The organism is Pedobacter sp. B4419 (assembly GCF_059693725.1).
In genome coordinates this window covers 1,839,275-1,896,945 of the sequence record NZ_JCASSL010000002.1, presented here as the reverse complement: position 1 = coordinate 1,896,945, position 57,671 = coordinate 1,839,275, and the positions used below count along the sequence as shown (strand labels likewise).

Genomic DNA, 57,671 nt, shown 5'->3' with positions numbered 1-57,671 from the left:
CTCATCCTTGAGCGTAAGTTTTTTCATTTTCTTGATTACCGCTAAATTCTTGCTGCTGGGCGTCAAACCATTTTCTTCAATAAACGCCAATTTCTCTTCTTGGGTTAAAGAAGCCTTTAAAGTCATTATATTATTAAATTTGTTGGCATTTTCGGCATATTCAATATCAAGGCGCTTAAACTCTTCTGTTTCGTAAGTCGGACTAAACCCAATTACACCTACAGCAAATGCTAGTCCCATCATACTTGAAATTGCATACCTAGGCCACATTTTAGTTGCATCGTTGCTTTTGTAACTGAGCAGGTAGCAAGCTATAAAACCCGCAATAAAACCACCGATATGGCTGGCATTATCTGTTTGGCGATTAAGCGACCCATTAATGAGCACCAGCACTACAATAATCAGCGTACTGATGAGCAAGGCCTTATTGGCATTTTTCTCATAGGCTTTATTCGCCAATAGGGCTATAAAAGCGCCATACAAGCCCATAATAGCTCCAGATGCGCCCATCATCACTCCTTCTTGATGAAAAATTAAGCTCACCAATCCGCCACAAATACCACTAAACAGGTACACAAATAGGAACCTGCGCCAGCCCAGCTTGTTCTCTATCATCAGCCCCATATACACTAGCGCATAAAGGTTAAAGAAGAGGTGCAACAAGTTGGCATGTATAAACTGGTAGCTAAGCAACCGCCAGTATTGACCTTGCAGTACCAATTCACGATTGTTTACGCCAAAATTCAGGATCAGTTGCTTCACCTCTTTTACAAACATTTCAGGATCGATTGCTCCGGCAGTCTTTGCAAAAAAATACCTGAAGTAAATAAAGGTGAACACCAAGATAAAGCCGAAATAGAAGATGTTTAACCAAACAAGTACAGGGGTTGCCTGATAGCCTTTTTGAGGCCAAAGCAGGTAAAGGACATTCTTGATTTTGTTTTTTACCGCTAGTGGCGCCTTCTCAAAATAATCTTTGTCTTGCGCCAGGGCAAATTCATGAAACTCGGCAATGTTCTCTTCCCAGGTATCTTTGAGGTGAAACTCTACATACTCAAACTCATGAAAAAACTTCTCCAGATTTTGGTCGTTTTTGCCATAATCGTTAAACCACATTTGGAGGCCAACACATTCGCTTTTTACAATGGCAAAATTCGAATCGATACGGACAGAAATCTCCTCGCTGTACGATTGCCATGACAGCTTGGTGTAGGCGATCAGTCCGCTTTCTGAGATATGGCTCAGCTTCCAGCCCAGATTTTCGATGGCTTGCCGAGCAATGATCAGGTAGCGATCTGCCGGAAAATCACCCAGTGGAATATATTTTTCAATTTTTGGCGAATAGCCCCAACTGATGGCCATGTTTTATGGTTTTTTAGCTTCCAAAATAATATAGGGAGACAATTGCTTCGAATCAAAAGGAAAGACTTTGGTAAATACTTTCCCCGTTAGCCAAACTGCCTTTTTAAACAGCCTTACTCCTGTCGATTTTTCCTTTTCGTTTTCCAACCATAAACTAAAACGCCCAAAATAGCGCGATTGCAATACTTCTAAGCCCGCATCTTTGCAAATCTGGGCCAGCAATGCCGGATCCATACAATCGATGTTGTGCTTATCGTAATTGGCTTTGTCAAAATTCTTCTGGAACCAGCCGTTCAATGCCTTAAAATTGGGCAGGGTAATAAACAGGCTTCCACCCGGCTTTACAAAACCAATATGCCGATTAATGATATCTGCCGTATCGTTAAAATGCTCGATCAATCCGCAGCTCAATACCAAATCATACTGCTTGTCGGGCACATAACTGAACAGGTCTGTTTCAATGATATGGATATCGTCCTTTTCTAATCCGTTTACCTTTAGCAACTGTTCGGTAATTGGCGGGTGCACAAAATAATCGAGCAACGTAGCCTCCAAGTTCAGGTATTTACGCAGAAATACTGCATAATATCCCGGAAAACCGCCCAACTCAATTGCCGTTTTTACGTGGTTTTTCGCGGTTAGTTCTGCCAGTTGGCGATGAAAAAGATAGTTTTCCGGAATAACCACCGACAAATCAGTTTTGCTCTCCCAATACTTTACCCAAAAATCCCTATCGGTTAATAAATTCGACATTCTTTTTCTATTGTTATTGATATTATTGTTTAATTGTTGAACTGGTAACTGAAAACTCAAAACTGAAGACTGGTAACTGAAAACTGGTAACTATTTCAAGTCCTTCATAATTTCGGCCACCGCTCTTTCCAGTTGTGGGTCTTTATCTTGTAAACGGTCTTCAAATGTATTTTTCACATAGATATCTGGTTTCACGCCTTCTTTCTCGATATTCTTCCCGTCCATGGTATAACAGCCCCACGATGGCAAGCGATAAGAAGAACCGTCTACCAAGCCCTTGCCCGAGGTAAAGATAATCCAACGATAGCTTTCCGTACCTATTATCTTGCCCAGTTTCAATTGCTTAAATCCGGTTGCGGTCATCTCGGCATCGCTTAACGACTGTTCGTTGATCAGCAATACGATTGGTTTTACGGCTGGCGCGAAATTACTTTGTGGCGCCATTTTTCCGCCACGGTATTTCCATTGCAGGTAAGGCCTTTGCGACAAGAAACGCAACACCTCGTCGTGTACATTGCCTCCGGTATTGTAGCGCAAGTCTAAAATGATGGCGTCTTTATTGTTTTCTTGTTCTACCATATCCAACAAGAAACGCTCCAACTCACCGCCGCTCATGTTCTTCATGTAGGAGTAAGCGATACGGTTATTGCCCCATTTATTGACATTGTCTTTGTTTTGGGCAATCCATTCGTCGTACAGGTTGGTTCTCAAGGCACCGGCGCTTTGCGGATGCACATTTACATTGATTTTTTTGCCCTTGCGCATAAAGGCCAAACTCATTTCGCGATCTAGAGAAGGTTTGCTGAAATAATAGTCGCGGTCCATTTTGTCATCAACCTTAACTCCGTTCACTTCTACCAGCACATCGCCTTTCTGGATATTCTCCCCAGCTAAAAAGGCATTGCTTTTGGCAGCTACTCTGGCTACCTCATAGGGTTTTTCATTGCTAAAAAGAACACCAGTTTCATTGGTAATGTAGTTCAGGTTTTTGCGTTCTTCGGCACCAAAGCTGTTAAAGCCCATGTGCGACGAGTTGAGCTCGCCCAACATATCGTTCAATAAAATCCTTAAATCGGTTCGGTTATTTACATAAGGCAAGTATGCGGCATAACGGGTCTTCATCTTCTCCCAATCAACGCCATGGAAATTTTCGTCATAAAAATTCTCGTCCAGCCCTACCCAGGTCTCATAAAACATCTGGTTAAATTCGGCATTCAGGTTTTTGTTGAACTTATAGCCATGATCTACCTTATCCAATTTATTGGCATCTGGGTTATACTTGTTAATCACACCCCTGCTCAGCACGTAGAACTTGCCTCCACTTTCGGTAATGTTAAAATCGCCGCCATCACTTACTTTTTCGTTCTTATTGGCTTCAAAAGGTTCAATCGTGGTGCGGTAAACAGAAGCACTGCCACCATCTTGGTTGGTCATGTAGTACACAAAGGTTTTATCGCCTTTGGCAAATACATCTATCAGGTATTGGCTTCCAAAGCCTGGAGTTACCTGCTCAATGCGGTCTAATATTTTTTGGGTATTGATGGTAATCAAGGCCGGAGCTTTTGGCGTTGGCTTGGCATCTGTTTTCTTCTTGGTGGTATCGGTTGTTTTGGTATCTTTTTTATCGGTTGTTGGCTTTACCTCTTTAGGCTCGGCGGGTTTGTCTTCTTTAAACAATTCATCAAATTTATCCGAACGGAAAGGGGTATCGTAGTTGTTGAGCGCCATGCGATACACATGCGGATCGATCAAGCCTGTTGGGTAGGAAGGCTTGGTACGCGAGCTCGTAAAGTAAATGTATTTGCCATCGGGCGACCATACCGGACCTGTTTCCGTAACTCCTGTATTGGTGAGGTTAATGGTTTTGTCTTGCTTGATATCATGCACCAAAACATCCTGCTCAAAATTGCGGAAGGCTGTAAACAACACATATTGATCGTTTGGCGAAAAGCTTGGCGATGAACTCTGGATGGCCCAAAACTCATCTTTCACAATGGTTTTGCTCTCTAATGTCTTCAAGTCGAGCAAGCGCAGTTCGTTGCGGCCACTGAGGTAAACCGCCAAAGTTCTGGTCTTGTTAAAGGTAATATCTCGGTTATTGGCTTTGTCTTTGGTCAGCTGTTTGGCTGTTCCCTTCCCATCGCCAGTTAGGGTGTACCAATTCTGATAGCCATTAAAGGTTTGGTTAAACAAAATGGTTTTGTTATCTGCCATCCACTTTACTTCTAGGGCACGCTCGCCACTGTTGCTGATCTTTCTGATGAACTTGCCATCGATATCGCTTACAAAAATCTCGCCCCTTGAAATGAAAGCAAACTTTTTGCCATCGGGCGATGCATCAAAAGCAGAGATGTTTGCCCTTACTTCATATTCTTGCTCCTTGCTCAGTACCTGGTTGCGGGTGGAGCCGATGTTTACCTTTTCGGTCTTTTTCGAGGCCACATCATACACATACAATTGATAGTCTTTTTCGAAAACCACTGTAGTTCCGTTAGCCGCCACAAAAGGACGCTTAATAGAAGTTTCGAATTTGGTGAGGCCAGTTTTTTTGCCGTTTACAAAAGTGTAGAGGTTATACTCTTCGTTCCCTTCGTCTGACGCAAAAAAGACATTGCCTTTTTGATCTACACTAGCCCAAAAATCCTTACCAATATAATCGGTATAGCGTTTGTAGGCCTTGGTTTTTGGGTTGTAAGATTGGATATCGGGATTAAATGCCCCTTTGTAATGCTTGCGGTTGGCGAAGTTCTTGCTTTCCCAGGTATCATTAAAGAAAAGCTCGCCATCTGGCGCTTCGGCAATATTATGGGTGGTATTAAAGTAATTATCGAACAGGCGAACAGCAGTACCTCCGTTGATGCCCACTTTATAGCTTGAATAAGAATTATACCTTCCAGAAGTAAAGTAAATGGCTTTAGAATCCCAGCTCCAGTTGTCTACCTCGTCGGCGGCATCGTTAAAAGTCAATTGCTTGATTTCGCCTCCGGCCATTGGCATCAGGTACACATCATAATTTCCAAACTGATTGGAAGAAAAAGCCAGCCATTTGCCATCTGGCGATACGCGCGGATTAATTTCTTCGCCCTGCATAGCCGTAATGCGTGCTGCCAGTCCACCTTTTACGGGAACTTTCCAAATATCACCGTCATAACTAAATACGATATTTTGCGCATCTGGCGTTAATGAGGGATAAGCAGCAAAATAGGTTTGGTCTTGTGCTTTAACCAAAGCAGGAAGCAACAAAAGCGAAAACGCTATTGCGCCAAGCATATTCTTCTTCATAATTTTGTTTATTGGCTTTAAGGGTTGAAAATACGCAACTATTTTACAATCCTAAACAATAAAATGTATTTTTGATTGATTTGAAAGTAGTACACCTAAATACTTACGACGGAAACGGGGGCGCCGGCAGGGCCTGCTTGAGGCTGAGCAATGCACTCAATGCAAACGGCGTAAGCTCAAAAGTGATTGTGTACTATAAATTTGGCCAAAATCCTGCCATAGACACTTTTAGCAAAAACATTTTTGCCAAGTTTAGGGCGGTATTCAACATTATGGCCGAACGTTATTTGGCCAAATTATTTACCAAGGCTGTAAAAACCCCCTTTTCTTTGCAGTGGTTTGGCAAGTCGATTAAAAACCATCCCGATCTCCAAGCTGCCGATGTAATCCATCTGCATTGGGTAAACCATGGTTTCCTTTCGCCCAAAGTGCTGGCCGAACTGGATGAACTGGAGAAACCTATTGTTTGGACTTTTCACGATAGCAATGCCTTTACCGGTGGCTGCCATGTACGTTACAGCTGCGAAAATTTCCATAGGCAATGTGGCGATTGTCCTATTTTGCGTTTAAGCGGCTCTAATGATCTTTCGCACAAAACCTGGCTACGCAAACAAAAAGCCTATACCGAACTTAATTTTCATGTAGTTGCCCCCAGCAACTGGATGGCCAGCTCGGTAAAGCACAGCAGCTTGCTTGGGGTTAGGCCAACTTCGGTTATTCCGAATACCATTGAGGTAGATGTGTTTAAGCCCTACGTAAAAGCCGAGGCCAAAAAGATCTTGAAGATCAAGCCTGGGCAATTTGTCATTATGAGTGGTTTTATGCCTTCTAAAAACGACAAGCACAAAGGCACCCAATATTTGGTCGATGCATTGAACGAACTGGCATCGAGGCCCGAAATTCCGAATGAGCAGATAGAGCTGGTTATTTTTGGCAATAAAGATGAGAAAAACGTGCCCGAATTCCCTTTCAAAACTACCTTTTTGGGCACCATTAACAAAGATGAGCATTTGGCTAAGTGTTATTCGGCAGCTGATGCATTTATTACGCCATCGCTAGAAGACAACCTGCCCAATACGGTAATGGAAAGTTTGGCCTGCGCCACGCCCGTTATTGCCTTTACAACAGGGGGCATTCCTGATATGGTCAAACACTTGGAAAACGGTTATTTGGCCCGGTATGAATCGGCAAGCGACTTAGCCGATGGCATAGAATGGCTATTTTTACATGAACAACCAGAAGAGGTACAGAAGGAGGCCAGAAGAAGCGTACTAACCAATTTCGCACCTCCGGTAATTGCCAGCCAGCACGAGGAATTATATTACAAATTAATCAGCGCCTTACCTCAATAATTAGCCATGCATCCCAAACTAAGTGTCATCACCATCGTCTACAATAATGTTAAGGACATTGAACGCACGATGCTTTCGGTGCTTAACCAGACTTATAAAAACATTGAGTACATCGTAATAGACGGCAATTCTACAGACGGTACTACCGAACTCATTGCCAAATATAAAGATCGTTTGGTCAAATTTGTTTCAGAAAACGACAAAGGCATTTACGATGCCATGAACAAGGGGCTGGCATTGGCAACCGGCGATTACGTGCTGTTTATGAATTCGGGAGATGAGATTTATGCTCCAGAAACCGTAGAAGAAGTTTTTGCTTCGGCGCCATCGGGCGACATTTATTACGGTGAAACTGAGATGTACGATTCGAATTGGCAAAGTTTGGGCCAAAGGCGGCATCGTGCACCTGAGCATTTTGATTGGCACAGCTTTAAATATGGCATGAACGTAAGCCATCAGGCCATTTACATTAAACGGAGCCTTACCGAGCCTTATGACCTGCAGTACAAATACAGTTCAGATATTGATTGGATTTTAAAGGCGGCCAAAAAATCGTCGAACATTGTAAATACACATTTGTACGTGGCTAAATATTTGGTGGGTGGTATGTCTAAGCAAAAACACTTGGAAAGCCTAAAAGAACGCTTCAAGATTTTGAGCAAATATTATGGGTTTATTCCAAATGTGTTTAATCATCTATATATTGGATTTAATTTGGCCACCTACTACGTCAAACATCGTAGAACAAATGATTAGGCATGAACAAGGAATTAGAAAAAATAATCAACTTCTATGAAGAAGAAAAACAACGATTAGAAAATCTAATTCAATTTGCCATTGAAGAAAATGAGTACAAGGTAGCCCATTATCATCAAAAGGCATTGATAGCAGTGGCCGGAAAGCTTCGACAACTGAACAACTTTGAAAATCCCAATTTTGATAAAATTGCAGAACTCAATTTCTTACGCAAGCTATACGAGGGTCCTGAAAAAGAAGAACCTTTATATTATGTCAACGAAAGAGAAAAAATAGATTTACAAATAGCTCACCTTTCTCAGCTGGCTAAATCTCCAACAATTGACAGCCAAGAATTCGACGACCTGATCTTCGACATGGTTGAAGGGCGAATAAGCAAATTCCGTTTCTTTTTGGGCAGAATTGATCAAGACCTCTACCTCGATTTTGAGAAGATCGACAATCAGATTGTCATTTCTATTCCTCGCTACAAAAAACTTAGAAAAAATTATATCCTTACCAAGTCATCGAAAAGAGCCTTAAAAGGTCTCGGCTTCGAAGAAAAGAAGACAAGAAAAATATGCTCTTACATTTTGACCTGGAAGGCTTTCGCGATGCAATTGCCATCAAAACTCTTACCAGTCGGATATTATATGATGCCATTGGCTATTACCACCTGGACCAATCTGCCTTCTTGCAAATTATAGCTTAAACGAATAAATTGCCAAAAACAAAATTTTTCTTCAGGTGTCTTTAATGCATCACCTTATTAAAAAGAAGAAAATTATGGGACGTTTAAGTAACCGCACAATTGCAGTACTCTCCACCAATGGATTTGAAGAGGTTGAATTAACAGAACCTGTTAAACGCTTAAAAGAAGAAGGAGCCACTGTACATATCGTGTCGCCAGAAGGCGATAAAATAACCGCTTGGAACCACGATCACTGGTCCATTGAGGTAGATGTAGACAAAACCCTAGAAGAAGCGAATGCCGATGATTACAATGGCCTGGTTTTGCCAGGAGGCGTAATCAATCCAGATCAGTTGCGTGTAAACGACGATGCGATAGCCTTTGTAAAAGCTTTTTTCGAAGCGGGCAAGCCTGTAGCCGCCATTTGTCATGGCCCGCAGCTTTTTATCAATGCTGGCGTAGCCGATGGCAGGAAGCTCACTTCCGTTAAAAATATTTCACAAGATTTAATCAATGCCGGCGCAAACTGGGTTGATGAAGAGGTAGTGGTAGACCAAGGCTTGGTAACCAGTCGTACGCCCAAAGATTTACCTGCTTTTAACGACAAGGTGGTCGAAGAATTTGCAGAAGGCGTACACGAAGGGCAACACGCCTAAAAACAGGAATGATGTTTAGTCCTTAGATTGTCATCAACCTCGATTCTGATCTGAGACTAAACATCATTTTAAATTATTCGCTTTTAACGCTAGGATCGTTTTTCCTGAAGCGGGCAGCAATTTTGGCCAATTCATCGTCGGTTAGTTTGGTAGTTAGCTTTAATGCTTTTACAAAGGCATCTACCTCTTCTTTAGCCGCTGGGCATCCGATAATGTTTTTTCCTTTTACTTCCATACCAACGCCTTCAGGTCTTAAATGCGAATCGACCAGCAATTTGCCATCGGTATCAAAAATAAACCATACCGGAATACCAAAGCCGTCGCTGTTGTATTTTTTCAGCATATCTTCAGCGCCAGGATTTTCTGTTTTTTTGAGTTCAGGTTTATTTTCCATCACGGTTAGGTGCTTAACCACAAAACTTTTGTCGAAATAAGCTTTAACTGCCGGGTCGTTCATGCTGTCGTCCATTTTATGGCACCAGCCACACCATGAAGCATGAAACATAATGAATACTTTTTTATTTTGCGCTTTGGCCTCTTTTAACGCATCTTTTAAAACGGTTTCGGCAGGAGGCGGTGTACTTTGGGCAAAAGCCACATTTACCAATAGCATGGCTATAAAGGCAAAAAATAATGTTTTGATTTTCATCTTTTTAATTTTGTTTTCAGTGGTGATGAAGCAATCATGATGTTTTCATGCGCTTGTTTTTTACTAATTTAATGTTTTCAAATTTAATTAACCGCTATTTCTCCTTGCTTTTTACCGCACTGACCAAACTCGGCATTAGTTTTTTGGATACGAAAAAGGCATATTAGCCAAATACCGGCTCACTTTACGGTAAGGGTAATCTCCTGCACCCTGGTCTGCAAAAGCAACAATAATAGTTTTGGTGAGCGGATCAACATACAAACGTTGCCCTCGCATGCCCTCGGCCGCATATTCGCCATTAACGCCTTCTTGTGGCAGCCACCACAGGTAATGTTGCGTAGTTTTTTGCCAGCCTTTGCTGGTTACTGGTTGTCCAAAGCCAATTTTTATGGTTGCAGCTACCCAATCTTGTGGTACCACCTGTTGGCCATTGTATTTTCCGTCATTAAGGTATAAGCGACCCACCTTGGCTAAGTCAATAGCCGTAGTTTGAAAACGGCTCGCCGTATTGGTTAATCCATTTTGGTCTTGTCCCCAGCTGGCTTTATATTGGGTGCCGATCCGTTGCCACACACATTCTTGAAAATACTGCGACAAAGTTTTCTTTGTAGCCTTTTCAACTACCCAGCCCAGTAAAATAGCATCGATACTTTTGTATTGCCAGGTTTTTCCGGGGTAGTCAATGCGTTTTACCTTGAGCAGTTCGCGCTTCATGTCATCTGTATAATAATATTTGGCTTCGTCAGAGAAAAAGGCATTGATGATGCCTCCATTCGTATCGCGAAAGGCCAAGCCCGATTTCATGGTAAACAGGTCTCTCAAAATCAAAGTACTGTAGGCCGGATTAGAACTGAGTTCTGGAATATAACTCAGCACTGGTTCATCTAGGCTTTTGATGCTTCCATCGGCCAATGCCTGTCCAATTAAGATAGAAAGCATACTCTTGGCTACCGAGAAAGTAGTAACCAGCGTACTATCGCTATAGCCTTTATCATATCTCTCATACAAAATGCTGTCGTTTCTGATAACCATAAACAAATTCACTTGGCCTGCTTTCAGGTAATCCTTTAGGCTTAGGTATTGATGCTTGGCATCAAAAACCTTGATGGTATCTAAATCATTCCTTTGCTTGTCAGCACGGATAAAATGAAAGGCCGAATCGCTTGGCTGTATATAAGTTTGCGGGAAAATTTTATAGGTTTCGGCATCGGGTGTGCGGTAGCGGAGCACCTTAATGAGCACAGGTTGCCAAATAAACAAAGCGGCAAAGCCGATAATGATAATGCCCAGCAAGGTGAGCAGGCTATATTTAAAAATTTTCACAAGCTTGCTAATGAACTGCTAAAATAGCAAACTTAGGCAACTTGTGGCGGCTGGTGTTTCCATCGGCGATGGCTCCATAACCAATAGGCCGGCTCTTCTAAAATTATTTTTTCTAAAAAGCGGACGTGAAGCTCGGTAATTTCAAACTCGATTGTAGTTGACGGCTCCATGCAAATTGGCACACATTCAGCTTCATAGTAGCCCTTTTTTAAAACCGTTGTTTTAAGATAGAAAACTGCCCGATTGGTTCTTTTCGCAAGTTTCTCGATCCCTAAATGAACCGCACTCTGCTGGCTGAGAAATGGTGTCCAATAGCACAGCTCGTTTCTTGAAGGCGACTGATCGTTTCCAAAGCAAAAAATAGTTGCTTCATCTTTATGCTCTTGCAAGGCTCTTAGAGTTTGTTGCATGGCAATAAATTTATTCCCAAATCTGCCCCGTATTTTTTTAAACCAACAGTCGAAAGTTAAATTGCTCAAAGGTTTATAAAGAGGGTAGCTTGGTGCTGAAACGGCCAGCCCGAATGCCATTGTGCCCCATTCCCAATTGCCGTAATGTGCAGAACAAACCAGTACGCTCTCTCCTCTTTTCAAACAAGCTTCTAACACATCCATATTTTTAAACCGGAAGCGTTTTTGAAGCTCTTTTTTAGAGATCGTGCTCATCTTAATAATTTCAACAATAACAGCAGTAAGGTAGCCATAGTATTTCCTTTCAATAACCAAAATCTCTTCAACGGTCTTTTCAGGAAAAACATTATGCAAGTTTGCACGCACTACCTTTTTACGATAGCCAAAAACATGGTATACGAAGAAATAGAAGATCCACGCAACAACATACAAAACAGACAAAGGCAATAGGGACAATAGGGTGATCAGCAATATTCCAAAATTGGAAAAGCCCTTTTTTAGCATAGATGTGAGTATAGGTTAGTTGATAGCTTTAAGCCATAATAGCTCGCCACCTTGCATACACAACAATGATTATTGTAAATAGTTTACCAACCGTTACAATTACTGTCCCAAATTAGGATTTAAAGGAAGGAGACAGAAGGCTGAGGGTGAAAGGCTAGAGACTAAAGCAATAAAGATAAGACAGTTTTCAGTTAACAGCCTGCAATGAACACCCAAGCTAAAAACTCTGGACTTCAGACTCCAGACTATGGACTATGGACTATAAACTAACCTACTCCTTCCTATATTTCCATCTGCGGTGGCTCCATAGCCAGTAGGCAGGTTCTTCTAAGATTATTTTCTCTAAAAAGCGGACGTGAAGTTCGGTAATTTCAAATTCGGCAGTGGTTGCAGGCTCCAAACAAAGGGGCACGCATTCTACTTCGTAATAGCCTTTTTTGAGCACCTTGGTTTTAAGATAGAATACCGGCCTGTTTGTTTTTCGGGCTATTTTTTCAATGCCCAACTGAATTGCGCTGGGCTGGCCTAGAAAGGTTGTCCAATAGTTTAATTCGTCTTTAGAAGGCGATTGGTCGTTGCCGAAACAGAAAACACTTGGCCCATTTTTACTTTCTTGCAAGGCTCTTAAAGTCCTTTTCATGGCAATTAGCCGATTACCGAACCTACTCCTCACTTTTCGTATCCAACAATCAAAAACCACATCGCTCATTGGCTTATAAATGGGATAGTTTTTCGCAGAAATAGCCAAGCCAAATGACAAGGTGCCCCACTCCCAATTGCCGTAATGGGCCGAACAGATCAGTATGCTTTGCCCTCTTTTAAAGTATTCTTCTAATATCTCTATATTTTTAAACCTAAAGCGACGCTGCAGTTCAGCCTTGGAGATAGATTTCATTTTAACGATTTCTACAACCAAAGCCGTAAGGTAAGCATAGAATTTCTTTTCAATAGCCAAAAGCTCGGCTGGGGTCTTTTCGGGGAAAACGCTGCGCAAATTTGCACGTACTACTTTTTTACGATAGCCAAAAACATGGTACACGAAGAAATAGAAGATCCACGCGATCACATATAAAACAGACAAAGGCAATAGGGACAATAGGGTGATCAAAAATATTCCAAAATAGGATAAACCCTTTGCAAACATAGATGGGGATTATAGGTTAGTTGATAGTTTCAAAACATTAGATAGCAATCATCATTGCATTCTACAACAATGCTTGCTATAAAATCGTTTGAGAAATCACGCAATTACCATGCCCAAGTGAGGGTTGAAGGCTGAAAGTAGGAAAGGTAAGAAGGAAGATGAAAGATGGACTTCAGACTGCCGACTAAGGACTATCGACTATAAACTAACCCAGCTCCTTTTTATATTTCCATCGGCGGTGGCTCCATAACCAATAGGCAGGTTCTTCGATGATCATTTGCTCTAAAAACCTGATGTGGAGTTCGGTAATTTCGTATTCGGCTGTAGTTGATGGTTCCATGCAAATTGGTACACATTCCATTTCGTAGTAGCCTCTTTTAATCACCCTTGTTTTGAGGTAAAACACCGGACGATTGGTTTTTTTGGCTATTTTCTCTATACCCAATTGTACCGAACTCTCCTGGTTGAGGAAGCTTGTCCAATAATGCGATTCGTCTTTAGAAGGTGCCTGATCATTGGCAAAGCAGAACACGCTTGCCTCGGCTTTACTGCCTTGTACGGCTCTTAAGGTTTGGCGCATGGCAATTGCCTTGTTTCCAAATCTGGTTCTTACCTTATAAAACCATTCTTCGAAAGTGGCGTTGTTTAGCGGCTTGTAAATGATATAGTTTTGTGCGCTTCCAGTTAGGCCGAGGCTTAAACCCGCCCATTCCCAGTTGCCATAATGTGCAGTGCAGATCAGCGTGCCTTCGTTTTTCTGCCAATAGGCCTCCATCAAGTCGAGGTTCTTAAACGTAAAGCGCTTTTGTACTTCTTTTGCAGAAATGCTGTCCATCTTCACTATTTCTACCATCAACGAAACAAGGTAACGATAGAACTTCTTTTCTATGGAGATGATTTCTTCCAGTTTTTTATCTGGAAATACACTTTGGAGGTTTTCGCGGGTAACTTTTCTACGATAGCCAATTACATGATAAACCAATAAATAAACTCCATCGGCCAGAAAATAAAGCACAGACATTGGCAATAGGGCCAAGAGCTTTAAAAAGAAAAGACCGATGTAAGTAAATACTTTTTCTAACATAAGCTAATTCAAGGGCAGCAAAATTAAGCATTTAACCTGCCTCGTGCATGGATTCGGCACCTCATTATGTTAGCTATCAGCAATTTTTACATTTTGTTAAGATTTATTTAGGGTGGTAAAGGGTTGAAGGAAGAAGGGAAAGTGGAAGATGTGAGATGGTAGATGTGATTAGGGTCAAGGCAGAAAATTCAGTCAGTTTTTAGTTAACAATTTGCCCTAACTATCATTTCAGAACGCTCGACTTCAGCCTATGGACTATTAAGCAAGCTCCTTCTTATATTTCCACCGGCGGTGGCTCCACAACCAATAGGCAGGTTCTTTACGAATCATGTTTTCCAAAAAGCGGGTATGCATTTCTGTAATTTCAAACTCTGCAGTTTCCTGCGGATTTAAACAAAGCGGCACAAATTCTGCTTCGTAATAGCCTTCTTTTACAGATGTTACGTTAAAATAAAATATTGGCCTATTTGTTTTTCTGGCTATTTTTTCGATCCCCAACTGGATGGAACTCTCCTGGTGAAGCAAGGTAGTCCAATAATGCGATTCGTCTTTTGATGGAGCCTGATCGCTGCCAAAACAAAAAATACTGGCTTCGCCTTTGCTGGCCTGTATGGCTCTTAGCGTTTGGCGCATGGAAATCAGTTTACTGCCAAACCTGCTTCTTGCTTTTTGAAACCAATCATCAAATATCGGATTATTTAAAGGCTTGTAGATCGGATAGTTTTGGCCAGAAGCCGCGAGGCCGATAGCAACCGAACCCCACTCCCAATTGCCATAATGCGCGGCGCATAACAGCACACCTTCGCCTTTTGCAAAATAGGATTCCATCAGTTCCGATTTTTTGATCTGGAAACGTTTTTCCAGCTCTTTCTTCGAGATCGAACTCATTTTAACAATCTCAACAACCAATGCAGCCAAATACCTGTAGAACTTTTTTTCGATCAGCTTACGTTCTTCGGCGCTTTTCTCAGGCAATGCCACTCTTAGGTTTTCTCTTACTACGTTTAGGCGATAACCGATCACACGGTAAAGCAAAAAATACATTACCCTTGCCAAAGCATATAAAAATGGCATAGGCAACAGGGATAACAGGTTCAAGAAAAAAATACCTACGTGGTTAAGAGCTCTTTGAAACATAAATCATTTAAGACAACAAAATAATGCATTTAGTTGCCCATTTACTAGTTTGCAGGCTTTATAATATGATTGCCTCACAATTTTTACATAAAAAAGCCCCAAAGAATACTCCTTGGGGCATATAATTAATTTATCGCTAACTTACGATTGGAATTTTTTAGCATTGATTTTGCGTTCGTTCTCTGTTAAGTAGATCTTGCGCAAACGCATACTTACCGGTGTAACTTCGATGTACTCGTCAGCCTGGATATATTCCATTGATTCTTCTAACGAAAATTTGATAGCCGGTGCAATACGGGCATTGTCATCACTACCAGAAGCACGCATATTGGTCAAGGCTTTTCCTTTTACCACGTTTACTACCAAATCATTATCGCGAATGTGCTCGCCCATGATCTGTCCTTCATAAACATCAACTCCAGGATCAACAAAGAAACGGCCCCTATCTTGCAGCTTATCGATTGAGTAAGCAGTAGTTTGACCTTTTTCCATCGATACCAATACGCCATTTAAACGGCCAGGGATAGTACCTTTCCAAGGCTCGTAAGCTTTGAAACGGTGTGCCATAATTGCTTCTCCTGCTGTTGCAGTTAAAACATTGTTACGCAAACCGATGATACCACGTGATGGGATTTCGAACTCCAAGTGTTGCAAATCGCCTTTTGGCTCCATGATCAACAGCTCGCCTTTGCGCTGCGTTACCAACTCGATTACCTTACCAGCAACCTCGCCCGGCACATCAACGATTAAAGTTTCGATAGGCTCGTGTTTCTTGCCATCAATTTCTTTAACGATAACCTGTGGCTGACCAACTTGGATTTCGTAGCCTTCGCGACGCATCGTTTCGATCAATACAGATAAATGCAGAATACCTCTACCATATACCAACCATGAATCTGGAGATTCTGTCTCAACCACTTTAAGGGCCAAGTTTTTCTCCATTTCTTTATTCAAACGGTCTTTGATACGTTGCGAGGTTACCAATTTGCCTTCTTTACCAAAAAACGGAGAGTTGTTAATGGTAAACAACATGTTCATGGTAGGCTCATCAATTTTGATTACTGGCAATTGTTCTGGTGCATCGAAATCGGCAATGGTATCGCCAATATCAAAACCATCAATACCTACAACGGCACAAATATCGCCTGAACTAACTTCGGTAGCCTTTACTTTACCCAAGCCTTCAAATATGTATAGTTCTTTAACCCTCGATTTCACCATTTTGCCATCGCGTTTAATCAAAGTAACCGGTTGGTTTTCTTTAATTGTGCCACGGTGTACACGGCCAATTGCAATACGGCCTACAAATGAAGAATAATCCAAAGAAGTGATCTGCATTTGCAAAGTACCTTCGTTTATCGGTGCCGGAGGGATGGTTGATACCACTGTATCCAACAAAGCAAAAATATCTGTTGTTGGAACTTTCCAGTCTGTGCTCATCCAACCTTGTTTAGACGAACCGTAAATTACCGGAAAATCCAATTGGTCTTCTGTAGCTTCCAAGTTGAAGAAAAGTTCGAAGATCTGTTCGTAAACTTCTTCTGGACGACAGTTTTCTTTATCAACCTTGTTTACCACTACAATTGGTTTCAAACCTAGCGAAAGTGCTTTTTGGGTTACGAAACGGGTTTGTGGCATGGCACCTTCAAAGGCATCACATAACAAAAGTACGCCATCGGCCATTTTAAGTACACGTTCTACCTCACCGCCAAAGTCGGCGTGACCAGGTGTATCAATGATGTTGATTTTTACATCCTTGTATTTTACAGAAACGTTTTTTGATACAATGGTAATTCCTCGCTCGCGCTCCAAATCGTTGTTGTCCAATATCAACTCTCCTGTCTGTTCGTTATCACGAAAAATAGAACAAGAGTGTAAAATCTTATCAACCAAAGTGGTTTTACCGTGGTCAACGTGTGCTATAATAGCTATGTTTCTAATCTTTTGCATAAAATGCGCCTCTAAATTTGGCGCAAAGATAAGGTTTTTTATTGAATTTTCAGGCCATTTGCTTAAAGAAGCAACGATTATCTTTTTGTTAAATTTTGAGAATCAATGTTTTGCCACTTGGTTAGGGCGAAGACGCATTTGAAAGCCTAATCCTCGACAACAGGATAAAACCCATGACAACGATAATTAAACCAAGGCCTCCAAGCTCAATCATCAACCATTTTGTAGTTTTAAAAGGCACGTATTTAAAAATAGGGAGGTAAGGCCTATGCGCTTGAGCAAACGACTTTATGCTTACAAAATTCTGTACGCCCTTATCGGTTATTGTAGAGATTTCGCCATCAAAATGTTCTACAATAATCTTTCGCCTTTGTTCAAATTCTTTTAAAAATTCTTCCTTCTTTTTTACGGCCAGTACAGCCATTGGAAGCGAATCGCCGACATGTGCATAAATCGCTATGCCATCGTCTTGCTGCTTAAAAAACTGTTGTTTAAACACAAAACCACTCAGTTCGCTTTGCACGTTCAACGTATCGAGTTTGGGATCGCTGATATTTACCTGCGGATAGGTTTTATTTTTGGCTTCAACAAACCTGTAAATCGCATTGCCAAAAAACACGAGGGCAATTACCAAAATAAATGCAGGTTTTACGATACTAAAGTTCATCGCTAAAAGCTAATTTAGGTGGAATAGAAAATAGTGAGCATAAAAACATGTCACTAGTTTTGGTCAAACAAACACAAAATTAATGACATGTTCCATTATAAATTGAAGGAAACTTCTCCTTCAAATGTTACGCTACATAACAAATTGGCATCGGATCGCTGTAGATGTAATCACCAAAAGGTCCTAGCGCAATACAATAACACCCTGAACCACTTCCATCAATGGAAGAGCCACAATCGCCATAATAGGTTTCAGACAAATACTCGAAAGAGCATGATGATGTAGAACAAGAGCCTTTATCGGCTGCGCCACCAAGCACTTTGCGTAGCTCAGCTTTACTCAATAGGTTTGCTTTTTTCATTTTCTGGTTGTTTAAAATAATACAATATTTTTTCCAGCCCTTAACTGGCACCAGTTAAATTACAAACTTAAACCTGCAAAAACCACAAAACCTATTAACAAACAAAATATTGGCACACTTTACACCAGAAAAAGACCCATGAAGAAATAACTGGAATTTTAGCACCTTAAAGAATGGCAGTAAAAACAAAAAGTAGTGCTAAAATTACGTTTCGTTCTATTTCCCAAAAGCCCATTCTAAAAAAGCCGGCATGGCTTTGGCCCAGGTAGGCACATCGTGCTTGCCACCCACCATTTCGAAGTAAAAGATATCATGCGGACGCTTGTAGCCTTTTTGCATTAGTTCTTTTACCACATCAATGGTATCATCTATCGAATCGATGATAAAGTTATGGTTACGGTCGGCCAACTCATCATCGGTTCCGGTCATTAGCCAAAACTTCAGCGCCGGATTGGTTTTGGTTTCGCGAACCATCTGGTGCAAAATACGGTCGTTATCTGTATAGCCAGCGCTGAGGTCTTTTTTGCGCCACCAAAACGAACCTGAAAATACACCAACGGCATCAAAATAATTGTCATTGTTCCAGGCAATGTCAAAAGCAGTTAAACCGCCCAGCGAAAAACCGGCAATGGCTCTTTTGCCATTAATAGTTGCTTTTACCTCGCTTTGTACATAAGGCAACAGTTCTTTAATGATAAAGTCGGTATACGACTGGGCCTTTGAACCTCTTTTTTTAAAATCAGGTTTGCCCGCTACGCCATACTCCAGTACACGCTCTGTTCCTGCCTTAATGCCCACTACAACAGTCGGCTCGATCTTCCATTTTTCGTAAAGATTGTTCAGCATTTGCTCCATCTCCATCTGGTCAAGATCTTGGCCATCATTCAACAGCAAAAGGTTTACCCTTTCATTGCCCATTAGATTGTCTGGGCTGAAAATTTCAATTTCAACCTCTCTCTTCAAATAAACCGATTGGAACTGGTGAAGCGTTTTAATAACAGTGGGTAGTAATAATGTGGTGTACATGGTCAACAAATAGCGTTCTCACTAAATCAGGCGCAAAAGTACAAATCTTAAAAAATAATTAATCCACATCGCCTATTTTTTACTTAACATACAGATTTGCAAGCTTTAATTCATTTTATTTTTTTGTGTTTGACTTTGATTTACCTATCTTAAAGCACCTAAAGACAAGACTGTGAAAGAAGAACTCAAAAAGTGGTATAGCCCTAACCTAAACCTCGACATAGAAACCCTCGTCTTCGGACATGCCGGTTACCCTATCCTGCTTTTTCCGACGAGCATGGGCAGATACTATGAAAACAAGGACTTTAAATTAATCGAATCCGTACAAGGCTTTATCGATTCGGGCAAGGTAAAAATTTATTGTCCCGATGGAATTGACAAACTGAGCTGGTACAATAAAGACATCCATCCGGCCGACAGGGTGAAGAACCACATCTGGTACGACAAGTTTTTGTTGGAAGAACTGGTGCCTTTGGCCAAGAACGAAACCGGCCACCATAAGGTAATTACAGCTGGATGCAGCTTTGGGGGCTACCATGCCGCCAATTTTGCTTTTCGGCATCCCTGGGTTGTTAGTCACTTATTTAGCCTGAGCGGGGCTTTCGACATCAAAGGCCAACTAGATGGCTTTTTTAATGACGATGCCTACTTTAACAATCCGGTAGATTTTTTGCCTAACGACATGAATCCCGAGCTGTGGCAACTAAAAATTGTACTGGGCACTTCAGACCGCGACATGTGCCGGGGCGACAATGAACGCCTATCGGGCATCCTGCATCAAAAAGGAATTAACCACTGGCTCGACATCAGGCCAAATGCCGACCACGATTGGCCGATTTGGAGAGAAATGTTTCCAAATTATTTAACACAACTTTAAATCATCACCATTGAAAATCAAACATATAACAAGATGAAAAAAATTGGAATTTTATTTGGCCAGGAACGCTCGTTTCCACAGGCCTTTGTTGACAAGATCAATGAAAAGGGTGAAAAGGATATTACGGCGGAGTTCGTCAATATCAGCAAAGTGTTTCAAGCCGAAGCACCTGAATATGCGGTAATTGTAGATCGCATTTCGCAAGATGTGCCTTTCTATCGCGCTTACCTTAAAAACGCAGCTATGGGTGGCACCGCCGTAATCAACAATCCTTTTTGGTGGAGTGCCGATGAAAAGTTCTTCAACAATGCGCTGGCCGAGAATATTGGTGTTCCAGTACCAAAAACTGCATTAATACCTTCAAGGGAACATCCAGATGATACCACTGAAAAATCGTTCAGCAATTTGGTAATGCCTTTAGACTGGGATTCGATTTTCGAATACACAGGTTTTCCAGCCTACATGAAACCATTTGATGGCGGAGGTTGGAAAGAGGTTTACAAACTGCACGATAAGCAGGACTTTTTTGATAAGCATAGCCAAACCAAACAAGCGGTAATGATGCTCCAGGAAGAGATTATCTTCGAGGAATATTTCAGGTGTTATTGCATTGGTGGCAAATATGTGCACATTATGCAATACGAACCACGCAATCCACATCATTTGCGTTACGTAATTGATGGACCAAAACCTGATGCCAAACTGCTAAAAACCATCGAGGCCTACACCTTGAAACTGAACAAGTACCTCGGTTACGATTTCAACACCGTTGAGTTTGCCGTTCGCGATGGCATTCCTTATGCGATAGATTTCTGCAATCCCGCACCAGATGCAGGAGTAGAAAGCGTTGGCCAAGAAAACTTCGATTGGGTAGTAGAAACCGCAGCGACTTATGCCATTGAAAGAGCCAAGGCACAAAAAACAGGAAAAGACAACCTAACCTGGGGCGAGTATGTAAGAACTTCGGCCACAGGCACCCCATTAACAGGCACAGCCAAACCTGCCAGCAGCGCCAAGGCTAAACCTGCAACCAAATCATCCCCTAAAAAAGAAACCACTAAAACCACAGCAACAAAAACAAAAAAGGCGCCCGCCAAAAAGTAATTGGGATTTTTATTTAACAGGAGATTATGATGATGAACGAATTTACGCTCGGAATAGAGGAAGAATACATGGTAATTGATCCCGTTACCAGAGAACTTACCTCTCACGATCAGAAAATTGTTGAATCTGCACAGAAGATTCACAAAGACCAGGTAAAGGCCGAAATGCACCAGGCCGTAGTAGAAGTGGGTACCGGCATCTGCCATAACACAGACCAAGCCCGCAAAGAAATTTCGCAGCTGCGCTACACCGTTTCACAATTGGCCGGAGAACAGGGCCTACGCATAGGCGCCGCCGGAACACACCCCTTTTCTCATTGGGAAAAACAGCTCATTACCGAGCACCCGCGTTACAGCGAAATTGTAAACGAACTGCAGGAAGCTGCCCGCTCGAACCTTATTTTTGGCTTGCACGTACACGTGGGCTTCCAATCACGCGAGCTGGCCATACACATTGCCAATCAGGTAAGGTATTTCCTGCCACACGTATTTGCGCTGTCTACCAATTCCCCTTTTTGGGAAGCCAGAAATACAGGCTACAAATCGTTTAGAACCAAGGTTTTCGATAAGTTTCCGCGAACAGGTATTCCAGACATTTTTAACAGCATCGAAGACTACGATAATTATGTAAAACTACTGATCAAGACCAATTGTATGGACAATGCCAAGAAAATTTGGTGGGACATTCGGGTGCATCCGTTCTTCGATACGGTAGAATTCAGGATTTGCGATTGCCCAATGCTGATTGACGAAACCATGGCTTTTACAGCTTTGTTTCAGGCATTGTGCGCCAAACTTTATAAATTGCGCCTGCAAAACATGGAGTTCATCAGCTACTCGAGGGCATTGATCAATGAAAACAAATGGCGCGCGGCCCGTTATGGCATCGACGGCAATTTGATTGATTTTGGTAAGGAAATGGAGGTAAACTGCCGTAACCTGATCCTCGAACTCTTGGATTTTGTTGACGATGTGGTTGACGATCTAGGCAGCAGAAACGACATTAATTACGTGCACCAAATCTTGGCCAATGGAACAGGAGCCGATAGGCAATTGGCCGTTTACGAAAAAACAGGCAGCTTTGAGTCGGTGGTAGATTACATTACTACCCAAACTTTAATAGGCGCAAAATAGAAAATGACTAACAGAAATATTAAAGTAGCGGTTATCGACATGAACAATGGCTTCCCCAACCAGGGGATGCGCGGGATACAGGAACTGCTGCGAAGCTACAGCAAAGAAAACCAGTTAAATTTAACCTACGATTTATTTGATTTAAGACAAAAGGGAGAGATACCGGGCACCGAATACGACATCTATATTTCGAGCGGCGGTCCGGGCAGTCCGTTTGATGGAGAAGGCGAAAAATGGGAACATGATTTTTTCACTTTGCTAGACAGCATTGAAACTTTTAATGCCCAAAATGAACACAAGAAACATGTTTTCCTGATCTGCCATTCCTTTCAATTGGCTTGTCGCAAATACGGATTGGGAACAGTAACCAAAAGAAAATCGAATGCCTTCGGAATTTTTCCGGTGAACTTAACCGAAAACGGCAAACACGAAACGGTATTTGAAGGATTGCCAGACCCCTTCTATTCGGTCGACAGCCGTGATTGGCAAGTAATCAGGCCAAATCAAGCAGATTTTGAAGCAAAAGGCGCACAGGTTTTGGCCATCGAAAAAGAACGCCCACATGTGGATTTAGAACGTTGCGTGATGGCCATTCGTTTTTCGGAACAGATTATCGGCACGCAGTTTCATCCGGAAGCAGATCCTGTTGGCATGAAAATGTACCTGTTGCAAGACGAAAAGAAAACGGCAATTACGGAAAATCATGGGGAAGAAAAATACCAGGATATGCTCAACAGTTTGGAAGATCCAAATCGGATTACCCTTACCCAAAGCATTATTTTGCCCAATTTCCTAACCCAAGCCATCAACACTCTAGAAGAAGTTTAACACCATACCTCTGTCCCCCTCCGGAGGGGGTTGGGGGAGGATAGCGAATAAACCATGATCCAAAAATATCGCCAAGCCTTTAATGCCAATTTTACTCCTGAAAAGTACAAAGACTTCTTAGCGCAACTGGAAGCAGGATTTCCCAGCATTCCTTTTCGGGTGGCCGAAACCCCTATTTTTATTCCAGAGGCCTTAAAGGAAAAGCTTATTGCCGCAGGCGAAGAAATCATTACGCTTATTAAACAAGCCAACTTTAAGGAATTGACGCAAAAATCAATCCCTGCAGCATGGAATGTTCCTAATGAAACTGCACACCCACATTTCCTGACCTTCGACTACGGCTTATGCAAAGACGAAAAAGGTGAAATCGTACCGATGCTGATAGAGATGCAGGGCTTCCCCTCACTATATGGCTTTCAGGCGCATTTGGCATATACTTTTAAAGAGGTATTTGCGCTTGATGATAAGCTGAGTCCTTATTTTAGCGGAATGAACCAGGAAACCTATTTTGAGCTGTTTAAAAAGGTGATTATAGGGCCACACGAACCTCAGGAAGTTGCGCTTATGGATCTGGATGCACCAAACCAAAAAACGGCTATCGATTTCTTTGTAACGGCTCAACATTTGGGCATACCGGTTTTGGCACTGGAAGAAATTAAAAAGGAAGGCAAGCAGCTATTTTACGAAAAAGACGGACAAAAAATTCAATTGAAACGAATTTACAACCGCTTGATCTTTGATGAAGTTGGCGAAAATACGCAAGTTTTTGAACAGGGTTTCGACCCAAGAGAGGAACTGGATATAGAATGGATTACGCATCCCAATTGGTTTTATCGCATTAGCAAATACACCATGCCTTTCTTGAAAAGCCAATTTGTACCTGAAACCCATTTTTTGAATACAATAAAGGAAATACCTGCCGATTTAGAAAATTATGTGCTTAAGCCCCTATTTTCTTTTGCGGGCATGGGCGTAATTATCGATGTAACCACAAATGATCTAGCGCAAATCAAAGATCCAGAAAACTGGATCCTGCAGCGAAAAGTGACTTATGAACCTTTAATCCAAGCTCCAGACGCGGGTGTAAAGGCCGAAATCAGGATGATGTATTTATGGCCCGAAGGCGAAGAGCCCCAGCTCTGCATTAACTTGGCCAGATTGAGCCGTGGCAAGATGATTGGCGTACGCTACAATAAGGATTTTGATTGGGTGGGTGGTACGGTTGGATTGATGGAAAATCAGGATTAATTGGTTCATTAGTTCATTGGTCATTAGCTTATTACTTACTCAAATTGCTAACTGAAAACTGGTTCACTCGATCATTCTCTCACTCAGGCATTCAATCATTTACAAATTTGACAGTAATCTGAACCGCCCTCAATAAATATTCGTAATTTTGTAGTATGGATATTCAGTTCATCATCATGATCGTGGTTTTTGCCATCGCCCTGTTTTACATAGGTCGACTGGTTTACCGTTCCATATTTCCAAAAAATGGATCTTGTGCTTCGGGATGTGGCAAATGCAGCGCCAACTTCTCTAATATTCCAGAGCCTAAGAAATAAGCTACATGCTAGATAAATTTGAAGCATATTTGCAAGAGCGATTGGCCATTACCAACGAACAGGCAAAAGAAGCAGTAAGTTGCCTTAAGACCAAAAGCTTTAAAAAAGGTCAAACGCTTTTAAGTCCCGGCGACCTAAAATCCGATTCCTATTTCATTAACGAAGGCTTGTTGCGCTGTTTTTCGATCGATGAGAAAGGCAAAGAACATGTGATCCAATTTGCACCTGAAAACTGGATGATTTCCGAAAGAAACAGTGCCGTTTTCAATGAGCCTTCTTTCTTTTATATCGATGCCATCGAAGATACGGAAGTGGTGGTGGTAAAGAAAGACTTTTTCCCAGCCATCCAACATGTGGTACCCAAAATACTCGAATTGAATATCCTGATGTTGCACAATTCGATCCGCTTTATGCAAAAAAGGATCAATATGTTGCTCGGTGCTACTGCCGAAGAACGTTACCTCGATTTCATCAAACTTTACCCCAACCTTACTTTACGCGTACCCCAATGGATGATCGCCTCTTATTTAGGCATCACACCAGAATCGCTGAGCCGTGTGCGTAAGGATCTTGCCAAAAAACATTTTAAATAGCGACGAACTCTTCGTCTAAAACCAGAAGTTTTCATTAGGTTATGGTCAATAGCCTATGGCTAATGGCTAATTTGCGTACCAGCCAATCTAAACTATAGATCATCAACTATAAACGAGTTCTCTAATAATTAAACTCTAGCATTACTTATCATACATCAATGCGTGAGCAAACTACTCGCCTTAACTTTGTGTTATAAAATTTAAACGACTTAAAAAACATAATTTATGGCAACTACTAAATGGACCTTAGATCCAACCCACAGTGAACTACAATTTAAAGTAAAACATTTAATGATTACTACAGTAACTGGTAATTTAAAATCTTTTTCATCTGAATTAACAGCAGATGGCGATGATTTCGAGAACTCATCTATATCTTTTTCTGGAAATATAGATTCTATCGATACAGGAAATACCGATAGAGATAACCACTTAAAAGCAGAAGATTTCTTTGATGCAGCTAAATTTCCAACCATCGAATTCAGCTCTGCAGCAGTAGAAAAAGACGGTGATGATTATATCGTAAAAGGTGATTTGACAGTTAAAGGCACAACCAAACCTGTAAAATTAACTGCAGAATTTGGTGGTATCGCTACCGATCCTTGGGGCAATACCAAAGCAGGCTTCACTTTGAGCGGAAAAATCAATCGTACCGAGTTTGGCTTAACCTGGAATGCTGCCTTAGAAACCGGTGGTGTAATGGTAAGCGAAGAAGTAAGAATTTTAGGCGAATTACAGTTCGTAAAACAAGCATAACGCGATAAGCGTGAGGCGCAGGGCGTAAAGCGTTAATCCAACGCGAGATGCAAGGCGTCAAACGCTCAACGCAAAATCTCTATAACAATGAAAGCAAATGTAAAAAAAGTAGCAGCAGTGCTCAATCCGCCTGCACCACACATGGTAGGCGATGGTTTTAGGGTACACAATTTTTTCCCAAGTGGCTATCGACTGAACATGAGTCCGTTCTTTATGCTTGATTACAATGCGAAAATTGAATTTTCAGCGCGCAACGAACCTCGTGGCGTTGGCGTACACCCGCATCGCGGATTTGAAACCGTAACCATTGCCTATCACGGTGCCGTAGCGCATCATGATAGTGCGGGCAACTCGGGCATTATCTATCCTGGCGATGTGCAATGGATGACTGCCGCAAGTGGCATTCTCCACAAAGAATACCATGAAGAGAACTTCAGCAAAAAAGGCGGTCCTTTTCAAATGGTGCAGCTTTGGGTAAATCTGCCGGCAAAAGATAAAATGAGCACACCGAAGTATCAAGGCGTTAAGCAAAGCGATATGCAAAAATTGGTTTTGCCTAATGATCAAGGAATAATTGAGGTAATAGCAGGAAATTTCGAAGGCACAAAAGGCAGCGTAACTACTTTTAGTCCTATAGAAATGTACAATGCCCGCCTAAACAAGGGAGCCCAAACAACCTTCCGTTTCCCGGCCGCTTACAATACAGGTTTTGTAGTAATAGAAGGCAGTATTAAGGTAAATGGAACGGAACAGGCTGCCACCAATCAGTTTGTTTATTTTGAAAACGAAGGCGAAGAGATCGAACTGGAAGCATTGGAAAACAGTATCCTGCTTATGCTAAGTGGCGAACCGATTAACGAACCCATTTCGGCTTATGGTCCGTTTTTAATGAACAAACCCGAAGAAATACAACAGGCAATAGCTGATTACAACGAAGGAAAATTCGGCTACCTGGAAGACTAAATAACCTTTGTGGTTTTTTAAGAAGTCGGTCATTGCAATTGCAGGGCCGGCTTTTTTATTGGGTATTCTTGCCATTGTCTGGCATAAGGAAGGCCGCGAAGTTGGTTACAGCGCTTATTCCTGAGCTAAAACTAATCCTCAGCTATAAAATAGTTAACCTCCAAAAACTTGTCTATAGCATTTTCATCGTCCTCTTTTTTCTTCAGCTCCTTTAAAACTCCACCAACTATCATTTTTTTCTCGGGCAATTTTTCTTTCCCTCTTTTGTTCGCAATAATGAAAGTTTCTGAAGATTGCTCATCCCTGATTTCATAAATATCATATACATCAAAAATCGGGACCATTACCAATACTTTTCCAGCCGGAATCATTACAAAACCACTCAAGCCGGAGTGCTTTTCCCTAAAGCTTGGCACGCCAGTAACCACCGTGTTAGAAGAGATCGTACCCTGGGCCGCTACTTCTGAAGGCAACAGCCATTGTGGCTTAAATTTATCGTAGGCTTCCTGTAGACTTTCATCGAACGTTGCCATTACTTCTTGTTTGGCGACTTCGCTCAGTTTTGAAATAGCCAATTCTAAAAACAAAACGGCCTGTTGCTTTTCAAAAAACAGTCCGGCTACCTTGCCCACTTCTGCCAAGCTGATCTGTTGGTCATTTGGTTTGGTAAAAATATTATAGAATCTTCCACCGTTGTCTAAGCTGGTGATGGCATCAGTCGAATTAGTAAAGGTTATGATTTTTTCCATGATTTGGTTTCCCAGAGTTTCTTATTTATTAATGTTTTTCGATCAGACAAACGGCATAGGCCACCACCCCTTCTTCCCTTCCGATAAAGCCCATCTGCTCGTTGGTGGTTGCCTTGATAGAAATGTCTTCTATATCGATAGCTATTGCTTCGGCAATATTGGCTTGCATTTGTGGAATGTGCGGATTGATTTTTGGTGCTTCTAAACAGAGCATGGCATCGATATTTCCAATCTGCCAGCCCTTTTCTTTTAACAGCTTTACGGTTTCCTGCAATAGGATTATACTGCTGATTCCTTTCCAACGGGAATCAGTATTTTTAAAGTGAAAACCGATATCTCTTAAATTTGCGGCACCCAAAAGCGCATCGCAAATGGCATGTAGCAATACATCGGCATCAGAATGCCCAAAAGCACCTTTATGATGTTGCAAATTTACGCCTCCAACTACAAATGGATGATTGTCTTTTAATTGGTGTACATCAAAACCAAAACCTACCTTGATCTTCATTTATTTGGTATCGCCAAAGTTAAATAGCAGGCTAAACCTTAAAGTATTAGCCAATGGACTTTTTTGTGGATCTGCCAGCAAATAGGCAAAGTCCATATTGAAAATATTGTATTTTAGGCCAGCACCCAGGGTTACATAACGTCGGTCGCCTTTTTTGGGTGATTCATAGAAATATCCCGCACGCAACGCAAACTGCTGGTTGTACCAATATTCTACGCCGGTACTAATACTTACTTCTTTTAATTCTTCACTAAAACCACCTGGCGCATCGCTAAACGAACCGAATATCCCGGCCGGAACAGAACGGTCTGGATCGCGCCCCGAAATGATATTGCCGTTTGAATCTCTTATGGGCTGGGTAGGCACCATTAGCTTATTAAAATCGAGTGCAAAAGTGAATTGGTTATAGTCGTCGATGATCAACGTCGTGGCACCTCCAATTTTCATGTTGGTGGGCAGGAAGAACTTATTCCCCCCATCCACATAGCCTATTTTGGTTCCGATATTAGAAAAATTGGCGCCGGCGCCTATAATTGCATCCTTGCCAAACATTACCGTTTGCTTTTTGTAATAGGCCGAAACATCTACCGCAAAGGCTTTGCCAGCCCGGGTTTGCTGTCCGGCAGAAAACTGGCCCGACGAAAGGTTTGAATAAATAAAACGGCCAGTGGTACCTAAAGAGAATTCATCGCCAAACCTACGCGAATAGGTAGCATCAAAAGAAAATTCATTAGGGCTATAGATTCCCAGGTCCTGTTGGTTCGCATCAGTGAGCTGAATTTGACCCAATGAGAAGTAGCGCAAGGAACCGCCAATCGTACTTCGGTCATCTACCTTATAAAATCCGCTTAAATAAGCCAGGTTGATATCGGGCACCAAACTTTTTAGCCAAGGGCTATAAGACGCCGAAAAACCATAAGGCCGTTCTAAAAAAGCCAATTTTGAAGGATTGATGCTCATGGTATTGGCATCTGGCAAGATGGCTACTCCCGCTTCGCCCATACTTCCTGCCCTGGCATCGGGCGTAATGAGCAGAAAAGGAACGGCGGTAATGATGTTATTAGACTGACTGCCATTAGTTTGGGTACCCGGTTGCACAACTTGCGCTTGTAGCCTGGTGCCACAAAATATGGCTAAAGAAAACACACCTAAAGCTGTTGCGCTAAAGTACTTTAATCCCATCAGTTAAAACAGATATATGAGGTATGCAAGTTAACATAGTGTTTATTAATTTCAAAGCATTAATATTATTATGACTTTTAGCCTTTGCTACCTTGTGATACAACGTAATTCAGCACTAAATGTTGTAACGCCTATTTCAGCCCATTTATTTAAGCAAAACCCATAAACAAAAATCACCTAACACAAATAGGCACAATAAATTAGCATCATTTACGTTTGTAGGTATTGTTCGATTATTTAAGCGCTGGCCAATGCTTACGGGAGGTGGTTTTAACTTATAAGCAACTAAAATTAAGATTTTTTTTGGTGGCCCGCCCTTTTTACGTAATTTTAACGGTTAAGTGTTACAAAGGCACAATTTATGAAAAAAACATACTTATACTCTTTTGCATTCTTGATCAGCTTCACGGTTTTTGCTTCTTGTAAGTCTAAAAACAACAGTGCAGTATCAAACAAAACCGGCTATGCCTATAACAAAAAGGAAAATGGCGGTTTTGAAGTAGCGAATAAGTACAAACGTGGTCCAGGCCCTGGATTAGTAGAGATTGAAGGTGGCGAGTTTATCATGGGCGGCAGTGCCGTTGATATTCCAGGTCAAGACATGAGCAACTATAACTACAAACGCGAAGTTACGGTGAGCTCTTTCTACATGGACGATACCGAGGTTTCAAATACCAACTGGCTAGAGTACCTGAACTGGATTAGAATCAATTTTCCTACCGACGCACAATATTACTATGAGGAGTTGCCAGATACCTTGGTATGGCGTAGTCCGCTTGCCTTCAATGAGCCTTATGTAAACAACTATTTAAGACATCCGGCCTATCAGGATTATCCAGTAGTTGGCGTAAGTGCTAAACAGGCAGAAAGATATTGTGCATGGAGAACCGACATGGTAAACGAGAAGTTATTGCGCGATAAAGGCTATATGAACTCTTTTGCCTCTATTAATGGTACAGCGGGCAGCAGAAGGACTACGGTTGCTACTACGGTAACAAAAAAAGACAAGCCTTTTAACACAGAGATTTACCTGAATGGCCAATATGATGATAAGGGACCTCGTGCAAAGCCAGATCTTAGTCCGACAGCAACCGCTGGAGCTGCTACTGGCGGAGCCACAAACAGCAGAAATGGACCAACCAGAAATGTAAGATTAGAAGATGGCGTAATTTTACAGCCATTCCGTTTGCCAACAGAGGCTGAGTGGGAATATGCCGCGCTAGGCTTGATTGGCAATACCCAATACGAAAACGTTAACGAGAAAAAAATCTATCCTTGGAATGGCTTGGGCATTACTTCTGCCAAGAAAAGCACCAGGGGATTAATCTTGGCCAACTTTAAAAGAAGCAAAGGCGATTACATGGGTGTAGGCGGTTCATTGAATGATAAAGCGGCTTTTACACAAAACGTAAGAAGTTATGTGCCTAACGATTTTGGCTTATACAATATGGCTGGAAACGTAAACGAATGGGTAGCCGATGTTTACCGTGCAGCCACTTTCGAACAGGCAGATGCCTTGAACCCATTTAGGGGTAACCAATTTCAGAACAAAGACAGAGACCCTGTAAATAGCCAATTGAAACAAAACAAATACGGCAAGCCAGACATGGTAAAAGCGAATTCAGGCGTGAAACAAACTTGGGAAGAGCTACAGGCCGGAAAAGCAGCAGGCACCAATGGCAGCGCGCCTTACAATGCCGATCAGCGTGGCTACCGCGATGAGCAAAGCAATTTATATGGCATTACAACCTTGGTAAATGATAAATCGAGGGTTTACAAAGGTGGCTCGTGGAATGATCAGGCCCAATGGTTAAATCCTGCATCGAGAAGACATTTGCAAGAAGACGAGTCAACGGCAGATATTGGTTTCCGTTGCGCAATGACGATGTTAGGTCCATCAGAAATCAGATCAAGTGGCAAGCCACAATTTAAAAACGGAAGATAAGTTAAAATCATAAGCAAAAAAGCCCCGAAAATCTTAGATTTTCGGGGCTTTTTTATTTTCGCTCCTTATGCTGGACTTGGATTTGGTTTAAGGAGATGGCTTCGTTGTTCCTTCTCGCAATGACGAATTTTAGCTAAAGCTAATTAACAACTCATTCTTCTCTACTTTATCGCCTTGTTTTACTTCTATTTTTTTGATTACACCGTCGGTAGGCGATTTGATCATGTTTTCCATCTTCATGGCTTCGAGCACCAAAAGGTTATCGCCTTTTTTCACTTCGTCGCCTTCAGCCGCCAATACATTTAAAACCAAGCCCGGCATTGGTGCCTTTACCTGTTGGATTTTATTGGCTGTTAGGTTATCCATCCCCAACTGTTTTAACAACTGATCAAACTGGTCTTTAACGTTAACCGTATACAGATTGCCGTTTACCTTTACCAAAGCTGTTTTCTCTTCTTTATTCAGTTCAACAATTTCTGTGGTGTAGGATTTATTTTGATAAAGCACATGAGCGGTATTGCCATTCAATGGAAAACTGTCGAGCGCAATGGTTTCGTTATTGATTTTTAAGGATTGATTTTCGGCTTCAATCTCAAAATTATATTTATCGTTTACTTTTACTTGGTACATGTTTATTGGGTTAAAGCGTACTGCACTAGATTTGCGCCCATTTTTAGCGCCTTGGTTCTACTTTCTTGCGTATCGGTAGGATATGTGCCATAATCCTCCCAACCGTTGCCTAAATCGCATTCGTAAGTATAATAGCAAACTACCCTACCCTGCCATATCAAAGCAAAGCCTTGTGGTCTTTTGCCGTCATGCTCGTGTATTTTGGGCAAGCCGCCCGGAAACTTAAATTTCTGGTTATATAACTTATGATCAGCAGGCAGTTCTACAAAACTCAGTTCTGGAAAAACCTTCTTCATTTGAGGCCTGATAAACTTATCTAAACCATAGTTGTCGTCGATGTGCAAAAAGCCGCCACCAATCAGGTACTTCCTTAAATTAGCTGCCTCCTGATCGTTAAAGATCACATTGCCGTGCCCTGTCATATACACAAAAGGAAAATTATAAAGCTCGGCGCTGCCCACTTCTACAATACCATCATCGGGTGCAAAGTTGGTTGCGATATTCTTATTACAGAACTCGATCAGGTTGGGCAAAGCCGTGCGGTTGCCGTACCAATCGCCGCCCCCGCTGTATTTGAGCTTGCCCATTTTGTAGGTTGGTGCCTTGAAACTAGCGAAAAGCAAAACTGTAAATAGCAAATAACAAATAGGGAATAGAAAGCGGGAAATAGAAAGTACCGAACCTGAGCGAAATTTTCGTTCTGCGGACTGGCCACTGGTAACCGATAACTGACAACTGATAATTGACCTGATCATCTATTGATATAATTAAGCTCGAAACAGGCGTACAAGGCGGCTGTTTCTGTTCTTAAGCGGGTTTCACCTAAAGTTACGGGTTTGTAGCCATTTTGCAAAGCAAGTGCCAATTCTGCAGCGGTAAAATCGCCTTCGGGACCAATCAATATCAAATAAGAACCATGTGTTTTTACCAAATCTTTGGCGTAGGCTTTTTCGCCATCCATACAGTGTGCGATTAATTTGGTTGCGGTATGTTCTTGGGCCAGGAAATTATCAAATGAAATACTTGGGTTAAGTTTGGGGTGATAGGCAGTGAGCGATTGTTTTACTGCCGAGGTGATCACCTTTTCCAGGCGCTCTTCTTTAACAATCCTACGCTCTGACCTATCGCAGATAATAGGCGTTATTTCATCTATGCCAATTTCTGTGGCTTTTTCTAAAAACCATTCCAACCGATCGATATTTTTGGTAGGCGCTACGGCAATGTGCAGGTGATGGTTACGTTTGCCATATTCTTGTTGTTGTCTAATTACCTTTAGTTCGACATGCTTCTTGTTTACTGCACTGATTTCAGCATCATAAAAGCCACCTCGACCGTCAATCAGCTGTACTACATCGCCAACACCCAAGCGAAGCACTTTGCTGCAATGCCTGCTTTCTTCTTCGTTAAGCGTATAAACGGCTGATGCAATATCTGGCGTATAGAAGACATGCATAGGAAAAGATTAATGGTTATCAACCATCTCGCCTTTGCTGATGACCAGCTCTAGTTTAATGGTTTCGATGTTTTGTTCTGTTTTCTTTAGGATGGTAAACAGGTAGCCATAGCATTCTTCGCTATCGCCAACTTCCGGAATTTTTCCAAATGCATGCGAAACCAAACCACCTACGGTATCAAAATCTTCGTCTTCTGGCAAATCGTGTGGCAAATGTTCATTTACATCATATACCGTTGCGTAGGCATTAATGATAAATTCGGTATCAGAAATCTTTTCTACAGTTGGCTTTTCCTCATCGTACTCATCCTGGATCTCGCCTACAATTTCTTCTACAATATCTTCCAGCGTAACCATACCCGCTGTACCGCCAAACTCGTCGATTACAATAGCAATCTGAATGCGTTTTTGCTGCAATTCGCTCAGCAGGTCGTTGATCTTTTTAGTCTCAGGCACAAAGTAGGGCTTCCTGATGATATCGCTTAATGACCATTCTTTTTTACCAGCCAATAAAGGCAAGATATCTTTGGCATGAACTATACCAATGATCTTATCGATAATGTCATCGTAAACAGGCATACGCGAATAGCCTTCGGCGATGATCTTCTTTACGACTTCGTCATTCGAGGTATCCAGCTCAATACTTGAGATCTTGGTACGTGGCACCATGATGTTTTTTACCACGCGTTCGTTAAAATCGAATACGTTTTTAATCAATTCGTGCTCATTCGTATCCAAAGCACCGCTTTCTTTACCCTGATCTAAAAGGTACTGCAGTTCTTCGGTACTGTGCAACGATTCATGTCCATCGGCACTATTGATGCCAAACAACTTCAATACGATCCTTGCAAAGCCATTCAGCAACCAGATAAACGGCCTACCGATAAAGTAGAAGCCCTGCAAAGGCAAAGCGATAAACAACGTAGTAGCCACCGGCCTTTGGATGGCCAATGATTTTGGCGCTAATTCACCAAATACGATGTGCATAATGGTAATGATAGAAAAGGCAATAATGGTTGAAGCCGAGCTGATGAAGCCTTCGCTCATGCCCAGGTTCTGCAGTCCATCATGAATGATATCGTGCATTACACGTTCACCCACCCAGCCCAAGCCAAGTGAAGCCAAGGTAATACCCAATTGCGTAGCTGCCAAATAACCATCCAAATTATGGATGATGTGTTTGGCCATTTTGCCAACCCTGCTGCCAGATTTTGCCTTAATCTCAATTTGGGAACCCCGAACCTTAACTATAGCAAATTCTGCGGCCACAAAAAAGCCGTTCAGCGCAACTAAAAAGAAAGTCCAGAATAGATCCCAGCCCATTAAGCTAATTTTCCAAATGTTTTGTTATATAATTCGATACTCTCATTAATTACTTTATGAGCGTATCTCACCCCTAGCAGGTGCTCAATTGTTACCTTTTTCTCTTCCAAGGCTTTATAATCCTGAAAGAATTTCACAATCTCTTTCATGGTATGCGGTGGCAATTCGTGCAAATCGTTAATGTAATTTACCGACATGTCGTTTTTGGCCACTGCAATAATTTTATCATCCTGTTCTCCATTATCCACCATGTGCATTACGCCAATTACCTTTGCTTCGATAATGGTCATCGGATACACATCAACTGAACACAGCACTAAGATATCTAATGGATCGTTATCATCACAATAAGTTTGTGGAATAAAGCCATAATTTGCAGGATACATTACTGAGGAGAATAATACCCTGTCTAACTTGATCAGGTTAGATTCTTTATCGATTTCGTATTTCGCCTTTGAACCTTTAGGAATTTCTATAATTGCATTTACAACCTCCGGCATATTTTCGCCTGGAGATACACTGTGCCATGGGTGATAGCCGTCTTTACTCATTTTTCTTCTTCTTCAATCTCTGTTTCATCTGTTTCTCCAGCACCCTTTACCCGCTTCTTTACAAAGGTGATAATTAATGGAATGGTGGTTATCACAATGAAACCTATTATTATATAAACCAAATATTCTTCAATTTGTGTGGCAAATTTTCTGCCTAAAAAATATCCCAACAAAGTTAAGGATGCTATCCATAAAATTGCACCTACAATGTTATAAAGTGCAAACTTTTTTACGTCGAGCTTAACTACACCTGCAAAAATAGGTGCAAATGTGCGTACAATTGGCACAAACCTGCCCATAATCAATGCAAAGGCACCTTGTTTTCTGTAATAACGCTCTGCAGCCACCAAATACCTTTTCTTAAAAAAGAAGGTATCTTTTCGCTTGTACAGCATTGGTCCTGTTTTGCGTCCAAACCAATAGCCGGTAAAGTTGCCCAAAACGGCCGCCACACAAAGGCCAAGCACCAATACCGAGATGTTTACATCGAGCTTGCCTGTTGCCACAAACATGCCGGCCAAAAACAACAAATAATCTCCGGGTAGAAAGAAACCGAAGAAAAGCCCGGTTTCGGCAAAAATCACGAATAAAACAACATAAAAGCCCCCTTCTTTGAGTAGTTTTTCAGGGTCAATGTAATGCTGTAGTGAATTCCAGAATTCTTGCATAGTTCAATTATTCGTAAAACTACAAATAATAATCTATATCGCTGTGCTATATCAAATTTAAAATAAGCGATGGATAAACCCCTAGCAACAAGGTTACGATTACAGATGCAACCAGTACCACTTTATATTGGATCGGCGTGTCTAAGGCTATTTCTGCGCCTTCTTTAAAGTACATGGCAATGATTACCCTGAAATAGTAATAGAAACCAACCAAGGCGTTTAAAATAGCGATAACCACCAAAATAATCTGATAGTTGCCCATTACGTTCATAAACATCAGGTACTTGCCCATAAAACCAGCTGTTAAAGGGATACCTGCCAACGACAGCATGGCAACCGTTAAGGCAAATGCCGTTAATGGGTTTTTCTTGCCCAAGCCGTTAAAGCTATCGAAATTATCATTGCCTGTTTTTTGTTTCACCATGATCAATACCGCAAAGGCAATGATGCTGGCAAAAGTATAGGCTGACGCATAAACCAATACATTGTTGGCCGAATTTGGTGTAAGCACTACCAAAGAAAACAACAGATAGCCTGCATGCGAGATACTTGAATAGGCTAACATGCGTTTGAAGTTCTTTTGATACAAGGCAGTAATGTTACCCACAAACAAAGTAAGTACCACAATAGCGGTTAGCACTGGCGACCAGAAATCGTGAAGCGGCTCGAAAGCACCGCTAAACAACCTCAAGAAAGCGGCAAAGCCTGCGGTTTTAACTACCGTAGACATGAATGCAGTGATCAGTGACGGTGAACCTTCGTATACGTCTGGCGTCCAGAAGTGGAAAGGTGCTGCGCCAACCTTAAAGCACAAACCGATCATGATCAGGATAATGCCGGGGTAAAACAATGGCGAAACGGTGGTGATGTTTTCAACCAGGTATTTTTGGATTGTATCGATATCAAATGATCCGGTAGCTCCATAAACCAAGGTAATTCCGAATAATAAAAATCCTGTAGAGAAAGCACCCATTAAGAAATACTTTAATGAGGCTTCGTTAGAGGCGAAGTTCAACTTACGGATACCTGCCAAAATATATAAACTCACCGACATGATCTCCAAGCCGATAAACAGCATAGACAGGTTTTGGTAAGACACCATAATCACCATGCCCGACAAGGCAAACAAAATCAGGGTGAAGTATTCGGCTACGTTATCGCTCCCTTCGGCAAAATAGCGTTGGGTAAGCAAAAAGATAAAGAAAGTGCCAGTAATGGTTAAGGCAGAAAATGCAAGGGCAAAATTGTCCATTTGCATTACGCCAAAATAAGTTGTCGGATTATTCCAAGCGCAAACCGTAAAGCCCAAGGCCACAAGCAAACCAATCAAGGTTAATGGCAACAAGGCTTTTCTGGCTTTGAATAAACCTGCATAAAGTACCACTAATGCCGTAACGACAATTGTTATAATAATGTTCATGTTTAGTTTAGCCCTGTTAATTTTTGATTTACTTGTTCTAATAAATGCTGTACTGAAGCTTCTGACAATTGCAGAATTGGCTTAGGATATACGCCCATCACAATGATCAGCGCACAAATGATATACAACACTACTTTTTCTGTTCCTTTAATGTCTGTAAAGCCAATGGTAAGGCTGTTGGTTTCGCCAAGCATTACCTTTTGGTACATCCTTAGCATATAAACCGCTCCAAAAATGATGGTCAATCCGGCAACGGCAACCATCCAAATGTTATATTGGTAAACAGATAACAACAATAAAAACTCGCCCACAAAACCATTGGTTCCCGGCAAGGCTACCGTGCCTAAAACAATGATCAGGAAAGTAATGGCCAGTTTTGGTGCCACTTTGGCCAAACCGCCCAGTTCTTCTATCTTATTGGTTTTTAATTGCGACGAAATGATATCCAATACAAAGAATAAGCCTACTACATTGATACCATGGCTGAGCATTTGTACCATTGCACCTTGCAAGCCTTGTGTGTTTAAGGCAAAAATACCTGCAGCAATTAATCCAACGTGACCGATTGATGAATAAGCCACCAATCTTTTGGCATCTTTCTGCGTAAAGGCAATCAGCGAAGCATATACAATACCAATCACCGATAGGATCATAGCCAGGCTTGTCCAGTCTTGTACGCCTTGTGGCACTACGGGCAACAACCACCTGATGACACCATAAATACCCATCTTCAACATGATACCCGATAACAACATCGTACCTGGAGCAGGAGCTTCGGTATAGGTATCTGGTTGCCAAGTGTGGAATGGGAAGATCGGCATCTTAATGGCAAAAGCGATAAAGAAAGCCCAGAATACCCATCCTTGTTGCGTAGCATCAAGGTGAAGGCTATAAAATGCGGTGATATCAAAATTGTGTGCCGGGTTTTGCAGGTACAGATAGATCATGCCCAAAAGCATAAACAGCGAGCCCGCAATGGTGTACACAAAAAATTTCATGTTTACTTTGATTCGGTCTTTTCCGCCCCACATGGCGCAGATAAAGTAAATCGGGATCAAAGCAGCCTCCCAGCCGATATAAAACAAGAAAGCGTCTAAAGAGGTAAATACCAACAGCAATCCACTTTGCATAAACAGCATCAGTGCATAAAAGGCGTTGCTGTTTTTATAGTCGTGCTTAAAGCTGGCTAGAATGATCAAAGGCATTAAAATATTGGTCAACAACACGGTGATCATGCTGATGCCATCGATGCCCACATGGAAGCTAATTCCAAATTCCCTGATCCAGGCGCAGTTGATCACAAATTGTGTACTTGCATCTGGCGTAAACTTGCACAATAAACCTATGGTTGTTGCCAATGAAAGGATGGAAAACACCAAAGCGGTTTGCTTAGCGGTTTTCTTGGCTAAAGCTGCTGTGACAATGGCACCAATTAGTGGTAAAAATATAAGTATTAAAAGTTCCATTTATTTTGTTTAGCCAATGTTAAGAGATGGATAAATAGGTGTATAACAATAGGGCAATGATACCAAATACCATCATAAAGATATAAAAGCCTACATTTCCAGATTGCAATAAGCGAAGGTTCTTGCTTCCTTCAGTGGCGGTCCAGCCCAAGCCGTTTACCAAGCCATCGATTACTTTCTTGTCTACAATACGGTAGAAAAATCTAGAGAAAGCATCTAATGGTTTTCTGATGATGGCATCATAAATCTCATCCAAATAGAATTTATGATAAGACAATTTTGCCAATGCCGATCTTTTTCCTTCATCAGGGACAGGAATATCAGCATTCTTCACATATTTTACATAGGCAAAAATCAACGCGATCACTGCTGCACCAACCGATGTAGCCATTAGGCCAATTTCTGTACCATGGTCTAAGCTCAGCTCTTGAGGGGCAATGCCTGCACCTGCTAGCCAATGTGCCAACCACTCGTTACCACCCACAATGTGCGGCAAATTGATCAATCCACCAATGGCAGCCAAAATAGCCAACACAATCAGTGGGAAAGTCATTACGCCTGGCGACTCGTGTACATGGCTCTCTTCATGGTGTGTACCACGATATTTGCCAGAGAAAGTCAAGAACATCATCCTAAACATATAGAACGAAGTTAAAAATGCGGTCAATAAACCTACGCCCCAAAGAATCGGACTGTGCTCAAAAGTATGCGCCAAGATCTCATCTTTAGAGAAGAAACCCGAAAATGGCGGCAATCCTGCAATGGCAATGGTACCGATCATCATTGTTGCAAAGGTGATTTTCAATTTCGACCTTAAACCACCCATGTGGCGCATGTCTTGCTCGTGGTGCATGGCATGGATCACCGAACCTGCGCCCAAGAACAATAAAGCTTTAAAGAAAGCATGGGTTAATACGTGGAAGAATGAACCGGTGTAAGCACCAACGCCTAGGCCTAAGAACATATAGCCCAATTGCGATACGGTTGAATAGGCCAATACTTTTTTGATATCTGTTTGGGTCAAAGCAATCAATGCGGCAATTAAAGCAGTTGCTGCACCTATAATGGCGATAATATTTTGGGTAATTGGGGCCAAATCGAACAATACGCTCGAACGGGCAATCATGTAGATACCAGCCGTTACCATGGTAGCGGCGTGGATCAAAGCCGAAACTGGGGTTGGACCAGCCATCGCATCAGGCAGCCAGGTAAACAATGGCAACTGTGCCGATTTACCGCATGCACCAATAAACAATAAGATGGTAATGGTAATTACAACAGTGTCGTTAGAAGCAAATTTAGTGGCAGCAACAGGAAAGATCTGTGCAAACTCGGTACTGTTAAAATTGGCAACCAACATAAATACGCCAATCAAAAAGCCCAAATCGCCAATACGGTTCATTACGAAAGCTTTTTTGGCAGCGCTAGCATAATTGCTGTTGGTATACCAGAAGCCGATGAGCAGGTAAGAACATAAACCTACGCCTTCCCAGCCAATGAACATTACGATATAGTTTGAGCCCAATACCAAAATCAACATGAAGAAGATAAAGAGATTCAAATAGCTGAAGAACTTTCCAAAACCGGCATCTTCATGCATATAGCCAATAGAATAAATATGGATCAGGAAACCGATACCGGTAATGATCAGCAACATGATCGAGCTCAACGGATCGAGCAAGAAAGCCAATGGGATGTGTACCTTACCAGCACTGATCCAGTCGAAAAGTACTACATTAATCTGTTTTTCGGTACCGCCGCTTAATTGAAAAAACAAAAAGACACTGAGTACAAAAGAGGCAAATACCACTCCGCTTCCGATAAAGCCAACTAAGCTTTTGCTGAACGTATTTCTGCCAAGGCCATTAATGACGAAGCCTAAAAGCGGAAGCAAAGGAACCAACCAAAGTAAATTATTTATCATTCCTATTCTATATAATTACCACTTAAGGCGATTTAACACATTAATATCTATAGATTGTGTATTTCTGTACACCATTACGATGATACTCAATCCAACAGCAACTTCTGCCGCGGCCAAAGCCATAATAAAAAATACAAATACCTGCCCTGATGGATCGTTGTGGTGAACCGAAAAGGCGGTTAGCAACAAGTTTACGGCATTAAGCATCAGCTCTACCGACATAAAGATCACAATGGCATTTCTGCGGGTCAATACCCCAATTACGCCAATGGTGAAGATAATGGCGCATAACCAAATGTAGTGGTTAAGCGGAACGGCCTGCATGGTTTGGGTTAGCTTATCCATTCTGTTTTACTTCCTTTTTAGTTAACAATACGGCACCAACCATTGCAGTAAGCAATAAGATTGACGACAATTCAAATGGCAACATAAACGGGCCAAAAAGCTCTTTGCCCAGATTTTTTACCAAGCCCAGATTTGGGTTTTGCAATACCAGCGGACTATTGATAGACACCGCTTTGAACGAACCGATTAAGGTTACAGCCAAGCAGCCTCCGGCAATTACGCCCACAATTTTAATCAAACTCGATTTGTTGGGCTCGTTCTCCTTGTTCAGGTTCAATAACATGAGCACAAAGAGGAACAATACCATAATTGCACCCATATAAACGATGAAGTTTACAACGGCCAGAAATTGGGCGTTTAACAACACGTAGTGCACGGTAAACGTAAAGAAGGTAAGTATCAGGTATAGCACGCTGTGGATGGGATTCTTAGAAAAGATAACCATCAGCGAGAAGATGACACTTAGTGCAGCTACAAAATAGAATACTTGTGTACCCATTAATTTTTTGTTTAGTTATTTTTGCCACGTTATTGCGAGGCACGAAGCAATCTCATTTTTATGTCATTGCTTTAGGATTGCTTCGTTCCTCGCAATGACGTTTGTTTTATTTTGCCTCCAGCGGAGCTTCTACCAATTTATCTTTGCCGTAGATAAAGTCTTTGCGCAAATAATCAGATGGTACGATTGGTCCATCCAAATAAATTGCTTCTTTAGGGCAGGCTTCTTCGCACAGACCGCAAAAAATACAACGCAACATGTTGATTTCATATACTGCTGCATATTTCTCTTCGCGGTAAAGATCTTTCTCTTCTGGCTTGCGTTCGGCTGCAATCATGGTAATGGCTTCTGCAGGGCATGATAGAGCGCACAAGCCACAGGCTGTACAACGTTCTCTGCCTTCTTCGTCCCTTTTTAAAGAGTGCATGCCCCTCCAATTGATCGAAAACTCACGCTCTACCTCAGGATACCTGATCGTTGCACTTTTTTTGAAAAAGTGGCTCATCGTAGTACCCAAGCCTTTTAAAATAGCCGGCAGATACAAACGCTCTGCAAGGTTGAGTGGCTTTTGCTCTAATACTTTTTTCTTATTGCTTAATGATTCCATTTCTCTCCCTCGTTAAAATTGACGTACTGCAATCACAATTCCTGTAATGATGATATTGGCAATCGCCAACGGGATCAGTCCCTTCCATCCTAAATTCATCAACTGATCATAACGGAAACGCGGAATGGTCCAACGTACCCACATGAAGAAGAAGATGAACATAAATATCTTGATAAAAAATATACCTGTTCCTATCAAAGCCGCTGCATTCGGCGCCACGTGTGCTGCAATCCAATCCATCCCCGGATAGTTATAACCTCCGAAATAAAGCGTAACCATTACAGTTGACGAAACAAACATGTTAATGTATTCGGCAAACAGGTAAAAACCCAATTTCATTGACGAGTATTCGGTATGGTATCCACCGATCAGCTCGGTTTCGCACTCCGGCAAATCGAATGGCGCACGGTTGGTTTCAGCAAACGAACAAACCATAAAAATGATAAAGCCTAATGGCTGTACCCAAACATTCCAATCCAAACCATGCTGTTGCGCTACAATTTCTCTTAAGCTCAGTGTATTGGTTACCAAAAGCAAAGCGATGATAGAAAGGCCCATCGCCACTTCATAACTGATGTTCTGAGAAGCGGCACGGATGGCACTTAACAAAGAATATTTGTTGTTAGAAGCCCAACCGCCAATCATTACGCCGTAAACACCTAATGATACTACACCGAAAATGTACAATACACCAACGTTGATATCGGTTACTTGCAAAGGCACTGCTTTGCCACCAATGTTAAGGTCTTGTCCCCAGGGAATAACAGCTGTACCAATACAGGCACAAAGCATGGCCAAACCAGGCCCTACCATAAATAACCATTTATTAGAGGTTTCTGGAACAATTTCTTCTTTCATAAACATTTTTACCCCATCGGCCAATGGCTGTAAAATACCAAAAGGTCCGGCTCTATCCGGTCCAAGCCTGTCTTGTAAAAATGCGGCCACCTTGCGCTCTGCATAAGTAGAGTACATGGCAATAACCAAACTGATGGCAAATAAAATGGTTACCAGCAAAAATTTTTCGATTACAAAATTGATATCCATTAGAATTTAGCAGTTTTTTCTAGTTCTATTTGATTTGCTTGTTGCAAAGCCAGGTTTTCTTTGATGACCGGTAACGGCTTAAATGTTTCGTAGTGGTTTGATGCAATTACCGAAGTATCTGAAATATGCGTTGGGTGTTCAATTACCCAATCAGCTGTATTTTTCTTTTCGAAACGGCAGGTGTTGCAGATAAATTCTTCTACCTCACCAAACTGGTCTTTACGGGCAGTTACACGTAATACATCCTCGCCTTTATACCAAAGCGTTACTTTGCCATTGCATTTTTCATGGTCGCAATTGCGATGTGCATCAACAGGCTTGGTAAACCATACCCTGTTTTTGAACCTGAAAGTTCTATCTGTTAAGGCACCTACTGGACAAACATCGATTACGTTTCCAGAGAAATCGTTATCAACTGCAGTTTGGATATAGGTAGAAATCTCCGAATGATCGCCGCGGTTCAAGATACCATGAACGCGTTTGTTGGTAATCTGATCAGCCGTAAATACGCAACGGTAGCATAAAATGCACCTGTTCATGTGCAATTGGATCTTATCGCCAATGTCTATCCTATCGAAAGTACGACGTTCAAATTCGTATCTGGTTTTTTGCAAGCCGTGCTCGTAACCTAGGTTTTGCAAATCGCACTCGCCAGCCTGATCGCAAACTGGACAATCTAAAGGGTGGTTGATCAACAAAATCTCTACTACGCCGCTTCTGGCCTCTAAAACCTCTGGCGAAGTAATGTTCTGTACTTCCATACCATCCATTACCGTGGTACGGCAAGATGCTACCAGCTTAGGCATAGGGCGAGGATCTTTTTCAGAGCCTTTGCTCACCTTTACGATACAGGTACGGCACTTGCCGCCGCTGCCTTCCAGCTTAGAATAATAGCACATGGCAGGAGGAACGATATCGCCACCTATTTGCCTTGCTGCATTTAGGATGCTTGTTCCAGGAGCTACCTCTACTGTTATTCCGTCTATAGTTACTTTAACTGTTTCGGCCATTTTATTTCTTCTTTTTAGGAATTTGATATCCTATCTTTTCTCTTGGCTTTTCTGTTTGTTCTAACAATTCATCAAAATAACGAAATATAACTTCTATATTTTTATCTTGATTATCTACTTTCTTCTTTATTTTTTCTACATCTAACCTCAATTTCAAGTTAGATGATAATAACTCTCTAAGCTCCGTAAACACCCTCACAATTTGGATATTTACTTCTATTGCTTTATCGCTATTTAACACACTTGCCAACATTACGGCTCCATGTTCAGTAAAAGCATTAGGTAAAGCTGAAGAGAACTTCAATTTATTTAAATGCTCAAACTGTGAAATTAATGCGTCCTTTTCCTCTTTTGTAATTTGAAACATAAAATCTTCAGGGAAGCGTTTTATATTTCTTTTTACTTGTTCGTTTAGTCTTTTAGTTGTTACTCCATAAAGCTCGGCTAAATCACTATCTACCATAACTTTCTTATCTCTCAGCTCAATTATTTTATTGAGGATAATCTCGTTCGGTATTTTTAGTAGTCTCTTGTCTTCACCCATATCTCCAATTTACATTTACTAGGTGGTCGCAATTTGCGACCAGTTATCAATTAACTGCAAAAGGGGGATCTCTTGAATGCTTGCTTTATTTTAAATTATTCCTTTGTTTCTGCTACTGGTGCTTTCTCTATTGGCACTGCATAATTAGCCAAGCCATAGTTTTGTTGCTGACTCTTAACCGGTTCTTTCACATGCCACTCAAATTCATCTCTGAAGTGTCTGATGGCACTGGCTACCGGCCAGGCTGCTGCATCGCCCAATGGACAAATTGTATTTCCTTCTATTTTCTTAGACACGTCTACCAATAAATCGATGTCGCTCATTTTTCCGTGTCCGTATTCTAATCTGTGCAATACTTTTTCTAACCAGCCCGTTCCTTCTCGACAAGGCGAACACTGTCCGCAACTTTCATGGTGATAGAAACGCGAGAAGTTCCAAGTGTTTCTTACGATACACTGGTCTTCGTCAAAAGCGATAAAACCGCCTGAACCCAGCATCGTTCCTGTAGCAAAACCACCTTCAGAAAGTGATTCGTAACTCATTAAACGAGGCTCGCCATTGGCATATTTCAAGGTTAAATTAGCAGGTAGAATTGGCACCGAAGAACCTCCAGCTACGGTAGCTTTCAGTTTTTTGCCATTGGCGATACCGCCACAATACTCGTCAGAATAGATAAATTCTTCAACCGGCAAGCCCAATTCGATTTCGTAAACACCTGGTTTTACCAAGTTGCCAGAGGCTGAGATCAGTTTGGTACCTGTACTGCGACCAATACCGATTTTAGCATACTCGTCGCCACCATCATTGATAATTGGTACTACTGCCGCAATCGATTCTACGTTGTTTACTACCGTTGGACAGCCATATAAACCTGCAATTGCCGGAAATGGCGGCTTGATGCGAGGATTTCCTCTTTTGCCTTCCAATGATTCTAACAAAGCGGTCTCTTCGCCACAGATGTAAGCACCACCACCTGGCTGTACATACAATTCGAGGCTATAGTCTGTTCCTAATATTTTTTGGCCCAACAAACCAGCTGCTTTGGCTTCGGCAATTGCTCTTTCCAAGATGCGGATTTGGGGCATCATCTCGCCACGCACATAGATGTAAGAAGTGTTTGCGCCCAAAGCATAGCTAGACACAATCATTCCTTCGATTAGTGCATGCGGAATATAAGTCATTAAATACCTGTCTTTAAAAGTTCCAGGCTCAGATTCATCGGCATTGCATACCAAATAACGTGGCACACCTTCTGGCTTGGCCAAAAAGCTCCATTTCATCCCGGTTGGGAAACCTGCACCTCCTCTGCCACGCAAACCCGATTTTTTCACTTCTTCTACCACCTCATCAGGAGTTAGCGTTTTCAGTGCTTTTTCTAGGGCACGGTAACCGCCTTTTTGGCGATAGACCTCTAGCGTGTTAATGCCAGGTACATTGATATGTTCTAATAATAGTTTACGTGCCATTATTTTTTGCGTAAATCGTCTATCAATTGATCAACCGACTGTTCGGTCAGGTTCTCATAAAAAGTATATTCTGGGCCGATCTGCAATACCGGACCATAACCACAAGCGGCCAGACACTCAACGCCTCTCCAGCTAAATTGGCCATCTTCCGTTACTTCGCCTTCTTTAACACCCAGTTTCTGCTCGATATGATCCATAATTTTTTCGGCACCAACCAAGCAGCAAGGACCTGTACGACAAACTTCCAGTACGTATTTTCCTTTTGGCTGCAAGAAGTACATGGTATAGAAAGAAGCTACTTCATACACTTCAATCGGCTGAATCTGTAAATATTCTGCCACCTTATCCATTGCAGGAACGCTAGTCCAGCCAAATTCGGCCTGTACCAAGTGTAAAATAGGCAAGAGTGCCGATTTTTGTCTTCCGGCAGGATAACGGTTTACGATTTCGTCGAATTTGCTGATCAATGCCGACGGAAACTCTACAGGTTGTTGTTCTTCTACTCTAAGCATCTAATTCTCCTGCAATAATGTTCATGCTACTCATGTTAATGATGGCATCTGACAACAGCATACCTTCGCTCATTTTGGCAAACATGGAATAATTAATAAAACTTGGCCTTCTAAAGTGCAAACGATAAGGCGTTCTGCCACCATCGTTGATCAAATAGAAACCCAGCTCGCCATTACCACCTTCTACAGCATGGTAAACTTCTGCTTTTGGCGCATCGATTTCGCCCATCACAATTTTAAAGTGATAGATCAATGCCTCCATATTGTTGTATACTTCTTCTTTTCCTGGCAAATAAAATTCTGGAACGTCGGCATGGAAAATACCTTTTGGCTCTGATTTTATTTTCTCTATGGCTTGTTCGATGATTCGAACGCTTTGCCACATTTCTTCGTTGCGCACCAAGTAACGGTCATAAATATCGCCACTGGTACCTACCGGGATTTCGAAATCGAAATCTTGGTAAGAAGAATAAGGCTCGCTCACACGTACGTCGTAGTCAACACCTGTAGCGCGCAACAAGGGACCGGTCCAACCATAGCTCAAGGCATTTTCTTGTGTAACTTCGGCAACGCCGGCAGTACGGTCGATGAAAATACGGTTACGGTTCAGCAAACTTTCAAACTCCCTTAATGCTACCGGGAATTCTTTCAAGAATTTATTGATTTTGGCAAAAGCGATTTCGTTAAAATCTCTTTCCAATCCGCCAATACGACCAATGTTAGTGGTTAAGCGTGCACCGCAGATCTCTTCGTAAATTTCATAGATATGCTCTCTGAACTGGAAAAGATAAAGGAAAGTAGTGGTAGCGCCAGTATCTTGGGCAATAATGGTATTGCAGATGATATGATCGGCAATCCTCGATAGTTCCATGATGATTACACGCAGGTAATCTACACGTTTCGGGATTTGGATATTCAATAGTTTTTCTACCGTCATGTGCCAGCCCATGTTATTGATAGGCGACGAGCAGTAGTTTAAACGATCGGTTAATGGGGTAATCTGGTAGAACGGACGATGCTCGGCAATCTTCTCGAATGCACGGTGGATATAGCCGATGGTAGACACACCGCTTACGATACGCTCACCGTCTAGCTGCAATACGTTTTGAAAAACACCATGCGTAGCCGGGTGAGTTGGCCCCAGGTTAAGGGTTACCAATTCATTTTGCGGATCGTTGTCTGTATATACTGGTTGATTGTGTTTCATGGATTTATCTACCAAAATATTCGTCTTTTTTATCAACTCTGTTTGGATCTTCTAATGGATATTGTTTAAGCATAGGATGTACGCCCAAATCGTCCATGTTCAAAATCCTTCTTAGGTCTGGATGGCCTTCGAACTTTACGCCGAAAAAATCATAGGTTTCGCGTTCCATCCAATTGGCCGAATTCCAAAGCGTGCTTGCTGTAGGAATGGTAGGATCATTTTCGTGGATAAAAACCTTTAACCTAACCCTAATGCCCTTTACCATGCTGTGCAAATGGTAAACCACTGCAATATGGTTTTTTTCCGGATAGTGAACGGCAGTAATATCGGTTAAAAAATTAAAGTCGATTTTTCCGTTTTCTTTAAGAAACGAGAGTACGGCAATTAATTTGTCTTTGGTGGTCGAAAATGTTAACAGCCCATAAGGTTCTGTTACATCGAAAAGCTGCTCGCCAAATCTTTCGCCAAGCAATTCGATAATTTCTGTATTGGTTGCTTTGGCCATTATTCTATTCCGTAAGAAGCTAACATTTTTTTGTATTGCTCAGAATGCCTTCTCCTACCCGATTCGTTCTTTACCAGCTCCTGAATTTTGTTAAAGCCATCTAAAATAGCCTCTGGGCGAGGTGGACAGCCCGGCACATATACATCAACAGGGATAATTTCGTCAATGCCTTGCAACACCGAATAAGTATCGAAAATACCACCGCTTGAAGCGCAGGCACCAACAGCCATTACCCAACGAGGTTCGGCCATCTGCAGGTAAACCTGTTTAAGTACGGGACCCATTTTTTTGGCTATGGTACCCATTACCATCAGCAAATCTGCCTGACGAGGCGAAAAGCTTAAACGCTCGGCACCAAAACGGCCAAAGTCGTAATGAGAACCCATTGTTGCCATAAACTCGATGCCGCAGCACGAGGTGGCAAATGGCAAAGGCCATAAGGAATGCGAACGAGCCAAACCAATGACCTTATCTAAAGAGGTGGCAAAAAAACCAGATCCTTCGATACCTGGAGGCGCATCTACTATGTTGATTTCACTCATGTTTTTAAACAAAAAATGCTCATTCAAATAAAGAATGAGCAACAAATTTACAATATTTTAAAAGTAATTAGCCTAAGCTATTGGCATTTAGAACCGTTCTAAATAAATGAGTTTTTAGTCGGTGATTTTTAGTTATCAGTTATTAACTGAGAGCTGTAAACTGCTAATTGATTAAGCCCAATCCAAGGCTTTTTTCTTAATGATATATATAAAGCCTAACAACAATGTTCCCATAAAGATGAACATTTCGATTACGCCATTCCAGCCTAGTTCTTTGAAGTTAACTGCCCATGGGTACATAAAGATTACCTCTACGTCGAACAACACGAAAAGAATAGCTACCAGAAAGTATTTAATCGAAAACGGCTGACGTGCATTACCTACTACCTTGATACCCGCCTCAAAAGTAGAGAGTTTATCCTTGGTTTTGCGTTTTGGCCCCAAAAGGTGTGTAGCAAATAAGGTAACCACTACAAATCCCAAGGCCACGATAACCTGAAATATAATAGGCAAAAAATCCTGTGCTGTACTTTGCGTTTCCATATCAAAAATTTAAGGCAAAATTAAAAGAAAAAGGCAGGATTACAAATCCTGCCTTTCGTTTATCAATTTGAAAATAACTTATTTCTTAATTGGCGCCTTTTTTTGAGCTGCTGGTGCTGGTGGAGCCATCAAAGATTTCAAGCTCTCTGCAGCATAAGTGTTCTGAGGATCAATAGCTAAAGTCTTGTTGAAATATTCTTTAGCTTTTTCCTTATCAACACCTGAATAATAGAAACCTAAATAGTTATATGTCTCTACAAGGTTTTTGATATTTGCCGGAGTTGTTCCTTTTTCTGGTTTTGTTACAGTAACCAATTGGATGAACTTCTCATAAAAAGGAATAGCTAAACCTTTTTGTGCATCTGGATTATCGATTGCATCAATGTATTTGTTGATACGTGCTCTATAAATCGGAGCTTGCTCAGTCTCAGGAGAAAGTGTAGCTAATTTTGAAAATGCAGAATCAGCTTCAACCAATACTGGTTTGTTTTTTCCATTTGCGGCAACATAGCTAGCCATACCTAAGTAATAGTAGTTCATGGCCATTGCAGGATTCTTAGAGTTCAAGTCGATTACTTTTTTATAAACTTGAGCGGCCTGAGCATATTTCTTTTCGTCGAAAAGTTTTTTACCCACTGCGGCTAGCTCTTCAACTTTTGTAGAATCTAACTCAACACCTTTGCTAATGTTCAATACAGCCAAACTATCGTTTCCAGTTCCGGCATAAGCTCTACCTAGATAAAGGTAGTCATCACCCAAGATACGAGATTCGTCTTGTTTACGAGCGAACAACTCATTCATGTATTTCATACCTTGCTCGAAGTTCTTATTCTCTACCGCTGAATAACCGCGCATACGAATTACAACAAATGTCTTAGGGTTATTGGCATCGGTAGCATTCAAAGTTGCCACCTCTTTTTCTAAAGTCGTAAAATCACCTGCATATACCAAGAACTGTGCATAACGCAAACGAGATTCGAAAGACTTATCGGTTAAATCTAAGTACTTTCTCATGTTGGTTAAGGCTTCGGCTTTTTTAGCATCAGCAGTTTTCACATCTGCACGAGACCATTGCATTTCATTTTCAGCCAACTCACGGTAAGCTGGACCATAGTTAGCATCGCTGGCCGTTGCTTTCTTTAATTCAGCTTCAGCTTCAGGGAAGGCAAAAGCCATTTTATACATCCTGCCGATCTGTACGTGTGCACGATTCAAGTTCGGGTTGATGTCTAAAGCTCTTAAATATTGAGGATAAGCCTCTGTATTTTTTACTTGTTGTGCATAAAAATCGCCCAAAGCCAAAAAGGTCTCTGGATCTTTATCTTTTGCATCCAATTCTTCTGCTTTTTGCAGGTTAGGCAAAGCCGCTGCGTAATCAGGTTTCTGATTATCGATATAAGCCCTACCGATTGCCAAATACGTTTGGTAATCTTTTGTGCCTAATTGCAAAGCTTTGTCGAAATTTGTTTTTGCTGATGTAGCATTTGCAGATTTCAAATCTGCATGCCCCAAACCTACATAGTTTAGTGCGTATTTTGGATCGGCAGTGATACCTTTTGTAAACACAGCCCTCGCCGAGTCGATATCGTCTGTACGTAGATATACTTCACCAAGGTTAAAATAGTTTTCACCCTTGCTAGCCTGGGTACTCACTAATGTTTTAAGCATCGAACCTGCCTTTTGGTACTGTTCTGCATCCATTGCCTTCTTTGCATCGGCTAAACTCTGAGCAAATGAGGCAGTACCACCCATCATTACCAAACCTAAACTTAAGGTTATTGCTTTCTTGATCATTTTCATTGTCATCATTTGTTTTAACTGAAATAAAATTTTCCTATGCCTTTATCTGGTTCTGCATTAAGAATGTTATTTCCTTAGTTGAATATTAAAATTTAGTTCGTGTTCTTTATGTTTAATTCTCTCGTTGTTAATTTATGAGGACCTAGTCCTGATTTGAGTACAATTAACTGTCCACGTTGACTAGTTAACCAATTTGCAAATCCTGTGCCTAAACCATCGCTGTATTCGGCATTAATGATGTAAACGTTTCTTAAAAACGGATATTTTGCGCTGATTAGGTTCTCCTGAGTAGGTTTATAGTAAGAATTGTCTACTTTTTCTCCAGGCAAGTTCCTGACGCCCATCATCTTAACTTGTGGCAAATATGCCAAAATGTCTTTATTATTCTCCAACAACCAATTCACACCCACCACACCTATGTAATCCTTATGTTCGGCAATATACTTAATTACATCATTATTTGACTGTAATGTATATACACCACTTTTTGGCAACTCTTTTATTTTTGCCGAATCTATAAAATATCTGATGGTACTCGAGTAGGCATTATCAAAAACCAATTTCTTTCCAGATTTTGAAGTACCTTTTAGGATATCAAATACCTCGCTCGCCGTAATATTTGTATCTATATTAGCCACATTGGTAATCAAGGCGATGCCATCAATCGCAAATCTGTCTGTATATACAGGAACTTGCTTTTGTTTGTAGTAGTTTTCTTCGCTTGGCGTAAGCATCCTTGACAAAACGATCATTTTAACCTTGCCATTTAAAAAATCAGGCAGAATTTTATTCTCGTTCCCTAGGGTTGTTACCACTTTGGCATCTGGATAGTCACTTTTAAAAACGAAGATCTGATCGTCGAGGATTCTTGCGAAGGACTCGTCTACAAGCAGTTTTGTCGTTCCTGAAGTTCTAGTTTCCTTAACGGCGTCTTTTTTGTCCTTTCTCCGGCATGCGCCAAATAAAAGTACTAAAAGCACCAAGGCCAAACTGATTTTTTTCATTCGTTTTATTTTGTTTTCAGCGGTGATGAAGCTCCTATGAAACCATCGTGTTTCATTTATACAGAATCGTCGTTTTTTATTATTCTACCAAATCTAATCGCTGCATAAACAACTAAAACCACTCCAAAGGCTATCCGATATTCTATTGGAAATCTATCCGGGTCGAGGTTAATCCTATCGCCGAAAAAAACTACCATTATTGCGATCCCTAAAAAGATACAGATCATGGTGAGCCCTAAAATAAACAGAAATCGCTGTTTAGGCGATTTCTGTTTAAAGTTAATCCAGTTAAACATGGTTGCTTATTGTTGCAAGCTAAATTTAATCGGAATGTTGTATTTTACACGCACTGGTTTACCATTTTGCATACCTGGATTCCAGCGTTTAGCTAGCTTTAGTACCCTTAATGCTTCTTCGTCGGTTCCGTAGCCTAATTTACGCTCGATTCTAAGATCTGTTAAAGATCCGTCTTTCTCTACAGTAAATGAAACGAACACGTTACCTTGAATATTGTTCTCTGCTGCCATTGGTGGGTATTTGATATTCGAACCCAAGAAAGCATAGAACTTGTCGATACCACCTGGATAGGTTGGTGGATTCTCCATACTCACAAAGTTATAAACGGTATTATCCTCTACCACTGCCGCTTGTTTCGGACCTTCGCCTGCTGGAGCAATCTGTACGATATCGGCAGTAGGATCGCCTTCAATCGTTTTTTGTCCAGGATCGGCTTTTTTCAAGTCTTCGATCTTTGGTGGCTCCTCGTCTTTTACCTCGTTATCTGGTTTTACGATCGGAGGAGGGAATTTGATCTGATCCTGTTTCGGTGGAGGTGGCTCTACCGGTGGGGGTGTTTTCACCTCTGGATCGATCGGTGGTGGTGGCTGCACGGTTACCTCTATCACTTTTTCAGGAGGTGGCTCAGGTGCAAGGCCTTTAAGTAAAGCGTAAATTCTTGGCCCCAAGAAAAGCAATATAAATATTGCCGAGGCAATCAATAATGATTTGGTTGTATTCCAAGAATTAGTTTGGCGAAGCTCATAAGCTCCGTAAGCTTTATTCTTTTTGGCAAATACAATCTCAAGCCATTCTTTGTCAAATAAATCTATTTTTTTTCCAAACATTGTTCAAGTATTTTATTATTATCTAATCTCGTTAAAGGATGCCCTTTGATTTCATGAAATCTCTCTCCGCATCGGTTAAATGCCTAGGATCATCATCAATTGCCGGAGCACTGATATTGGTCTTAGTAATGCTGATTTCATCCATGATGTCCACAAAGTTCTTATAGTTGGCGCCTGTAGTAGGCTTCACTACAACAACGATATCTCTACCTGTTTTATCCTTTACTTCTTTCTTATTTTTTAATAAAGATGCCCTGATGTCTGAAAATCCTTCTATGGTTGGTGGTGTAGCACCAGCTTGTCCCATGTACCAAGCTATCCTATCATTCTTTCCAAGTAGAATGGTCATGGTTTGAGATTCTCTCAATTCTAATTTATTTTCATCTTTAGGATCTTTATCTGGTTTTGCAATATCCATTGCAAGAGGCTTTGATAGCGAGGTGGTCAACATAAAGAAAGTAATCAATAAGAAGGCCAAGTCTACCATCGCTGTTAAGTCAACTCTTGTAGATTGTTTTTTGCTTCTTACTTTGCCACCCTTTTTGCCACCCCCGCCGGAGGTATCTAATTCTGCCATAACTCTTTTTTATTTTGCAGCGCTTTCGCCCGATGTAATTAAACTGAATTTGTTAACTTTTTGCTCTTGAAGCACATCAACGATCTTTTTGATTACCGGATATTCTTCTTTCGCGTCACCTTTGATACTTACGCGCATCTCGGTTTTGTGCAATTCGGCAGTTGCATAACGTGCCTGCTCAATCCATCTGAACAAATCATTGTTTCTGGTACTGTCTACCGGAACACCTTGAAATTTCTCTTCGAATTTGGTACGCTCTTCGCCGTTCAAGTTAATGAACTGCTTCAAGTTGCCAAAAGGCACACCAAAAGAGGAGATTACACCAAAACGCTTGGCTTCTTCTTCAGTGAACGAAGTGTTGTACAATGCAGCCATTTTTTGCAAAGTCAGCTTTTTCACGTCTTGTCCGATAATTTCGACAAAAACCTTTCCTCTACCAATGCTCAAGATCGTTAAGTCTTTATCTGGCACTTTAAATTGTACCGAAGAAGAAGGCGTCTTGATTTCCAGTGGATCTGGCTGACGTGAAGTTGCCGTTAAAATGAAGAAAGTCAACAACAGGAAGGCCACGTCGCACATGGCGGTCATGTCTACCGAGGTACTCTTTCTTGGAACTTTTACTCTAGGCATAATATAAAAATTATAATATTTTAATTAATGATGTTAATTCTTCCGGTTTTCCATAAAGCCGGTAAAAAAAAATTAAAATAATTCTTATTTATGGGTACTAGCGTAAGTTTGGATGATGCTGAAACCAGCTTCATCGATAGCATAAGTCAATTTATCGATTTTCGAAGTTAAGATGTTATACATGATGATCGCAAGCGTAGAAGTACCGATACCGGTTGCTGTATTGATCAAGGCTTCAGAGATACCAGTTGCCAAAGCAGCTTGATCTGGAGCACCAGAGTTAGCCAAACCACCGAAGGCTTTAATCATACCTGTTACTGTACCCAATAGACCCATTAACGTACCTACTGATACCAAAGTAGCAATGATCGTTAAGTTTTGCTCTAACATTGGCATTTCCAATGAAGTAGCTTCTTCGATGTCTTTTTGGATAGCCAAGCATTTTTGATCTGTGTCCATGTTAGCTTCTACTTCCATCTCGCCGTATTTTTTAAGACCAGATTTGATTACGTTAGCTACTGAACCTTCTTGTTTATCGCACTCTGCAACAGCAGCTTGGATGTTACCAGCGCTCAAAAGAGATTGAATTTTTTTAACGAAACCGTCTAAGCTTCCTTTACCTGTAGCTTTACCAATTACGATGAAACGCTCGATTGAGAATACAAATACCATTAAAAGCATACCGATCAAGATTGGTACGATGAAACCGCCTTTGTAAGCCATACCGCCATAGTTTCCTGGGAAAGGCAAATAAGTGTGGGTATCTACGTCATAGAAGGCCAATGACACTGCACTTTGGCTTTTGGCCACATCAGCAGGGATATTGAAGTTTGAAGGCTTTCCTAATACGAAGATGAAAAGTGAAATACCGATAATAATACAGATTGGAATTACCAGCGTTGCAAATAGATTAGATGCAGTTGAGCTCTCTTTTTTAACTGTTGTTGGTTTTGGTGCGTTTGCCATTTTTTTTAGTTTTTTAGTTTTAGTACTTGTTTTTTAAACTTTAGATAAATTATTAAATCTTTTAGTAATACACACAACGCGTATCGAAACTAATTGTTGCGTTAACAAATTTATAACTTTGATTTAAATTACAAATTAAATAATCGTTACACAATTAATTCGTTACGTTTTTCCGTTCACTTTTGCGAAGCTAACGGGGCATATAACTAAAAAAGATTGCCTATGGTTGGACAATCTTTCGCAATTAAAACTAAAAATTTAATTAAAAGCAAATTTAATGTGAAAAAAATACGTTAAACCAAGGCTTCGATCACTTTTGGAAGGGCATTCTGGATCTCCTCGCTGGCAAAATCTTCAAATTGCTTAAAGTTGTTCAGAAAAGCGACCGCCAGTTCATTCGCCTTAATATCGTAGTCTTGCTTGTTCCTCCAGGTGTTGCGTGGATTTAAGATTTCGGCAGGCACTTCTGGGCAGCTTTTTGGCATTAGCAAGCCAAAAACCGGATGCGCTTCAAAATCGGCATTGGCCAGGCTTCCATTTAGGGCTGCTGTGATCATGGCTCGGGTATAGCCCAGCTTCATTCTGCTGCCTATGCCATAAGGGCCTCCGCTCCAACCTGTATTAACCAGCCAAACGTTTACTTGATGCTTTTCCATTTTTTCGCCTAACAGTTTGGCATATTTAGTAGGATGCAAAGGCAGGAATGCCTTGCCAAAACAGGCTGAAAAAGTTAACTGAGGTTCGGTAACTCCAGCTTCTGTACCTGCTACCTTTGCGGTATAGCCAGAAATAAAATGGAACATGGCCTGGCCCTTTGTTAATTTGGAGATGGGAGGCAATACGCCAAAAGCATCGGCCGTTAAGAAAAAGATGTTCTTAGGCCCTGCCCCTACCGAAGGTAGTTTAGCATTGTCTATATAATGTATAGGATAGGCAACCCGTGTATTTTCTGTTTTTTCGATGTTGGAGAAATCTACTTCCCTGGTACCCGGAAAGTAATTGGTGTTTTCTAATAAGGATCCAAACTTGATGGCATTGAATATCTGAGGCTCCTTTTCGGCAGTAAGGTCTACGCACTTGGCATAGCAGCCGCCTTCAAAGTTAAACACGGCGTCTTCGCTCCAGCCGTGTTCGTCATCGCCAATCAGGGCTCGTTTAGGGTCGGCAGACAAAGTGGTTTTACCCGTGCCCGACAGGCCAAAAAAGATGGCCGTATCTCCATCGGCACCAACATTGGCCGAGCAATGCATAGACAGGGTCTGCTTTTGTTGAGGCAATATATAGTTAAGTACAGAGAAAATTCCTTTTTTAATCTCTCCGGTATAAGCAGTGCCACCAATAAGGATGATCTTTTTAGAGAAGTTCAAAATAGAGAAATTGCCTTGACGTGTTCCGTCTGTAGTCGGATTGGCCACAAATGATGGCGCTGCAATAATGGTCCATTCAGGCTGGGCCGGAATTTCCTCCTGATCGAACCTCAAAAACAGGTTATTGGCAAACAGGTTCTGAAAAGCATGTTCGGTTACTACCCTGATCGTAGTTCTATAGGTTTCGCTTGCACAGGCATAGGCATCGCGAACGTAGATCTGTTTCGAACTGAGGTGCTCGGTGAGCTGATTAAACAAAGAATCAAAATGAGCAGGACTGATTTTGATGTTAATATCGCCCCACCATACGGTATCTTCCGTTACTTCATCACAAACGATAAAACGATCTTTTGGCGAACGGCCGGTAAATTTTCCGGTATCAACGGCAAGCGCACCGCTATCGGCAAGCGTACCTTCTCCGTTCTGTAAAGCTTCTTGAACCAGTTCGGCTACGCTAAGCTGGTATTTAACTGTTTTAGCAGCTAATTTAAGGTAGCTCAAATCAGGTTGCTGTACATTTTTATTGCTCATATTTTTGGTTAATATGCTGCAAATCTAAACAGATATTAACGCAAAAAACAACGCATCTCAGATAAAAATTTTACTTATTGTGGCAAATACACTAACAATCAACAAACTGATTATCAATATT

Annotated in this window: 58 protein-coding genes (1 of these 58 cut by a window edge); 14 read left to right on the top strand and 44 right to left on the bottom strand. The window is 41.4% G+C overall.

The genetic code is table 11. The features are described from left to right. From AC570H_RS19740 to AC570H_RS19730, 3 genes are all read right to left on the bottom strand, one after another. Positions 1-1,362 carry the 5' portion of a rhomboid family intramembrane serine protease gene (locus AC570H_RS19740; RefSeq protein WP_497358096.1) on the bottom strand. 180 nt of this gene lie to the left of the window's left edge, so the window shows 1,362 of its 1,542 coding nt (coding positions 1-1,362); its start codon is at positions 1,360-1,362; its stop codon lies off the left edge, out of view. Positions 1,363-1,365: 3 nt separating this feature from the next. Then, positions 1,366-2,115 (bottom strand): class I SAM-dependent methyltransferase, encoded by a 750-nt coding sequence (locus AC570H_RS19735; RefSeq protein ID WP_497358091.1) that lies wholly within the window; start codon positions 2,113-2,115, stop codon positions 1,366-1,368. A gap of 90 nt (positions 2,116-2,205) precedes the next feature. Continuing rightward, a complete protein-coding gene (locus AC570H_RS19730) occupies positions 2,206-5,397 on the bottom strand; it encodes a S41 family peptidase (protein WP_497358085.1) in 3,192 nt (1,063 codons plus the stop codon). Positions 5,398-5,468: 71 nt separating this feature from the next. Here AC570H_RS19730 and AC570H_RS19725 point away from each other — a divergent pair, with 71 nt between their 5' ends. From AC570H_RS19725 to AC570H_RS19710, 4 genes are all read left to right on the top strand, one after another. Continuing rightward, positions 5,469-6,749 carry a glycosyltransferase gene (locus AC570H_RS19725; RefSeq protein WP_497358082.1) on the top strand — a complete coding sequence of 427 codons (1,281 nt, stop codon included), beginning with the start codon at positions 5,469-5,471 and terminating at the stop codon, positions 6,747-6,749. Positions 6,750-6,755: 6 nt separating this feature from the next. Beyond that, a complete protein-coding gene (locus tag AC570H_RS19720; protein ID WP_497358078.1) occupies positions 6,756-7,505 on the top strand; it encodes a glycosyltransferase family 2 protein in 750 nt (249 codons plus the stop codon). Between the two features lie 2 nt (positions 7,506-7,507). Continuing rightward, positions 7,508-8,191, top strand: coding sequence for a hypothetical protein (locus AC570H_RS19715; protein ID WP_497358071.1), 684 nt, complete (start codon positions 7,508-7,510; stop codon positions 8,189-8,191). Positions 8,192-8,270: 79 nt separating this feature from the next. Then, positions 8,271-8,831 (top strand): type 1 glutamine amidotransferase domain-containing protein, encoded by a 561-nt coding sequence (locus AC570H_RS19710; protein WP_497358069.1) that lies wholly within the window; start codon positions 8,271-8,273, stop codon positions 8,829-8,831. A gap of 73 nt (positions 8,832-8,904) precedes the next feature. Here AC570H_RS19710 and AC570H_RS19705 read toward each other — a convergent pair whose 3' ends face one another. From AC570H_RS19705 to AC570H_RS19660, 10 genes are all read right to left on the bottom strand, one after another. Next, positions 8,905-9,480, bottom strand: a complete 576-nt coding sequence (locus AC570H_RS19705; RefSeq protein WP_497358067.1) for a thioredoxin family protein — start codon at positions 9,478-9,480, stop codon at positions 8,905-8,907. A gap of 135 nt (positions 9,481-9,615) precedes the next feature. After that, positions 9,616-10,803 (bottom strand): serine hydrolase domain-containing protein, encoded by a 1,188-nt coding sequence (locus AC570H_RS19700; protein ID WP_497358065.1) that lies wholly within the window; start codon positions 10,801-10,803, stop codon positions 9,616-9,618. A gap of 32 nt (positions 10,804-10,835) precedes the next feature. After that, positions 10,836-11,717, bottom strand: coding sequence for a lysophospholipid acyltransferase family protein (locus tag AC570H_RS19695; RefSeq protein WP_497358063.1), 882 nt, complete (start codon positions 11,715-11,717; stop codon positions 10,836-10,838). Positions 11,718-11,988: 271 nt separating this feature from the next. Beyond that, positions 11,989-12,861, bottom strand: a complete 873-nt coding sequence (locus AC570H_RS19690; protein ID WP_497358061.1) for a lysophospholipid acyltransferase family protein — start codon at positions 12,859-12,861, stop codon at positions 11,989-11,991. A 205-nt stretch (positions 12,862-13,066) separates the two neighbouring features. After that, positions 13,067-13,945, bottom strand: a complete 879-nt coding sequence (locus AC570H_RS19685; RefSeq protein ID WP_497358059.1) for a lysophospholipid acyltransferase family protein — start codon at positions 13,943-13,945, stop codon at positions 13,067-13,069. Between the two features lie 258 nt (positions 13,946-14,203). Beyond that, positions 14,204-15,082 (bottom strand): lysophospholipid acyltransferase family protein, encoded by an 879-nt coding sequence (locus AC570H_RS19680; protein ID WP_497358057.1) that lies wholly within the window; start codon positions 15,080-15,082, stop codon positions 14,204-14,206. A gap of 141 nt (positions 15,083-15,223) precedes the next feature. After that, the gene (typA, locus tag AC570H_RS19675; protein WP_497358055.1) at positions 15,224-17,032 is read right to left on the bottom strand and encodes a translational GTPase TypA; all 1,809 of its coding nucleotides are present in this window, start codon (positions 17,030-17,032) and stop codon (positions 15,224-15,226) included. A gap of 121 nt (positions 17,033-17,153) precedes the next feature. Next, positions 17,154-17,699, bottom strand: a complete 546-nt coding sequence (locus tag AC570H_RS19670) for a hypothetical protein (protein ID WP_497358053.1) — start codon at positions 17,697-17,699, stop codon at positions 17,154-17,156. Between the two features lie 127 nt (positions 17,700-17,826). After that, positions 17,827-18,060, bottom strand: a complete 234-nt coding sequence (locus tag AC570H_RS19665) for a hypothetical protein (protein WP_497358051.1) — start codon at positions 18,058-18,060, stop codon at positions 17,827-17,829. Positions 18,061-18,276: 216 nt separating this feature from the next. Beyond that, the gene (locus AC570H_RS19660) at positions 18,277-19,086 is read right to left on the bottom strand and encodes an alpha/beta hydrolase (protein WP_497358049.1); all 810 of its coding nucleotides are present in this window, start codon (positions 19,084-19,086) and stop codon (positions 18,277-18,279) included. 172 nt (positions 19,087-19,258) lie between these two features. Between AC570H_RS19660 and AC570H_RS19655 the strand changes: the two genes are divergently transcribed. From AC570H_RS19655 to AC570H_RS19615, 9 genes are all read left to right on the top strand, one after another. After that, positions 19,259-19,963 carry an esterase family protein gene (locus AC570H_RS19655; RefSeq protein ID WP_497358047.1) on the top strand — a complete coding sequence of 235 codons (705 nt, stop codon included), beginning with the start codon at positions 19,259-19,261 and terminating at the stop codon, positions 19,961-19,963. 33 nt (positions 19,964-19,996) lie between these two features. Beyond that, positions 19,997-21,067, top strand: coding sequence for an ATP-grasp domain-containing protein (locus AC570H_RS19650; protein ID WP_497358045.1), 1,071 nt, complete (start codon positions 19,997-19,999; stop codon positions 21,065-21,067). A 26-nt stretch (positions 21,068-21,093) separates the two neighbouring features. Next, positions 21,094-22,200 carry a carboxylate-amine ligase gene (locus AC570H_RS19645; protein ID WP_497358043.1) on the top strand — a complete coding sequence of 369 codons (1,107 nt, stop codon included), beginning with the start codon at positions 21,094-21,096 and terminating at the stop codon, positions 22,198-22,200. A 3-nt stretch (positions 22,201-22,203) separates the two neighbouring features. Next, complete coding sequence (locus AC570H_RS19640) at positions 22,204-23,028, top strand: type 1 glutamine amidotransferase (RefSeq protein WP_497358041.1); 825 nt, start codon at positions 22,204-22,206, stop codon at positions 23,026-23,028. A 54-nt stretch (positions 23,029-23,082) separates the two neighbouring features. Continuing rightward, entirely contained in the window at positions 23,083-24,276 is a 1,194-nt protein-coding gene (locus AC570H_RS19635; RefSeq protein WP_497358039.1) for a hypothetical protein, read from the top strand. Between the two features lie 155 nt (positions 24,277-24,431). Beyond that, entirely contained in the window at positions 24,432-24,593 is a 162-nt protein-coding gene (locus AC570H_RS19630; RefSeq protein ID WP_497358037.1) for a FeoB-associated Cys-rich membrane protein, read from the top strand. 5 nt (positions 24,594-24,598) lie between these two features. Next, positions 24,599-25,186 (top strand): Crp/Fnr family transcriptional regulator, encoded by a 588-nt coding sequence (locus tag AC570H_RS19625; protein WP_497358035.1) that lies wholly within the window; start codon positions 24,599-24,601, stop codon positions 25,184-25,186. A gap of 225 nt (positions 25,187-25,411) precedes the next feature. Further along, on the top strand, positions 25,412-25,942 hold the full coding sequence (locus tag AC570H_RS19620; protein ID WP_497358033.1) for a YceI family protein: 531 nt from the start codon (positions 25,412-25,414) through the stop codon (positions 25,940-25,942). Positions 25,943-26,029: 87 nt separating this feature from the next. Beyond that, positions 26,030-26,905: a pirin family protein gene (locus AC570H_RS19615; RefSeq protein WP_497358031.1), complete on the top strand. Its 876-nt coding sequence runs from the start codon at positions 26,030-26,032 to the stop codon at positions 26,903-26,905. 131 nt (positions 26,906-27,036) lie between these two features. Here AC570H_RS19615 and AC570H_RS19610 read toward each other — a convergent pair whose 3' ends face one another. Genes AC570H_RS19610 through porV form a run of 3 tightly spaced genes read right to left on the bottom strand, consistent with a single transcriptional unit; the run spans position 27,037 to position 29,344 of the window. Beyond that, positions 27,037-27,654 (bottom strand): hypothetical protein, encoded by a 618-nt coding sequence (locus AC570H_RS19610; protein WP_497358029.1) that lies wholly within the window; start codon positions 27,652-27,654, stop codon positions 27,037-27,039. A gap of 28 nt (positions 27,655-27,682) precedes the next feature. After that, positions 27,683-28,162 carry a 2-C-methyl-D-erythritol 2,4-cyclodiphosphate synthase gene (gene ispF, locus AC570H_RS19605; protein WP_497358027.1) on the bottom strand — a complete coding sequence of 160 codons (480 nt, stop codon included), beginning with the start codon at positions 28,160-28,162 and terminating at the stop codon, positions 27,683-27,685. Next, positions 28,163-29,344, bottom strand: coding sequence for a type IX secretion system outer membrane channel protein PorV (gene porV / locus AC570H_RS19600; protein WP_497358025.1), 1,182 nt, complete (start codon positions 29,342-29,344; stop codon positions 28,163-28,165). Between the two features lie 361 nt (positions 29,345-29,705). Here porV and AC570H_RS19595 point away from each other — a divergent pair, with 361 nt between their 5' ends. Then, positions 29,706-31,289, top strand: a complete 1,584-nt coding sequence (locus tag AC570H_RS19595) for an SUMF1/EgtB/PvdO family nonheme iron enzyme (RefSeq protein ID WP_497358023.1) — start codon at positions 29,706-29,708, stop codon at positions 31,287-31,289. Between the two features lie 129 nt (positions 31,290-31,418). Here AC570H_RS19595 and AC570H_RS19590 read toward each other — a convergent pair whose 3' ends face one another. The 28 genes from AC570H_RS19590 to pckA form a co-directional block, all read right to left on the bottom strand. Further along, on the bottom strand, positions 31,419-31,919 hold the full coding sequence (locus AC570H_RS19590) for a biotin/lipoyl-containing protein (protein ID WP_497358019.1): 501 nt from the start codon (positions 31,917-31,919) through the stop codon (positions 31,419-31,421). Between the two features lie 2 nt (positions 31,920-31,921). Continuing rightward, on the bottom strand, positions 31,922-32,506 hold the full coding sequence (locus tag AC570H_RS19585; protein ID WP_497359182.1) for a DUF4159 domain-containing protein: 585 nt from the start codon (positions 32,504-32,506) through the stop codon (positions 31,922-31,924). A gap of 164 nt (positions 32,507-32,670) precedes the next feature. Next, on the bottom strand, positions 32,671-33,372 hold the full coding sequence (locus AC570H_RS19580) for a 16S rRNA (uracil(1498)-N(3))-methyltransferase (protein WP_497358015.1): 702 nt from the start codon (positions 33,370-33,372) through the stop codon (positions 32,671-32,673). Positions 33,373-33,381: 9 nt separating this feature from the next. Then, positions 33,382-34,695, bottom strand: coding sequence for a hemolysin family protein (locus AC570H_RS19575; protein ID WP_497358012.1), 1,314 nt, complete (start codon positions 34,693-34,695; stop codon positions 33,382-33,384). Then, positions 34,695-35,246: an inorganic diphosphatase gene (locus AC570H_RS19570; protein ID WP_497358006.1), complete on the bottom strand. Its 552-nt coding sequence runs from the start codon at positions 35,244-35,246 to the stop codon at positions 34,695-34,697. The genes AC570H_RS19575 and AC570H_RS19570 overlap by 1 nt, the downstream gene beginning before the upstream one ends. Then, complete coding sequence (locus tag AC570H_RS19565; RefSeq protein WP_497358004.1) at positions 35,243-35,914, bottom strand: DedA family protein; 672 nt, start codon at positions 35,912-35,914, stop codon at positions 35,243-35,245. Before AC570H_RS19565 ends, AC570H_RS19570 begins: the two co-directional genes overlap by 4 nt. A gap of 46 nt (positions 35,915-35,960) precedes the next feature. After that, positions 35,961-37,334 (bottom strand): NADH-quinone oxidoreductase subunit N, encoded by a 1,374-nt coding sequence (locus AC570H_RS19560; protein WP_497358002.1) that lies wholly within the window; start codon positions 37,332-37,334, stop codon positions 35,961-35,963. Positions 37,335-37,336: 2 nt separating this feature from the next. After that, on the bottom strand, positions 37,337-38,800 hold the full coding sequence (locus tag AC570H_RS19555; protein ID WP_497358000.1) for a complex I subunit 4 family protein: 1,464 nt from the start codon (positions 38,798-38,800) through the stop codon (positions 37,337-37,339). A gap of 19 nt (positions 38,801-38,819) precedes the next feature. Next, positions 38,820-40,721, bottom strand: coding sequence for an NADH-quinone oxidoreductase subunit L (gene nuoL / locus AC570H_RS19550; RefSeq protein ID WP_497359180.1), 1,902 nt, complete (start codon positions 40,719-40,721; stop codon positions 38,820-38,822). Positions 40,722-40,739: 18 nt separating this feature from the next. Beyond that, positions 40,740-41,069 carry an NADH-quinone oxidoreductase subunit NuoK gene (gene nuoK, locus AC570H_RS19545; protein WP_497357998.1) on the bottom strand — a complete coding sequence of 110 codons (330 nt, stop codon included), beginning with the start codon at positions 41,067-41,069 and terminating at the stop codon, positions 40,740-40,742. Then, positions 41,062-41,568: an NADH-quinone oxidoreductase subunit J family protein gene (locus AC570H_RS19540; RefSeq protein ID WP_497357996.1), complete on the bottom strand. Its 507-nt coding sequence runs from the start codon at positions 41,566-41,568 to the stop codon at positions 41,062-41,064. The genes nuoK and AC570H_RS19540 overlap by 8 nt, the downstream gene beginning before the upstream one ends. Positions 41,569-41,674: 106 nt before the next feature. Further along, on the bottom strand, positions 41,675-42,175 hold the full coding sequence (locus AC570H_RS19535) for a NuoI/complex I 23 kDa subunit family protein (RefSeq protein WP_497357994.1): 501 nt from the start codon (positions 42,173-42,175) through the stop codon (positions 41,675-41,677). A gap of 12 nt (positions 42,176-42,187) precedes the next feature. Further along, positions 42,188-43,222, bottom strand: a complete 1,035-nt coding sequence (nuoH, locus tag AC570H_RS19530; protein ID WP_497357991.1) for an NADH-quinone oxidoreductase subunit NuoH — start codon at positions 43,220-43,222, stop codon at positions 42,188-42,190. Beyond that, positions 43,222-44,232 carry an NADH-quinone oxidoreductase subunit G gene (locus AC570H_RS19525; RefSeq protein ID WP_497357987.1) on the bottom strand — a complete coding sequence of 337 codons (1,011 nt, stop codon included), beginning with the start codon at positions 44,230-44,232 and terminating at the stop codon, positions 43,222-43,224. The genes nuoH and AC570H_RS19525 overlap by 1 nt, the downstream gene beginning before the upstream one ends. A 1-nt stretch (position 44,233) precedes the next feature. Beyond that, positions 44,234-44,776 carry an ORF6N domain-containing protein gene (locus tag AC570H_RS19520; protein ID WP_497357983.1) on the bottom strand — a complete coding sequence of 181 codons (543 nt, stop codon included), beginning with the start codon at positions 44,774-44,776 and terminating at the stop codon, positions 44,234-44,236. 95 nt (positions 44,777-44,871) lie between these two features. Continuing rightward, the gene (gene nuoF / locus AC570H_RS19515; RefSeq protein WP_497357981.1) at positions 44,872-46,242 is read right to left on the bottom strand and encodes an NADH-quinone oxidoreductase subunit NuoF; all 1,371 of its coding nucleotides are present in this window, start codon (positions 46,240-46,242) and stop codon (positions 44,872-44,874) included. Beyond that, a complete protein-coding gene (locus tag AC570H_RS19510; protein WP_497357978.1) occupies positions 46,242-46,754 on the bottom strand; it encodes an NADH-quinone oxidoreductase subunit NuoE family protein in 513 nt (170 codons plus the stop codon). The genes nuoF and AC570H_RS19510 overlap by 1 nt, the downstream gene beginning before the upstream one ends. Next, on the bottom strand, positions 46,747-47,961 hold the full coding sequence (locus tag AC570H_RS19505; RefSeq protein ID WP_497357976.1) for an NADH-quinone oxidoreductase subunit D: 1,215 nt from the start codon (positions 47,959-47,961) through the stop codon (positions 46,747-46,749). Before AC570H_RS19505 ends, AC570H_RS19510 begins: the two co-directional genes overlap by 8 nt. Before the next feature lie 4 nt (positions 47,962-47,965). Beyond that, positions 47,966-48,466, bottom strand: coding sequence for an NADH-quinone oxidoreductase subunit C (locus AC570H_RS19500; protein WP_497357972.1), 501 nt, complete (start codon positions 48,464-48,466; stop codon positions 47,966-47,968). Continuing rightward, complete coding sequence (locus AC570H_RS19495; protein WP_199138204.1) at positions 48,466-49,008, bottom strand: NADH-quinone oxidoreductase subunit B; 543 nt, start codon at positions 49,006-49,008, stop codon at positions 48,466-48,468. The genes AC570H_RS19500 and AC570H_RS19495 overlap by 1 nt, the downstream gene beginning before the upstream one ends. Before the next feature lie 171 nt (positions 49,009-49,179). After that, on the bottom strand, positions 49,180-49,551 hold the full coding sequence (locus AC570H_RS19490; RefSeq protein WP_497357967.1) for an NADH-quinone oxidoreductase subunit A: 372 nt from the start codon (positions 49,549-49,551) through the stop codon (positions 49,180-49,182). 78 nt (positions 49,552-49,629) lie between these two features. Next, a complete protein-coding gene (locus AC570H_RS19485) occupies positions 49,630-51,219 on the bottom strand; it encodes a tetratricopeptide repeat protein (RefSeq protein WP_497357965.1) in 1,590 nt (529 codons plus the stop codon). A 224-nt stretch (positions 51,220-51,443) separates the two neighbouring features. Further along, positions 51,444-52,355, bottom strand: coding sequence for a PstS family phosphate ABC transporter substrate-binding protein (locus tag AC570H_RS19480; RefSeq protein ID WP_497357963.1), 912 nt, complete (start codon positions 52,353-52,355; stop codon positions 51,444-51,446). Between the two features lie 302 nt (positions 52,356-52,657). Then, entirely contained in the window at positions 52,658-53,479 is an 822-nt protein-coding gene (locus AC570H_RS19475) for an energy transducer TonB (protein ID WP_497357961.1), read from the bottom strand. A 31-nt stretch (positions 53,480-53,510) separates the two neighbouring features. Then, positions 53,511-54,056 (bottom strand): ExbD/TolR family protein, encoded by a 546-nt coding sequence (locus AC570H_RS19470; RefSeq protein ID WP_497357959.1) that lies wholly within the window; start codon positions 54,054-54,056, stop codon positions 53,511-53,513. Between the two features lie 9 nt (positions 54,057-54,065). Further along, positions 54,066-54,686: an ExbD/TolR family protein gene (locus AC570H_RS19465; protein WP_497357957.1), complete on the bottom strand. Its 621-nt coding sequence runs from the start codon at positions 54,684-54,686 to the stop codon at positions 54,066-54,068. Positions 54,687-54,770: 84 nt separating this feature from the next. Beyond that, positions 54,771-55,652: a MotA/TolQ/ExbB proton channel family protein gene (locus AC570H_RS19460; protein ID WP_497357955.1), complete on the bottom strand. Its 882-nt coding sequence runs from the start codon at positions 55,650-55,652 to the stop codon at positions 54,771-54,773. Between the two features lie 293 nt (positions 55,653-55,945). Continuing rightward, positions 55,946-57,550, bottom strand: a complete 1,605-nt coding sequence (gene pckA, locus AC570H_RS19455; RefSeq protein ID WP_497357953.1) for a phosphoenolpyruvate carboxykinase (ATP) — start codon at positions 57,548-57,550, stop codon at positions 55,946-55,948. Positions 57,551-57,671: the final 121 nt, after the last annotated feature.

Bases quoted from the DNA above. Each gene is read 5' to 3' on its own strand.
- AC570H_RS19735 (WP_497358091.1), bottom strand. From the start codon at position 2,115: ATGTCGAATTTATTAACCGATAGGGATTTTTGGGTAAAGTATTGGGAG.
- AC570H_RS19730 (WP_497358085.1), bottom strand. From the start codon at position 5,397: ATGAAGAAGAATATGCTTGGCGCAATAGCGTTTTCGCTTTTGTTGCTT.
- AC570H_RS19720 (WP_497358078.1), top strand. From the start codon at position 6,756: ATGCATCCCAAACTAAGTGTCATCACCATCGTCTACAATAATGTTAAG.
- AC570H_RS19715 (WP_497358071.1), top strand. From the start codon at position 7,508: ATGAACAAGGAATTAGAAAAAATAATCAACTTCTATGAAGAAGAAAAA.
- AC570H_RS19710 (WP_497358069.1), top strand. From the start codon at position 8,271: ATGGGACGTTTAAGTAACCGCACAATTGCAGTACTCTCCACCAATGGA.
- AC570H_RS19705 (WP_497358067.1), bottom strand. From the start codon at position 9,480: ATGAAAATCAAAACATTATTTTTTGCCTTTATAGCCATGCTATTGGTA.
- AC570H_RS19695 (WP_497358063.1), bottom strand. From the start codon at position 11,717: ATGCTAAAAAAGGGCTTTTCCAATTTTGGAATATTGCTGATCACCCTA.
- AC570H_RS19690 (WP_497358061.1), bottom strand. From the start codon at position 12,861: ATGTTTGCAAAGGGTTTATCCTATTTTGGAATATTTTTGATCACCCTA.
- AC570H_RS19685 (WP_497358059.1), bottom strand. From the start codon at position 13,945: ATGTTAGAAAAAGTATTTACTTACATCGGTCTTTTCTTTTTAAAGCTC.
- AC570H_RS19680 (WP_497358057.1), bottom strand. From the start codon at position 15,082: ATGTTTCAAAGAGCTCTTAACCACGTAGGTATTTTTTTCTTGAACCTG.
- typA (WP_497358055.1), bottom strand. From the start codon at position 17,032: ATGCAAAAGATTAGAAACATAGCTATTATAGCACACGTTGACCACGGT.
- AC570H_RS19670 (WP_497358053.1), bottom strand. From the start codon at position 17,699: ATGAACTTTAGTATCGTAAAACCTGCATTTATTTTGGTAATTGCCCTC.
- AC570H_RS19665 (WP_497358051.1), bottom strand. From the start codon at position 18,060: ATGAAAAAAGCAAACCTATTGAGTAAAGCTGAGCTACGCAAAGTGCTT.
- AC570H_RS19660 (WP_497358049.1), bottom strand. From the start codon at position 19,086: ATGTACACCACATTATTACTACCCACTGTTATTAAAACGCTTCACCAG.
- AC570H_RS19650 (WP_497358045.1), top strand. From the start codon at position 19,997: ATGAAAAAAATTGGAATTTTATTTGGCCAGGAACGCTCGTTTCCACAG.
- AC570H_RS19645 (WP_497358043.1), top strand. From the start codon at position 21,094: ATGATGATGAACGAATTTACGCTCGGAATAGAGGAAGAATACATGGTA.
- AC570H_RS19640 (WP_497358041.1), top strand. From the start codon at position 22,204: ATGACTAACAGAAATATTAAAGTAGCGGTTATCGACATGAACAATGGC.
- AC570H_RS19635 (WP_497358039.1), top strand. From the start codon at position 23,083: ATGATCCAAAAATATCGCCAAGCCTTTAATGCCAATTTTACTCCTGAA.
- AC570H_RS19630 (WP_497358037.1), top strand. From the start codon at position 24,432: ATGGATATTCAGTTCATCATCATGATCGTGGTTTTTGCCATCGCCCTG.
- AC570H_RS19625 (WP_497358035.1), top strand. From the start codon at position 24,599: ATGCTAGATAAATTTGAAGCATATTTGCAAGAGCGATTGGCCATTACC.
- AC570H_RS19620 (WP_497358033.1), top strand. From the start codon at position 25,412: ATGGCAACTACTAAATGGACCTTAGATCCAACCCACAGTGAACTACAA.
- AC570H_RS19615 (WP_497358031.1), top strand. From the start codon at position 26,030: ATGAAAGCAAATGTAAAAAAAGTAGCAGCAGTGCTCAATCCGCCTGCA.
- AC570H_RS19610 (WP_497358029.1), bottom strand. From the start codon at position 27,654: ATGGAAAAAATCATAACCTTTACTAATTCGACTGATGCCATCACCAGC.
- ispF (WP_497358027.1), bottom strand. From the start codon at position 28,162: ATGAAGATCAAGGTAGGTTTTGGTTTTGATGTACACCAATTAAAAGAC.
- porV (WP_497358025.1), bottom strand. From the start codon at position 29,344: ATGGGATTAAAGTACTTTAGCGCAACAGCTTTAGGTGTGTTTTCTTTA.
- AC570H_RS19595 (WP_497358023.1), top strand. From the start codon at position 29,706: ATGAAAAAAACATACTTATACTCTTTTGCATTCTTGATCAGCTTCACG.
- AC570H_RS19590 (WP_497358019.1), bottom strand. From the start codon at position 31,919: ATGTACCAAGTAAAAGTAAACGATAAATATAATTTTGAGATTGAAGCC.
- AC570H_RS19585 (WP_497359182.1), bottom strand. From the start codon at position 32,506: ATGGGCAAGCTCAAATACAGCGGGGGCGGCGATTGGTACGGCAACCGC.
- AC570H_RS19580 (WP_497358015.1), bottom strand. From the start codon at position 33,372: ATGCATGTCTTCTATACGCCAGATATTGCATCAGCCGTTTATACGCTT.
- AC570H_RS19575 (WP_497358012.1), bottom strand. From the start codon at position 34,695: ATGGGCTGGGATCTATTCTGGACTTTCTTTTTAGTTGCGCTGAACGGC.
- AC570H_RS19570 (WP_497358006.1), bottom strand. From the start codon at position 35,246: ATGAGTAAAGACGGCTATCACCCATGGCACAGTGTATCTCCAGGCGAA.
- AC570H_RS19565 (WP_497358004.1), bottom strand. From the start codon at position 35,914: ATGCAAGAATTCTGGAATTCACTACAGCATTACATTGACCCTGAAAAA.
- AC570H_RS19560 (WP_497358002.1), bottom strand. From the start codon at position 37,334: ATGAACATTATTATAACAATTGTCGTTACGGCATTAGTGGTACTTTAT.
- AC570H_RS19555 (WP_497358000.1), bottom strand. From the start codon at position 38,800: ATGGAACTTTTAATACTTATATTTTTACCACTAATTGGTGCCATTGTC.
- nuoK (WP_497357998.1), bottom strand. From the start codon at position 41,069: ATGGATAAGCTAACCCAAACCATGCAGGCCGTTCCGCTTAACCACTAC.
- AC570H_RS19540 (WP_497357996.1), bottom strand. From the start codon at position 41,568: ATGGGTACACAAGTATTCTATTTTGTAGCTGCACTAAGTGTCATCTTC.
- AC570H_RS19535 (WP_497357994.1), bottom strand. From the start codon at position 42,175: ATGGAATCATTAAGCAATAAGAAAAAAGTATTAGAGCAAAAGCCACTC.
- nuoH (WP_497357991.1), bottom strand. From the start codon at position 43,222: ATGGATATCAATTTTGTAATCGAAAAATTTTTGCTGGTAACCATTTTA.
- AC570H_RS19525 (WP_497357987.1), bottom strand. From the start codon at position 44,232: ATGGCCGAAACAGTTAAAGTAACTATAGACGGAATAACAGTAGAGGTA.
- AC570H_RS19520 (WP_497357983.1), bottom strand. From the start codon at position 44,776: ATGGGTGAAGACAAGAGACTACTAAAAATACCGAACGAGATTATCCTC.
- nuoF (WP_497357981.1), bottom strand. From the start codon at position 46,242: ATGGCACGTAAACTATTATTAGAACATATCAATGTACCTGGCATTAAC.
- AC570H_RS19510 (WP_497357978.1), bottom strand. From the start codon at position 46,754: ATGCTTAGAGTAGAAGAACAACAACCTGTAGAGTTTCCGTCGGCATTG.
- AC570H_RS19505 (WP_497357976.1), bottom strand. From the start codon at position 47,961: ATGAAACACAATCAACCAGTATATACAGACAACGATCCGCAAAATGAA.
- AC570H_RS19500 (WP_497357972.1), bottom strand. From the start codon at position 48,466: ATGGCCAAAGCAACCAATACAGAAATTATCGAATTGCTTGGCGAAAGA.
- AC570H_RS19495 (WP_199138204.1), bottom strand. From the start codon at position 49,008: ATGAGTGAAATCAACATAGTAGATGCGCCTCCAGGTATCGAAGGATCT.
- AC570H_RS19490 (WP_497357967.1), bottom strand. From the start codon at position 49,551: ATGGAAACGCAAAGTACAGCACAGGATTTTTTGCCTATTATATTTCAG.
- AC570H_RS19485 (WP_497357965.1), bottom strand. From the start codon at position 51,219: ATGCTTAAAACATTAGTGAGTACCCAGGCTAGCAAGGGTGAAAACTAT.
- AC570H_RS19480 (WP_497357963.1), bottom strand. From the start codon at position 52,355: ATGAAAAAAATCAGTTTGGCCTTGGTGCTTTTAGTACTTTTATTTGGC.
- AC570H_RS19475 (WP_497357961.1), bottom strand. From the start codon at position 53,479: ATGTTTGGAAAAAAAATAGATTTATTTGACAAAGAATGGCTTGAGATT.
- AC570H_RS19470 (WP_497357959.1), bottom strand. From the start codon at position 54,056: ATGGCAGAATTAGATACCTCCGGCGGGGGTGGCAAAAAGGGTGGCAAA.
- AC570H_RS19465 (WP_497357957.1), bottom strand. From the start codon at position 54,686: ATGCCTAGAGTAAAAGTTCCAAGAAAGAGTACCTCGGTAGACATGACC.
- AC570H_RS19460 (WP_497357955.1), bottom strand. From the start codon at position 55,652: ATGGCAAACGCACCAAAACCAACAACAGTTAAAAAAGAGAGCTCAACT.
- pckA (WP_497357953.1), bottom strand. From the start codon at position 57,550: ATGAGCAATAAAAATGTACAGCAACCTGATTTGAGCTACCTTAAATTA.